This window comes from Bacillus sp. FSL M8-0266 (assembly GCF_038613425.1).
In the GTDB taxonomy this organism is placed as follows: domain Bacteria; phylum Bacillota; class Bacilli; order Bacillales; family Bacillaceae; genus Bacillus; species Bacillus pumilus.
In genome coordinates this window covers 2,535,384-2,593,054 of record NZ_CP152015.1, presented here as the reverse complement: position 1 = coordinate 2,593,054, position 57,671 = coordinate 2,535,384, and the positions used below count along the sequence as shown (strand labels likewise).

Below are 57,671 nucleotides of genomic sequence, written 5' to 3'. Positions count from 1 at the left end.
AGGAAAAACTTACGAAATTGAGTCTATTACACCCAATTATTCAAGACTTCATTTCCTCACAATTAGAGCTAGGGTAAAGGCGGCGAAGTAATGTTTAATTTACAAATCGACGGCTTAGAGGAATTAGAGAATGCAATTGGCAACATGCAAAGAAAAGTTAGCAAAATGCATAAAGAAGCTCTTACAGCTGGCGCAACAGTCATAAAAGATGAACTTCACCCAAACACACCAAGATCCGACAAAGGCCAAAAACACATGCAGGATGATCTTGATATTACGCGGCTTCGTACTGATGGAGACGGGATAAAATATGTTGCGGTTGGTTGGCCGAAATCAAAGTCACGTAAGGACACGAAGTGGAGAATTCATTTCCCTGAATTCGGCACCTTACATCAGCCAGCGCAAAAATTCTTTACGAGAACTGTCGATGCGAAATGGGATGAGGCTATACGTAAAGTAGCAGATAAATACCGACAGGCGCTGAGCAAACTATGATCAATCAAAACTTAATAAGGCGTGCAGATACTTGCAAGAATGCCATTTTTGAAGCGTTGGAGAATGATCCAGCGCTTTTGTATTTAATAGACAAAGGTGACATCTATGAGCTTGCAGTGCCAGAGGGTACAAAGTCGCGTCCGCCGTATGTCGTGCTGCAAGAAATCAATTACAAACCGATCAAATGGGCTGATAACAGGCCCATACAAGATAGCGCAACCTATCAAATAGATGTTTATCACAATGCCGATCCGCAATCCATCATGGCTACAATCGGGGATGTGATGGAGCGTTTAGATTTTGCACCAACATTACCCATTTCTGATTTTTTAGAGAAAGAGAGGTTAATCAGAAAAGGGTACCGTTTTGAGAAAAATATAATTCTAGGAGGCTAACTATGGCTGAGTACAGTTCAGTAACTGGTTTGGAAAACGTTCAGTTTGCACCATTGCAAAAGAAAGGTAAATTCTTTGTGCCTACTGAAATTTTAAGATATGAATATGCAATCAACATGAAGGTGGAAACTGAGACATCAACAGAGAAGCAGTATGCAGATAACAAGCTGGTCGATTTAGTGGTTTCAACTGGTTCTACAAAGCTAGAAATTGAAATGCGGGATCTTCCTATGGAAATTCTTGCGAAGCTGCTAGGAATCGAACAGGACAAAAACGGGTTGTACTTGTTCAAAAAGAACATTACCCCACCATGGGTCGCAATGACGTTTGAAGGTCCAAAGGCAAACGGGAAGTCTCGTCATGTCGGTTTAGTAAAAGGGCGTTTTTCTCTTCCAGGCGATGAGTGGAAGACAAAAGAAGATAAGACAGATTTCCAAACCATTAAACTGTCTGCGGAATTTGTTGATCGTGAGCAGGACGATCTTTTTAAAGTGGTCACAGATGAAGATGCAGAAAACTTTAATCTTGATGCCTTTTATAAATCAGTTTTTGGTGATGCATACAAAGACGAAACAGAAAAAAGCAGCAGTGTTGATATTGGAAAAGGTGCTTAGAGGGCTGAAAAGCTCTCTTTTTTAATTGGAAAATAAAAAATAAGGGGGAGTCACTATGACTCAGAAAAGAATCACTATCAAATTATGGTCTGATGCAGAACAAAAAGAAAAAACCTATGTAGCGCCACGCACAAGTGCTAAAACACTTCTAGATGCTTTGCGTTTGAATAAAAAGGCCGAGGATACCGCAGAGGACTTGGAAAAAAGCATCAAAGTATTAGAAGAACAGATTAAATTCATGGTTGATATTTTTGGAAAACAGTTTACTTATGATGAATTTGCCGAAGGATTACAGTCATTTGAAATTTCTGCTGAAATCAGTCGCGTGTTGGCCGAAGTAGTTGGTTATAAAAAAATTGATGAAGAAGATCCCGATTTTTTGCAACCGACGGAGACTGGAGCTACGAGCGAGCAATAAACCAAATGCAGAATATTTATAAACAGCTCCTAGAACAGGGATGGAGAATGAAAGAAATTGATGAAATGGATATTTATCATTTCTTAGAATTGAACGCTGAATCAAGAAAAAATAAAGAAGTTACGATTGATCAAATATTCTAAGTCTTGAAATCTTCGTCAGGAAAGCGGGGTGGTACATAAATGACTCAAGCAATTGGCAATATGGTCGCTAAGGTCAATCTGGATGATTCGGGTTTTAATAGAGGTATAACAGGGCTTCAAAGGCAATTGAGATTGACCAACTCTGAAATGAAGGCATCTGCGGCCATTTATAAAAATACTGGTGATAAATCAAAGCAATTACAATCGCAAGTAGAGGGACTTAACAACAAATATCGCCTTCAAGGTCGAATTGTTCAGGAACATCGAAAACGATATGAACAGCTTGTGAGAGAAAAGGGCCGTGATGCGCGAGAAACACAAATACATGCCCGCAAACTGAATGACTCCATCGCTGTTCATCAAAAGCTAGAAAAAGAATTGCGAGATGTATCTAAAGAATTTGAGCATTTGCAAAGCACCGGCAATAAAGCAGCTGGTGTTTTTTCTGTTTTTAAGAAGAACGCTGGAGAAGTATCAGAAGAGTTACAATCTGTCTACTCTGCTGCGGGAATGGCAGGGAAGGCATTAACAGGTATCGGTGTAGCAGGCACCGTCGCAATAGGTGGAGCTGTTAAAGTGGCCGCAGACTTTGAAAAGGCTATGAGCAGGGTCGGTGCTGTGGCGAATGCATCGAATGACGAGATGGGCCGTCTCACAGAAACGGCGCGTCATTTGGGGGCTACGACACAATTTACAGACGGACAAGTTGCCGAAGGAATGCAATACCTTGCAATGGCTGGTTATAAGACAAATAACATCATTGGTGCTATGCCGGGCTTGCTTGCTACTGCGGCAGCAGGGCAAACAGATTTAGGTGTAACAGCAGATATTGTATCTGACATCTTAACGGAATTTCACATTGCTGCAGAAGATACAAACCGTGTGGCGGACGCCATGACCTACACGTTCACCAACTCAAACGCCACGCTTCAACAGATTGGACAAACAATGAAATACGCGGGGCCAGCAGCAAAAACTGCAGGTGTCAGCATGGAAGAGTTAGCGGCCGCAACGGGTATCATGGCGAACAGTGGGATAAAGGCTGATATGGCGGGTACTGCATTACGATCCACCTTAACAAGGTTAGCATCACCACCAAAACAAGCAGGAAATGCAATACACGAACTTGGCTTGAGCGTTACCGATTCTACTGGTAAAATGCGCCCTCTTGCAGATATTATTGGCCAAATTAATGAAAAGACCAAGAATTACACCGAGACTGAAAAAATACGTATTGCAAAACAATTGGCAGGACAGCACGCCTTATCAGGTTTTATCACTTTGCTACATGCGGGTGAAGGTAAGCTTAATAAATTCACCAAAGAAATAGAAAACAGTGGCGGTATAGCTGAAAAAGTTGCAAAAGAGCAAATGGACAACCTTGCGGGATCTGTGGAATACCTGCGTTCAGCCGTAAATAACGCGGTTATTTCATTAGGTAATCAATTTATTCCTACAGTCCGCAAAGTGGTAGATGGATTAACAAAAGTCGTTAACTGGTTTGATCATCTTCCTCCATCTGTTATGGGAACTATTGCCGTTACTGGTGCAGCAGTTACAGCTTTCAGTCTTTTAGGCGGAGCTTCGTTGTTGTTATTGAGTCTCATCCCAAGAATGGCCGAAGGATGGAGAGTGCTTCGTACTGCTGGCACGTATCTGACAGGCACTGTCAGAGGATCATCAGCAAGTCTAGGCGTATACTCGACACAAGTTGCTACAGCGGGCGTTGCTTCACGAACTGCGGCAACTGGCATCAACACAGCTGCAGCATCAACAGCCGTTATGTCCACTCGAATGGGTCGTTTACAACAAAATACGGGTCTAGCGACGACTCGAATGGGCCGTCTAAATCAAACGGCCACAAGAACATCAAGGACAATGCGTGGTCTTGGCGGTACGTCTCGTATTGCTGGCGGTGGTTTAATGGTGTTTGGTGGGCCAATGGGTATGATTGGCGGTCTTGCGCTCTCATTTTTGCCGGAGATACTAAAATTCGGTAAGGGCATAGTGATGATGGGTGTAAATGCCGTAAAAGGTGCAGGAGGATTTTTGAAACTTGCAAAGGGCGGTTTTGGCCTGTTTAACATCCTTAAAAAAGGCGCAGGTGTTGTGAGTTTGCTTAGAGGCGGCTTATCGTTGCTTGGTGGTCCTGTAGGGATGTTAATAACGGGTGTCACGCTTCTAGGCGAAGCAGGGTTTAAATATTATGACAACCTGAAAAAACGCGTCTTACCAGCAACAATAGATTTTGGTGATAAAGTATCTGTATCCACATCCAAAGCAGTAAATGCTTATACGGTTATGGAAAGAAAGACTAATGCAAAGTTAGATAGTCTCTATCTGAATCAAAAAAAGATCACCAATGACATAGCAGAAGATATGAACAAAAAGTTCTCCGAAATGGCTGGCACGCTGAAAAAGGGGTACCAAGACAGTGCTGATAAAGCCCTAGAAGTGCTAGGTGATTTCTATTCGAAAAATAATACGCTTAAAGATAAAGATGAAAAAGACATTCTCGACAAAATCAAAACAGGCAATAAAGAGAAACAGAAACAAATAGAAAAGTACGAGAGCCAAGTCAAAAAAATATATGACAAAGCAGCAAAAGAACATCGCTCTCTCACCCAAAAAGAATGGGATGAAGTCAAGGGCATTACCCAAAAGATGAGTAAAGAAGTAGAAACGGCCCTTACAAAAAGCAAGGATGAGCAAACACTCATTTCTAAAAAACTAAAAGAAGAGTCGTCTAATTTATCTGCAAAGCAAGCAGCCGCGACAGTTAAAAATAGTAAATCAGCAAAAGACAAAGTCATTAGCAATGCTGAAAAACAATACAACGCTGTTGTAAAAGCTGCAGATGACCAGCGTTACGTCAAAGGCACTATTAGCCAAAAAGAACATGATGCTACGGTAAAGGCAGCGGAAAAACAAAAAGAAAAAACAATAAATGAAGCTGAAAAAAGTCATAAGGGCGTTGTAAAAGAAGCGAAAAAACAGGCTGCAGGACATATCGAGCAAGTTGATTGGGAGACTGGTGAAGTTCTCGGCGCTTGGGATACGTTTCTTGTGGATTTAGCAGGTGTAGTCAATACCATTACTGGTGGTATTAATAAAGTTCTTGAATTCATGAACTTAAAAACTATCCCAACTTGGAAACCTAAAGGATATGGGGGCGAAAAGGATGGAGCAAAGCATTCTTACGCCAAAGGAACTGACTATCATCCGGGTGGCCGCGCGCTTGTAGGTGAGGAAGGATATGAGCTTGCTCATACTCCGGGAATTGGAACTTATATGGTCGGTGTTGGCGGTCCTCAAATTTGGGATCTGCCGCGCGGAACATCAGTCTTGCCACATGACGAGACCAAAAAAGTCACTTCACAGGGATTACCGGGTTATGCTGGCGGCGTTGGTGATTTCTTTAAAAAAGGTGTTAAAAAAGCTGGTGAAGTAGTCGGCAAGGTGAAAGATTTTGGATCAGATATGTTTGATCTTGTGATGGCTGGACCAAAGAAAATCATCGGCAATATATTTGGCGGTCTAATCCCGTTTAAAACTGGTAAAGGAATAGATGGTCTTGGAACAGGTATCTTAAAGACAATTCAAAAAGGCGCTTTAGGATTTCTAACAAAATCATTAGGTGATTTTGGAGGAGACGGAGGAGCATTCAAAGGTGTAGGGGGTAGTGCTGCAGTCAAAAAGTGGGTTGCACAAGCTATCAGTATCACTGGAATTTCTCCATCCTATGCAAAAGCGTTAGAAACCATTGCGATGAAGGAATCAAGCGGAAACCCGACATTAGTTAACAGGTGGGATAGTAACTGGAAGGCGGGACACCCATCACAAGGGCTTATGCAGTTTATACCAAGCACATTTTCTGCATACAAAAAGCCCGGATATGGAAACATCAAACATCCAGTACACCAAATTGTTGCCGCAATTAACTATCTTAACAAGCGTTATGGCGGTATCTATAACCATCCGGGATTAAAATCTATGGCGCGCGGTGGCCCTTACATCGGTTATGCATCTGGTGGTGTCATTGACAATCATCAAATTGCGCAGCTAGGGGAGAACGGCTGGCGCGAATATGCTATTACCACTGAACCAAAATACAGAAAGCGTTCTTTGCAGTTGTATTCTAATCTTGGGAAAGAGCTTGGAGTGCCTAGTTTTGGAGAGGGTATGATCTCCACGGCTTTACAGATGCTTGATCGCATTAGTAACAAAGGAGACAAGCCTCAGAGCAGGCAGCAAGATGGATCTGACATGAGACAGATGATTGAAAATCAAAACAAGCAAATTGGTCTTATGGCTCAACAAATAGACCTGTTGTCTCAAGGATTAATGATGATGCAGAAGGGGTTTGAACAATTAATTGCGAAGGACCCTAACTTCAAAATTGATGGTCGAAAAGTTGACCAAACCACAGGAGATAGATACAGAAAACAAGCATTTATGAGTGGGGTGAGGTAGATGGAATTATATATTGATTTTAACAATGGATTGGGTGAGCAAAGTCTAAATGACTTGCTTCCTCACTTCCATCCGTTAAGCCTGACACCTGCCTCACCAATTGTTGAATTTGAGACAGTGTCATTGCCACGAATTAACGGTATCATGTTACCGCAACATCCACGGGATGTGAAGTACAAAGAAAGACAGATTCAGCTTGAAATATATATGAACTCAATCATTGCTGAAAATTTCTACAGCTATAGAAGTGAACTATATGCTTTATTAGTTAAACCATACCCATACTATATTGCTTGCGATTTATTCCCAAACAGGCGCTTCTTGGTGACTTGTGATGGGAATTTTTCAGTTCCAAAGGAAAAAGAAAAGAATCATGTTGTGTTTACAGTAGAATTTACGGATGTTTTGGGTGCTGCTGAATCGAAAAGTACATCATTAAATCGTCAATCATTTGAGGGTGAACGGTGGAGTCCTGGAATGAATATTGAGATGCGTGACGACCTAGAGTATTCATTCAAGAATAAAAAAACGTTCAGCATCTACAACATCGGAGATTTTAGAATCAACCCTTTGAGGCATGATTATCAAGTGAAGTTGAGAGCAAAAGGAAAAGGTGTAACCATCATCAATCATACGACAGGTGAACGTTTGAAAATTGAAGATGAAATATCCAAATCCAGAGAGGTTTCTTTTATTAAACAGTACACCGTCGCTAACAAGAAACGTCTCAAGACATCTGGTAGGCTCCCTTCACTTGATATTGGCCGTAACGACTTTGAAATACAAAATGCAAGTGCAATTGAAATTGTTTTCGACACGAGATTCTATTATGCATAAGGAGGGATGGCATGGCTGCGGCTGATTTCATTAAGAAACTGGCACCGGGTGCGCAGAAAGTTTACAAAAAATATAACGTACTTGCAAGCCTTGTCATTGCTCAAGGGTGTTTAGAAAGTGGTTTCGGGACGAGTGGTCTTTCTAAACAAGCCAACAACCTTTTTGGGGTCAAAGGTACATATAACGGAAAATATGTACTAATGTGGACAAGCGAGCAAGATAAGAAGGGGAACGTTACAAGGATACAAGCTAGATTTAGAAAGTATCCATCATATGCGGAGAGCTTATCTGATCTTGGGAGCTTATACACTCGTCTAAGTCGTTACAAGGCAGTGGTCGGTGAAAAAGATTATAAAAAGGCAACTACAGCCGTTTTCAAAGCTGGATATGCTACTGATATACATTACCCGTCAAAACTCAACAGCATCATTGAAAAATACAATCTGACTAAGTACGATGGCGAAATCGTTCCTGATGTTCCCGATGTTCCAGAAGAACCAAGTGAACCAGAAACACCAACTAAACCGAAGTATCCAAGCAAGGAATACGATGGGGTAGATATGCCACTCAATCAAAATTTGCCGTCTGATGTGGATTTTCCACAGCTTCACATATCAAGCAAGGATGGAAAGGATGTCATAGAGATCACTGGTGTGTCTGTTGATTTTACTGCCGATCCAACAGGTAAAAAATCATTCAGCTTTACATTGCCGCGCACACAGGAAAATGTCGCAGAGTTTGAGCTATTAATTGTAGACAATGTTTTATATCTTGATGAAAAGAAATATAATCATCAAAAATACTACATTACGAATGTAAGTTTGCATCAAGAAAATGGAGTGCTAACAAAAACGGTTACAGCTGCGCATATTTTCTCCGTCCTATTAATTAATAACAGAATTGAAAAAACAGTTTCTAAGAAATTAAGCATAAAAGAAGCGCTTGATATTGCTCTCAAAGGAACTGATTTCAAATATGTCATTCATGCAAAAGATGGTGAAATTTCTTCTGCGGAACAAGAAAACTTCGGTGAAAAAAATTCCACAGAGCTTATGGATGAAATCATTGAAGATTATGATATAGAGTTAGACGTAGATAATTACAAAATCCATGTTTACAAAAAAATGGGACAAGAAATAGATTTTGTGCTTGATAGTCGCTATAACATGCCTGGGATCACAATCACGACAGATTCTCAGAATTGTACAACTCGGGCATGGGGATACGGCGCTCAAAAAGAAACGGATTCTGTTTCTAAATCAAAGGATGACAGCAAAACAACAAAAGATGAAAAAGAAGCATCAAAAGATGAAGAAAAAGAGCCTGAATATGTTTTTGAACCAGTTCTTTATATTCATCCCGATGAAGATAAATTCCTCATTGAAGGTAAACCACGCTGGGCGGAACCAATTAAGGATGAGAGATACAAAAAATCTAGCAGCATCATTTCAGCATTAAAAAAGCATGTAAATCCATATCCTGAAATGACAGTAGAGGTGGAGTTTCAGAAAATATATGAACCAAAACTTCTTGAAATTGAGCAAGATTTCTGGTTAGGCGACACGATACATGTCATCGCCGACACAGCAGACGGAATAACCTTTGAGGACGATTTGAGAGTTGTCTCAATTCAGCATAACCCTTTAAATCCGTATAGCAGTCCAACGATAACATTTGCGAACTTTCGCAAGGACATACAACGAATATCAGTAGATCAAGCAAAACAAGTGAAAAACTTACAACGATATATAAACGACATGCTCAAGACGCTTAGATAGGGTCTTTTTATTTTTGCCAAAAAAGGAGAGTGAGAACATGGTAAGGCTGAGAAAACAATATGATACAACCCGAAACTCAAGATACGCTCATCAGTTGGGTGAAGATATGCAAAAAATTGAAGATCAATTAAACCGCAATGAAGATCAATTGAAATTACACAAAAAAGGCTCACTTTCCCATACATCTGAACAGATTAAACATGGGCTATTTACTGTTGCAAATAGGATTGATAATGTGTGGGCTAGATTGACAAACCTTGTATTAAATCACGATGGCAAGGATGTAAAAGAGGTTGTTGATATTAGGGTCGCCACAGACGCTAGTATACACAAGACGGCTAAAGATCGCCTAGACTACGAGTTCGCAAAGATTGAAAAAAGATTTAAGCGCGAGGTGAATGTGGATGATTTTGGAGCCGTACCCGATGGAAAGACAGATTCTACAGAGGCTTTTAAAAAGGCATTTGGAAACGGGCGAGTTAGAGTAAAAGCATCTGCCGGCGTATACATCGTTCGCGGAATACGTATTCCTTCTAATTCAGCATTGATTGGACAGGGAAAAGGGATTACTACTTTTAAACTTCATGAGGATGCACCTGCCAGCACGATTCTTTTAACAAACAAAGACCATAGCGGTAACAAAAACATTTATGTTGATGGTTTTTCATTAGACTGGAATCGTGATCGACAGGGCGGCATGAGGGCAACGGGCGGCATTGCCTCAAGTGCATTAACTTTCGCCAAAGTCCATTTTGGCTGGGTGAAAAATGTTCAATCAATTAATCCGGGATTACATGGTTTTGACTTCACCGCACCATCATACAATATATCAGGATCTAATTACACAAAGGATGGGTGTCGGTATGTTTGGGTTGAGAATTGTGAGGCGAGTGGCTACGGTGATGACGGTATCACTACTCATTACAGCGAATACATCTTTATTGATCGATGTCATTGTTCCAATCCGAGTGGAAAAGCACATAAAGAGGGTACAGCAAATTCAAACGGTATTGAGATAGATGATGGTTCTCGAAATGTTTGGGTGAACGGATCTTATACAAGCGGGAACATTAGAGGAGTAGAGGTCAAAGCACATGCACAATGGCCGGCGGCTCAAAATGTTCATGTATCAGATCATGTATCTTATCGAGACGTGCGGAGTTATGATGCACGACACATTGGACACCACAGCGCATCTGACCCGCAAAGTACAACAGCGCGCGATGTGTCGTTTACAAATTGTGTGTCGATTGAACCTGTATTTAATGATATGTACAAGGGGTTATCGCCTAGAGCGCTTGTAGTGTCTGCTTACCATCGTGTTAAAGTAACTAATTTTACAGCGATAGGTAACCCATCTTATGACTACAAAGGGAATCCAGTTGTTGCTATTCAATACAAAAGTAGACGGGTGGATATCAATGGTTTAACAATCACTGGCTTTAAAAGAGCTTCTCACGATGTTCGAGTTTTTGGTGGCCCGCAAAGAGCTGATGATGTTACTATCACGAACTTTAATATCGAGAATTCCGCACCTATAGGGATTGGGATAGGTGGAAGGGTCTATTCAGTCAAACTGATGGCAGGAAATCTTATTCATTCTAACGGCAACATTGGGGTGTATTCACCTAATACACAAACATCGATTGTAGGAGTACACGCAAATGGCTATAGCAAAGCAGCAGATCTAGCTAAAAATACTAATAAGCAGATGCCGACAAGCTTAAAAGGTGGATTGGTTGCTGGTTCAACGTCAGGACACGCTTTGTCAGATTCGAGCGCGGTCATTGCTGCTACGGGTTCATGTAAAACAAAAGGTCCTGCAAATAGTGTATTAGCTTCTAGGGCGGGATCGTCAACCGAAGGATCAAGACAAGCTGTCATCGCATCCAACAACAGCCACACGAAGGGTAATGGATATGCCCGTACAATCTTGTCATCACATAATGTTAAACAATCAAAGAGTTACACTATTTCAGGGGGATACAACGATCTTAAATGGCAAATTTCATCTAAGTCAGGAAACATCACGAGTGCAGGTCAAGTACGTGGCGGGTCTTCTCTTTCGGATTACGCGGAGTATTTTGAAAGCGCAAGTGGTCATGAGATTCCGACAGGTACAATCGTTACACTGAAAGGCGAAAAAATTATGCCAGCACAATTAGGTGATTATCTACTAGGAGTGGTGTCAAATACTGCCGCAGTTGTTCTTGGAGAATCCACCTTTGAATGGCAAGGGAAGTATTTACGTGATCGTTTTGGTGCCTTGATAACTCAAAAAGTTGAAGTTGCTCACTATGATGAAGAAGGCAATGAAATTTTCGAGGTGCTAGATTTACCTATAGAAAACCCTGACTATGATCCTGAAAAGTCAAAAGCCTATCAATCAAGAGCTGAACGTAAAGAATGGCATGTGATTGGATTGGTTGGACAAGTCATGGTACGGATTGATGACACGGTAAACGTTGGTGATTCAGTCAAAGCTAAAAACGGTGTTGCGACAAAAGGTCAGTCCAATTGGCAAGTTATGAATATTGAAACGCCTTATGATTCCGAAATGGGTTATGGTATTGCAAAAGTATTTATTAGATAGGAGGTGTCATTTTTGGTTTTAAAAAATGGGAAACTTGATTTCAATGTGAATGCATACACCAGTTCAAGCATTACAACCAATATCAATTTTTGGACACAGGATCGTCAGACAGCACGGTTGGTATTTAAACTCACGAAAGATGGAGTCCCTTTGCCTCTAGCAGCTGTCACGGGAAAACTTGTATTAGTTATGTCAGATGGCAGCCGATTCATTCGTGACATAAACATTCTTGACCGTGTGGAAGGTCAGGCGGAATACATCTTGTCAGATAAAGAGGTCAAACACTACGGACTAGTACAAGCTGAATTAAATTTGTACTATGCGAATGATCAATCTATGTCTGTGCATCAGTTCTCTTTCAATATATCTAAGTCGCTTATAGATCAAGACATTGTGCCGATCACTGAGTATTATGTGGACGAGTTCGAGGCATTAAGAGCAAAGATAAATGAGCTTTACGAAGAGTCTATACAAACGATTGATGATCTGAGGGCCAAGTTTGAGGACTTGGAAAAGATTGAAACAAAAGAAGGTGCAAAAGCTAAAGTAGCCGCAGCACTTGCAGTAGCTAAAAAATATACGGATGAACATGCAGAAACACCTGCAGGTGCAGAAGGTAAAGCAGCGGCAGCACTGGAAGCGGCAAAAGAATACGTCGATCCACACTTTAAAAACGAAAAAATCCATGTAACGGAATCAGAGAAAAGCAACTGGAACAAGAGCCAGCTTTATAGGCTTACACCTAACGATGGTAAAGTTGCAAGGATTCCGAATGGTACCGACATATTTACCCTACCTACAGGTCCTTACATGGGGGCCCAGCTCCTTAATGCTCCAGTAGAAAATGATACAAGCTTTTATTACGTCAATGTGTTGGAGACGGCCTATGAACAAAATGAAGTAGTTTATAAGTGCATTATCGCTACAAGGTCTTTTGATAACATAACTTGGATCGGTACATTTCATGCCCAAGGTTTCAAAGGATGGGATCGAGTGTTATCCGAAAAAGACTTAAACAGCACCTGGAATCAAGTCACTCTTGTTACTGGAACAACAAAGCACTTTGCCGGAAATCCACTCAAATTTTCAATTCGGCAAAACTCTTTACATCTTCGGGGATCGTTTGAGGGAGTCCCGGCGAATGATGCAGTCATTGCCCGTTTTGCTCAAAAACCGTCAGGGGAAACTGTATTTGTGGGTGCCACGGTTGGATCGTACGGGTCGGCACGTTTGACGCTTGCGAAAGATGGATCATTAAAATTTGATGGTCTCAACGCAAATGATAATTCCAAGGTGACGAGAATTGAGATAAATGAATCTATTCCGTTGTGGTAAAGGAGGGAAGAATCATGCACATTTATTACTTTGACGAGAATTTTAAATATCAAGGTGAAGATGTAATAAGTGATTATGAAGAGATGCCGAAGAACGCTACGAGTGTACGTCCAGAAGAGGGGTTATATCTTCCAATGTATGACGAAAAAAAGGCAGTGTGGAGCGAATCTGCTACTCAAGCGTATATTGATAGCTTGCAGCCGAAACCGCCTTTACCTAATGATATAACGACTCTTAAAAAACAGGCGGCTTTACTCACATTGCAAGTTGCGCAGATGCAGAAAGGCGGGGCATCATGATATACCCGACGGCAGCCGACATAAAAGTATTTTGGGATTGGGGCGTTTACACTCTTGAAATAATGAGAGAGTATGTCTCTTTAAAGGTAATCACAAAAGAAGAATTTGAGCAGATCACAGGCGTTTCATTCGACAAGCCAGCTGCTTCTGCAGATTTAGGAACAACAGCATCTTAACAGGTGCTTTTTATTTTGCCTTCGAAAGGAGGTGACAAATGAATGGGGGATATAAAATTGTTTGTTAACTTTGAAACTTTGGATTTAGCGAAGACTTATTTATTCGGCGGTGTGAAATTTTTGGACTTGCTCTTGCTGCTAAGCGTCATCGACGTTTTAACAGGAATCATTAAAGCATGGAAGATCGGCAAGCTACGCAGCCGTACGGCATGGTTTGGTTACGTGCGTAAGATGCTTAGTTTTGTGGTTGTAATTGTGGCTAACATTATTGATCAAATCATGGGACTTAACGGAGTGCTGACCTTCGGGACAGTGCTTTTTTATATTGCAAACGAAGGGCTTTCCATCGTGGAAAACCTTGCACAGATCGGCGTTAAAATTCCGGCTTCCATCACAGACCGTCTTCATGTTATAGAAAACGATAGTCAAAAAGAACAATCAGAAAAGAAAGCTGTTGAGTAATCTATATAAAAAAAAGAATGGAGAGATTGAATATGACGAAAAAAATTATGCTTGATCCAGGACATGGTGGGCACGATCCAGGCACAGTAGCAAACGGATTGAAAGAAAAAGAACTTGTACTAACTATTGCTAAGAAAACTAAAGCGATTCTTGAAAAGGTGTATGGGGCATCAGTTAAGCTCACACGATCAACCGATGTTTACATTGATCTGTCTCAAAGAGCTAGACTAGCAAATAATTGGGGCGCTGATTATTTTGCATCAATCCATATCAATGCTGGCGGAGGAACGGGTTTTGAGACGTTCCGTTATGACAAGTTATCCGCATCATCAAGCACTGGCAAGCAGCAAAAGATCGTACATGATTCCATTTATAAAAAGATCAAAGAAAAAGCAGTAGACCGCGGGAAAAAGTCGGAAAATCTGGCCGTGTTAAGAGAAACAAAAATGCCAGCAATATTGACTGAAAACCTTTTTATTGATCGGGAAAAAGATGCTGCGATGCTAAAACAAGATTCGTTCCTGAACCTATTGGCTGAGGGACACGCAGAAGGCATCGCGGCGGCCGTCGGTTTGAAAAAGGTGTCATCATCATCTAAAACAAGCCCTAAAAAAGAAACGACGTCAAAAGGCATTAAAATGGCCGTGGTGAAGCCGAATGCGGACGGGTGGCTATGGGTCTATGATAAACCTAATTGGTCAGCGAAGCACAAAAAAGTAAAGCCTGGTGAAGCGTTTACGATTGATAAGACTGTCACAGTCAACGGATCAAAAATGTATAAACTAAAATCAGGTTTGTACATCACTGCTGCATCTAAATATGTTGAGATATTAAAAGTATCAACAAAGTTAAAATCAAAGCAGAAATAAATGAAAAGCCCTTCCAAAATGGAGGGGCTTTTTTTGTTTGTCTTTATTCAGTTCGATGTCTCATTTTATTGATCATTCTAAAAGATGCTTCAACGCCGATGAAGACGACAAAGAATATAATAACCCAGCTGCCCAAGTCTGCCCATATATTGGACATGTTAATAACGCCGGACTTACTTAATCCCGATTGAATTACAAGCGTAATAAAGGCAGTTATAAACACAGACAGAAACCAATTTGTTTTTCTCAATTACAACACTCCTTTCGAAAATTAAAGGAATTTACAAACATATTTTGTTGTTTTGTTTGTATTTTTATACCGTTTGCAAAACTCGTGGCCACCCATGTCTAAAAGTTTTTTAGCTAGCCACCCAAGGCCTGCTCCAGCCAATATTTTGGCCGCCCAAATCAATAACGGTGCAACCATAGTTGTAACTTCACCTTTTTTCTGTGCAGCTAATTGATCTTGATACACTTTTTCAGCATCAGTTCCGGCCAATGATTCTAAATGATTTTTGATCTCTAATGAAATATCCTTTGGTAAACCAGCATTGATAACTTTGGATTCATCAAAGGAAAAAGTTTTATCTAATTCATTGTATGCAGCAGCTTCGAAAATAGCCTGTGCAATTCTTTGTTGCTTTTGAGGGTCCCATTGTTCTTTTGCTGATGCCTGACCAAAAGCAGATGTGATTCCAAGAGTCACAATAAGTGTTAATACAAGTGTAAGTTTTACATTGAGCTTGCGCAATAAACCGTTCATACTAAACATCCTCCCCCTAAAAGTATTGTCCTACACCCATATGGTAACAATTAACAGGTTTTATTTTCCATAATTTTTATAAAAATGGTAAAAATAGACTAAATAAAAGTCCCGTCATTTGTGACGAGACTGTGAAGTGTTTCTTATTAAAAACTTAATTGGGCATCAAGTTCCTTTAATCCTTCAGAAGTGTTTTTGTCAGGCCAGAAATTCCACTTAACTCGTACAGAATTAATGTCTTCAAGTTTACTTAACTTTTTGACTGGAAAAAGAACAAAGCCGTCTGTTTTTGCTCCAGACATGATATCTCCGTCGAAGTTCTCACTATTAACACTGGCTTTAATTTGCTCTCTTGTGTTTGTGAGTAGAGTACCTTGAGTCGGGTAAGTTGAAATGTCTTTATTACTTTTATTATCGATAATGAAATGGACACCTATAATACCTTGATCATCTGATTCAAGATTCTGTTTTACAATACTCACCTGATCAATCCTGAACTCTACATTATCCTTAATCATAGACCAATCAACTGTATGGTGTGTGGTGTCATCTGAATTTAGGTCTTCCTCGTCTTCATCTTCATTAGTATCTACTGAATTCGTATCAGCTAAAGACGCTGAAGTTTCTTGATTGTTATCTTCTGATTGCTTATTATGTACCGGTGACCCCATATACCAGAAGCCGATTATAGCTAACACAAACGCAACAGGAGTTAATATCTTGCCTTTTCTTCTTGTTTTTTTAACTATGAGAAATACGACTCCTAAAATTAAGCCTAAAACTGATAAGATTGTTAGGCAACCCATAAATAAAATCATAATAATCCCCCTCTTTTTTAAAATGAACATTTACATTATTCGATTCATTCGATTCAATGTAAACTCTACAAAAACAAATATTCCCAAATCAGTCTATCATATTATTGAATTGGAAAGAATATAGAAAATGATTTTTCCAGAATAAGAATATTACGGAATCGACAATTAAGATGTTATAATTTAGTAAGAACAATTAACAATTGGGGTGTGTTATATGCATTTCCGCAAAGAATCATCAGTTGACGAAATCATCAAATATGACGACTACCCTTATAAAGTTTATACAAGGGTTTCGACAGATCGAGACGAGCAAATAAGTTCTAAAGAAAACCAAATTGACGTTTGTCGATATTGGATCGAGCAACACAATTATGAATGGGATGACCGTTCTGTTTTGTTAGACGATGGTATCAGCGGAACCGTCCTTGAAGACAGGGCAGCAATGAAATACATTTTTTCATTGGCGGAAAAGAAAGATATAAAAATGGTCATATTCAAGTCCATCACACGTCTTGCCCGTGATTTAAAAGATGCGTTATACATCAGAGAGATTCTAGTGTCTAATGGGGTTCGTGTCGTTACACTTGAAGAAGACTATGACTCCCTTTACGAGAGTAAAGCGTCAATGAAATTTGAAATGTCTGCTCTGTTTGCGGAGCAGTTACCTAAGTCTATGTCAGTCAATATAAGTGGTGTACTTGCAGCAAAAGCAAGGCGTGGTGAACATTCTGGTCGAGTACCCTACGGTTATATGAAAGAGGGGAAACACCTAGTAATTAACGAAAGTGAAGCTCAAGTAATTAGGATGATTTTCCACCTTTATAATAACGAGGGGCTAGGTCAGAAAAGAGTTACATATGCATTGCAAGAAAAGTGCAAAATTGGTGAAATACCTCCTCCTAGAACAACAAGAAATTGGCAGCTTACAACAGTTCAAACCATATTAAAAAACCCAATTTATTGTGGTGTGCACATTGCTAATAGACATACCACGATCAAGGTTGACGGTCGAAAAAAATTTATAAGAAATCCACCTGAAAAATGGAACGTTTATGATGACTTTTGTCCGCCAATTGTCTCAAGGGAAGAGTGGGAGAAAGCAAATAATAAACCAACAGTTAATAAAAAAACTAAATTCACACCGTGGAATGAGCTTAGACAACTGCTTATTTGCGGGAAATGCGGATCTAATATGGTCATTATCCAAACCAGTAGAGCCAAAAAAAACGGAGAGAAAACTTACTGGAAATATGTCAAATGCAGTAATTACCGGAGATCTGGTCCCGAAGGCTGTGTGAACCATGTTCCCATCACTTATGAAGAGGTCCGAGATTTAGTGATTGAAAATCTCATTGAATTCTCTAGGGATATATCACACGACTACAAAAAAAATGCATTTGAGCAAAAAGAAAAACAAATAAAGTCTATTAAAGCAGAGTTGAAATCTCTAGAAGCGAAAAATAAAAGGTTGCTTGAACTTTATTTAGAAGATCAAATGATTACCAAATCAGAATTTCAAATGAAGCGAAATGACATTCAAGCTAAAATTGTAAAGCTTGAACAGAGTTTATTTTCCTTACAGCAGGTCCATGATGAGAAAAGTTCAATGATGGAAATGCAGGCGGTTCTTCGAGAGCTTGAAGACAAAGAGAACGATTTGAAGCATGTGTTTGATAAGCTCATTGATCATATTGTTATCCACCCAAACGGGAAAATGAACTTTCATTATAGATTTAAATGATCCTGTAAGTTATACTCATTTGTAAAAGGTATGCATAACAAATGCCATGCAAAAGCTAGGAGTCAAAGGTCGTTCACAGGCCGTAGTCGAGCTTCTGCGTATGGGTGAGCTAGAGCTCTAAAGTCAGCCGGTTTTCCTTCCATACAAGGGAGGAACCGGTTATTTCTATATGGTTTCCATGAGTCTCTTCTTGCATTTTCTCTGAAAAACGAGGAAAATAGGAATGTACGTTTTAATCAAAGTGAGATGCTATAGTGAGGTATCAATGAAATGGAAACGAATGAGTTCGACCATGTAGCAGAGATTGAAAAATCATTGCGCCATATTGCTGCAATTATTAAGCAAAAAGGCAGAGAAATACTGAATCAATATACGATTACACCTCCTCAATTTGTAGGGCTTCAGTGGCTTTATGAATTCGGAGATATGACAATAGGTGAGCTATCACAAAAGATGTATTTGGCTTGCAGTACAACCACCGACTTAATTGATCGAATGGAAAAAAGTGAACTTGTCGAACGAGTAAAAGATCCTTCTGACCGCCGCGTGGTTCGCATTCATTTATTGCCTGAAGGCGAGCGGATCATTCAAGAAGTGATTGTTAAACGCCAAGAATACGTCAGTGAACTTCTAGGGGCTTTCTCAGAAGAAGAAGCCATCGTTTTCAATCAATCCTTAACGAAACTACAGCAGCAAATGAAAAGAAAATGAGGCGATTTTGTTGGATCAACCAATCGGCGTCATTGATTCCGGCGTCGGCGGTTTAACCGTTGCAAAGGAAATCATGAGACAACTGCCAAAAGAAAAAATCATTTACGTAGGCGATACAAAACGGTGCCCGTATGGCCCGCGGAAAGAAGAAGAAGTTCTTCAATATACTTGGGAAATGGCACACTACTTATTAAGACATCACCATATTAAAATGCTCGTCATCGCATGCAACACAGCGACGGCGATCGCACTAGATGAAATCAAAGCAACGCTTGATATTCCGGTCATTGGCGTGATTCAGCCCGGTGCTCGCACAGCGATCAAGGTGACAAACAACCAGCAGATTGGCGTCATTGGTACAGCCAATACGATCAAAAGTGAGGCTTACAAAGAAGCTCTGCTATCTTTAAAAGCAGGACTAGCGGTTCAAAGTCTGGCATGTCCGCTGCTTGTTCCCTTTGTGGAAAGCGGTACATTTTTAGATCAGACAGCAGATGAAGTGGTGAAAGATTCCCTTGAACCGATGAAAGAAACAGGAATTGATACACTCATTCTTGGCTGCACACACTATCCGATTTTAAAAGAGTCGATTCAGCGCTTTATGGGCAGTGATGTGAGCATCATTTCATCAGGGGATGAGACAGCTAGGGAAGCGAGTACAATTCTTTCCTATAAAGGACTGTTAAACACTTCCCAAGAAGCACCTGTCCATACATTTTATACAACAGGGCAGCAGCAAAATTTTGAAAACATCGCTCGTGACTGGTTTGGCTACCTGCCAGGGAAGGTCGAAACCGTATCACTCGAACACGTCTATCAGCAATAACCCGCTTCTTCTTGAGGTGGGTTATTTTTTTATGAAAAGGGTCTAATCCGCAGAGGGAGCTCGTATACATAGTAGTACAAACTACTAGAGGAGGGTGAAGTATGCTGAAAAAAGGATCTACAGCAGCTGTGACGTGTATCGCGTCAGCCATGCTTTTGTCAGGATGCGGATTGTTTCAAACAGACCAAGCGAAAACAGAGATTGACCCGCCACAAAACGTCACATATGTGAAAGATAATAAAGAAGATAAACAAACAGCCAAAGAAGGAAAAGAAGAGAAGCAGGCAGATACAGTCATGAGAGAATTATATTTAATTGATAAAAACGGGTATGTCGTCTCTCAGTCCATTCCACTGCCGAAAAATGAAGGAAGTGCCAAACAAACCCTTGAATACCTTGTGGACGGAGGACCGATTTCTAACCTCATGCCAAATGGATTCCGGGCTGTTTTGCCGGCCGACACGAGCGTATCTGTCGATATTAAAGACGGAACGGCCGTAGTGGATTTTTCAAATGAATTCAAAAACTATAAAAAAGAAGATGAACAGCGAATCCTGCAATCTGTCACTTGGACGTTAACGCAGTTTGATTCTGTCGCCAAAGTCAAATTGAAAATGAATGGTCATGAACTAAAAGAAATGCCTGTGAACGGTACACCGATTTCAGATGATTTAAGCAGAGAAGACGGTATTAATATTCAGCACGAGGCTGCCGCTGATATGACATCGACAAAGCCAGTGACGGTTTATTACTTAGCTGAATCCGATGAACAGACGTACTATGTTCCTGTCACCAAAAGAACGCCAAAAGACGAGGATGATCCGATTACAGCAGCCATTGATGAGCTCGTCTCTGGACCGAGCAAAAAAAGCCATTTGCTCACAGACTTTGATCAAGATGTAAAGCTGAATGATATCCCGAAAGTAAAAGACGGACATGTGACACTTGATTTCAACGAATCCATTTTCGGCAGCGCAGATGAAAAGAAAAAGGTCATTTCACAAAAAGTTCTTGATAGCATTGTGCTCACATTAACAGAGCTGCCGGACGTCAAAAGCGTCTCCGTTAAGGTAAACGGCAAGGCTGAGCTTGTGAACGAAAAAGGAACAGAGCTGACAAAGCCGGTTTCAAGACCAGAACAAGTGAATACAGGTAGTTTTTAACGGCACACATTGATATAATGGAGAAAAAGAGGCATGCATATTCGCTGCCTCTTTTTTATTCCAAGCGATTAGAACGAGCCGAGGTTGTCAAAGTTAGTAGGAGAACCCCGCTGGCACCCGCGCGGAATGTATATTGTAACGGAGGTAAATCATGAGATTAGATGAAAGACACTATGACGAATTAAGAAAAGTTGAAATAGAGGCAGGCTACATTACGCATCCAGAAGGCTCTGTCTTAATCTCAGCGGGCAATACGAAGGTGATTTGTAACGCATCCATCGAAGACCGCGTACCTCCTTTTTTAAGAGGAGAAGGAAAAGGCTGGATTACAGCAGAATATAGCATGCTTCCAAGAGCAACTGCTCAAAGAACCATTAGAGAATCATCTAAAGGAAAAGTGACAGGACGTACAATGGAAATTCAGCGATTAATTGGACGAGCACTCCGTGCAGTCGTTGACTTAGAAAAGCTTGGCGAACGCACGATTTGGATTGACTGTGATGTCATTCAAGCAGACGGCGGTACACGCACAGCATCCATTACAGGTGCTTTTGTTGCCATGACACTTGCGATTCAAAAGCTTCGAGCAGAAGGAGTCATCAAACAAAACCCGATCACTGATTATTTAGCGGCGATATCCGTCGGAATTGATTCTCAGCAGGGTCTTCTGTTAGATTTAAATTATGAAGAAGATTCTTCAGCTGAAGTAGATATGAATGTTATCATGACAGGCGCTGGACGCTTTGTTGAACTTCAAGGGACAGGCGAAGAAGCGACATTCTCAAGAGAACAGCTAAACGGACTGCTTGATTTAGCCGAAAAGGGCATCAAAGAATTAATCGAAAAGCAAAAAGCAGTGACAGGAGAAGTCATCGAATAAAAAGAAGGGTTTGATCAGGATGAAAACAGCCATCATTGCAACGCACAATGCGGGCAAAGCGAAAGAATTCAAAGCCATTCTTGAGCCAAAAGGATTCACGGTCAAAACACTAGCAGACATCGGCTTTACTGAAGAAATTGAAGAAACAGGACATACCTTCGAAGAAAATGCCATTATCAAAGCCGAGGCGATTCAAGCCAAAGCGGGTGAAATGGTCATTGCAGACGATTCCGGTTTGTCGATTGACTATCTTGGCGGAAAACCTGGCGTATATTCAGCGAGATACGCTGGTGAACATAAAAACGATGCTGGGAATGTAGAAAAAGTGCTGAGCGAGCTTCAAGGCATTGAAAAAGAAGACCGTACAGCTAGATTCAGATGTGCCCTTGCTGTCAGCATACCGGGTAAAGAAACAAAGACGGTAGAAGGATCAGTAGAAGGCTTCATCGCCGAGGAACCAATCGGCGAAAACGGCTTCGGATACGACCCAATTTTCATCGTCAAAGACAAAGACCAGACGATGGCCGAGTTATCACCAGAGGAGAAAAACAAGATCAGCCATCGAGCGGTCGCGCTTCAAAAGCTTTCATCACTGCTAGACGCAAATGAATAAGGGGGAATGAAGCCATGAAGATACTCATCATTAGTGACAGTCATGGACTCACAGACGAACTTCAAACCATTGCCAAACGGCATGCGGCTGAAGTCGACATGCTGATTCACTGCGGAGATTCAGAACTCGAAACGAACCACCCAGCTCTCGAAGGATACAAAGTCGTCAAAGGAAATTGTGACTTTATGGGCGATTTTGCAGAAGAGCTCCTGCTTTCACTTGATGGAGGCGGAAAACTATTTCTCACTCACGGACATCTGCATGGCATCAAACAATCCTTGCTTCAAGTCTACTACCGTGCAGAAGAGCTAGGCGCAGACATCATCTGCTTTGGCCACTCGCACATCCCAGGCAGTGAGCTGCTAAGAGGAAAACTGCTCATTAACCCAGGCAGTGTGCACCTGCCAAGAGTGCGTAAAGAGCGCAGCTACGCTATACTGACACTAGATGGAAGCGAAGCGAACGTACAGTTTTTCACAGACGAAGGTCAGGTCATACAAGACCTCGAAAACACGGTCACATTGGAAGGTATTTCATAAGGGTGCAGCATTTGCCCCTTGTGAAAAAACTTTCGAAAAACCGTTGACTTTAAAGAACAATAGTAATATAATGAATCTTGTCGGTGAGGTACTCACCAACAGAACACTACATAACAACATGTCCCAGTAGCTCAGCTGGATAGAGCAACGCCCTTCTAAGGCGTCGGTCGGGAGTTCGAATCTCTCCTGGGACGTACTAATGTAAAAGCCTGAAACCCTTTATTATCAAGGATTTCAGGCTTTTTTTTGTTTTGAAATTTAAGTTTAGCTTTTGCTATAAATTAGAATGTTGAAAGTGTATACAAAAAAAGGGAGCTGCATAAACAACAGTTCCCTAGAGGATGAGTTAATTTTTCTTGTAGTCCTTTATTAAGCTTGAAACCACTAAACCCATAACACTAAAAGCCACAATATAAAATAAAACATTTGTTACAGGTGTATCAATTTTCCCTAAGATCATCACAAGGGCAATAATAGCGCCGGGTAAAGTAATTAATAACATTTTGGATGGTTTGCTTTGCTGTGTCACTGAATGACCTCCTGATTGATCCATTATCTAGGTATTTTAGTTAATTTTAGCATATAGAGATTATACGAACAATATAAGAAAGGGGAGCAACCCACTTATAGAGCGAAACAGAGGAAACCCACTTCTTCTTGTGCGAAATCAATCTAGACTTGCGTATATCTGATTTTGTGGAAATTATTTCAATTGAACCTTTTGTGTAATAAAATGTATATGATTTATACAAAGGGGTGAGATGGCGGTGAAGCATTTTTTAACGGCAATCGTAGTGGCTGTCATTGTGGGGATCATTGTTTATGTTGCAGATGATCGTTTAAGTATGTTTCCGTTGATGCTGATTTTAGCGGTTGCGATCTATATCGTAAGCAGGATTAGCGCATCATTGATAAAAAAATATTCCAAAGAAAATAGATAATAATACAGTCCCTCCATTGAAAGGGCGTTTTTTAATGAACCTTCCATTTATTTTTAACTAATGAAAAAGACATTACAAAGGTGTAAATATTCAAAAGAGGGAATATTCTTTCTCCAACTGAAAAAATTAAGGTGTATAGTAGAAGGAGAAGATGAAGCGAGTGATAAGTGAGAGCTTGCATTATCAAATGGGCAGATAGAAAGCGATTTACAGGGGAAATTCTTTTCAGGGTATGGAGTTGATACTGGAAATGGATGTTCTATGGATGATCATGCTTTGAAATTGAAAAATACATAATCTCAAACGTCTCAGAAAAATAATGAAAGGAATGATCCCTTGTACAAAATTGATCCAACAAACTTAATTTTTGAAAATGGAGAGAAAAAAAGCAGCTCAGAAGGTGATCAATTATTTGTCAAACAGTTAGGACATGTCGAGATCACAAGCGGTCATATCGTTGCCTGTGATCCTTTTGTTTCAGAGGGAGACCAATCTTTTTCTAAGAAGGTTCATCCGGGAAAATATCCTATTCTACTTATGGTTAAGCGGTTAGAAAGTGGAGACGAACGTGTAGCCTATGCAATGATTAAGTTTACAAACGAGCAAGCAATAGAATGGGAGCTTGCCACAAGAGCAGGGCAGGAACTCAATCAATTGAAAGAAGACAAGTTCTTCGGCTACGGTGTAAATACGGGGATGGGCTGCTTTATGGATGCGGAGGCAGCACTATATTTACAAGCTTATGAGGAAAAGCGATATAAAGAGGACAATGATTTTTATTTTTATGAGGAATTTGCAGAAGCGCTTGAGCAAAACTACAAGCACACATGGGACTGGCTCGTTACTCGTTTTCATGACAAAGTGGACATTGCCATGTTTACAACAGGCTTCGGCGACGGGATGTATCCAAGCTTTTGGGGGCTAGATCAAAACGGAGAGCCCGCTTGCCTTGTGACGGATTTTTTAATAATGGACTGAGAAGAAACCCATGAATCATGGGTTTTTTTATTGTTCTTTGATTATAGACTTAGGCAGTTTTTGATTGAACCTATTATTTTAAGCGACTCTTTAGTAAGTCACTTTTTCGATACTTTTTTCTATTAATTTCTATTTAAAAAGATCAATTATTCTATAAAAATAAAAAAACACTCCGATAATGAAGAAGTAAGATAATGAAAAGGGAGTGTTATTTTTGAAAAAATGGGTCGTCATGATGTTGCTAGTAATCCTTTCATTCACGCAGTCAGTTCAAATGGTACATGCGGCTAAGGATGAATGGAATCAATTAGCTGATTTGCCCACAGCAAGAGTGGGATCTGTAGCTAATGCAGTGGATGGGAAAATTTATGTGATTGGTGGGTTCAATGCGTTTAATGAAACGTTAGAATATGATCCTTCTGTCGATAAGTGGACTAAAAAGAAAGACATACCTACTGGAAGAGGAGGAGCAGCATCAGTAGTAGTAGGTTCAAAAATATATGTTCTTGCTGGAAAACATACGGGTTTTACTTATAATAAGTTTGAGGTGTATGATACAAAAAATGATGAATGGGAAACGTTACCTGATATTCCCTTTGTTAGCAAATCAAAAGGCTCTTATAACGTTCAAGCGGGTGTTATTGGAAATAAAATTTATGTATTTGGTGGAAAAGAGTTTTTTAGCTATGATCTTTCTGAGCAAACATGGAAAGAAGAAGCTCCTCTAAATGTTAAAATAGAAGGAGCAATCGGTCTAGTATTAGATGAGAAGTTTTACATCTTTGGCAAAAACGATAAACGTGAAGTTTTTGAATTTGACGCTAAAAAAGAAGTTTGGACTGCAAAGAAAAAAGGGTTTGTCAGTGGTTATTTGAATGGTGTAACTTATAAAAATAACATGATATTTCCAGGTGGTACAACAAGAAGTTTAATTGCATATGATACTGAACAAGAAGAATTAGTTAGAATAGATGTGCCTTACCACAATATGCGTATAGGAGCTTCATCAGTAGTTATTGGAGATATGTTATACCTTTTAGGCGGTCGAGATTATAATTTGAATTATACAGAGACTGCAGACAAAAACTACAAATCTTTTATCTCTTTATCTTTAAAAGATCTAGAATTTCCAAACAATACAGAAACCCCAGGCGACAAAGACCCGGATCCAGCAACACCGCCAAAAGACGGTTCAACTAATCCAGGCGACAAAGACCCAGAACCAACCACACCACCAAAAGACAGTGCAACTGATGAAGACGGCGATGCTCTCCTCATCATCACAATGGTCAATGGTTTGCAAAAAGAGTATGACCTCTCCATGAAAGAAGTCAACGCTTTCCTATCCTGGTACAAGAAGCGTGATGCCGGAGAAGGACCAGGGTTTTATGAAATTGATGAGCATGACAACAATAAAGGTCCCTTTGAAAGTAAAAAGGATTATGTGGTGTTCAAAAACATTCTCATGTTCGAAGTCAATAAATATAAGAAGTAATTGAAATCAAAGCCATCTAGGCAAACTAGGTGGCTTTTGCGTTTATTCGACAGCTTTCACCAATTTTAAGGCAAATTTAAGCTGGAATTTCATTTCAAATACATTAAATCTTTGTTACAATAAGACAGCTTTGCCTAGAGACACGTTTATCGATTCGACATCTTTCTTTCATGATTTCTTAAAATTTTTATGTTTTGATATGAAACTCTTTTAATGATTCATGCGTCTCTATAAGTGTCAAAAGAAAAGAGGTTATCAATATGCTATTCAAAAAGCTATCAGAAAATAAGTCTGTAAAATGGATAGGATATACAAGTTTTTACTTACTTATTTTGCTATTATTGTTCTTTATTTACGGATTCCATACAGCAAATACGGGATCATTCATTTACAACGATTTTTAATTGGAGATTAAACTATGAAACTATTACACACGATTCATGAATACCAACAAACGAAACCAACACAGCCAGCATTTGTTTCTCAACATGCTTCGATCACATATGATGAGCTTTGGCATCTATCAGACCAAATGGCTGGTGCCATCGATGTAGTCGCAACTGGCAGTGCACCTGTCATTGTATACGGTCATATGGAACCAGAGATGCTCATTTCTTTCTTAGGCAGTGTGAAATCAGGTAGACCATACATTCCGGTCGACATCTCAATCCCTGCTGAGCGTATCGTCTCAATTATTGAAAGCTCAAAAGCCAGTCTGTTGATTTGTGCAAATGAGCAGAATGTACTAGATGTAGAAGAACATATTGAAGTGAAAAGTGCGGCATCTCTTTTAGCTCTTGAAAAAGAAGCACCGCCATCCTCGCAGTGGGTTCAACAGGATGATGTCTTTTACATCATTTATACGTCTGGCAGTACCGGAAAACCGAAAGGCGTTCAGGTAACAGCCAATAATTTAGAAAGCTTTACAGAGTGGATGTGCCGAGACTTCCCAATTGTCGGGGGACGCACGTTCTTAAATCAAGCACCATTTTCTTTTGACTTATCAGTGATGGATTTGTATCCAGCGCTTCAATCAGGCGGCACGCTTTACTGTTTAGTGAAAGATCTAGTGAATAAGCCGAAGGATATGTTTGCAGCACTTGGTCAATCTGACGTTGAAGTGTGGACATCAACACCTTCATTTGTGCAAATGTGCTTAATGGACCCTTCCTTTACAGGGGAGCTTTTACCAGAGCTGAAAGTTTTCATGTTCTGCGGAGAGGCACTTCCTGTATCTGTAGCAAGTGCACTCCTTGAGCGTTTTCCAAAGGCGCAGGTCTTTAATACGTATGGTCCGACTGAAGCAACTGTTGCGATCACAACGATTGAAGTCACGCAGGCCATTCTTGATCAGCACGATTCTTTACCAGTCGGCTATGCCAAACCGGATACAGATATTGTCATTTTAGATGAAGAAGGCAAGACCCTTCCTGATGGTGAAAAAGGGGAAATTGTCATCGTGGGGCCAAGCGTCACGAGAGGCTACTTAGGTGAACAAGCCTTAACGGATAAAGTGTTCTTTGAATACGAAGGACGCCCTGCTTACCGCACAGGTGATGCAGGTGTGGCGCAGGATGGTTTGATTACGTGCCACGGTCGTCTGGACTATCAAATTAAGCTGCACGGATACCGAATGGAGCTTGAAGAAATTGAATATCATGTGAGCGAGACAACGTATGTCAATGCTTGTGTGATTGTGCCGTTCCAGCCAAACGGTCATGTGGAGTACTTAATTGCAGCCATTGTTCCAGCAGCGCATTCTTTTGAAAAAGAATATCAGCTGACAAGTGCAATTAAGAAAGAAATGGCGGATTCACTGCCTGCGTACATGATTCCAAGAAAGTTTATCTATCTTGAGCAGCTGTACATGACGCCAAACGGGAAGGTTGACCGTAAAAGAATCGCGAAAGAGGTTCTTCTATGATTCCGTTTAGTTCATTCTTTTTCTTCATTCTAATTGGTGTTCTTCTTTTGCCGACGATCATTCTTGGTCTTCGCGGCAAAAGAATGCAGGGCTACAACATGTTTGCAACGGTTGTGGCACTCGCGCTTATTTTCTCAAAGGATGCACATGGCGCGCTTCTTCTTTTCTTATTTACAGTGTGGCAAGTCTTGATCATCCGCTTGTACCTTTCGTACCGGTTGAAAGCAAATCAAGCGTCTGTCTTCTATATGGCAGTGGTGGCATCGATTTTGCCGCTTGTACTATCAAAGGTTTTACCGTTCTTTTTAACTCATCAGCCGCATCAACCGCCGCCAATGAACTGGCTGAGCTTTTTAGGGATCTCGTACTTAACATTTAAAGGTGTTCAGTTAATTATCGAGACAAGAGACGGCTTGATTAAGAAGAAAATTCCGATTCACCGTTTGGTCTATTTCATTGTCTTTTTCCCGACGATTTCATCAGGTCCGATTGATCGTTACCGCCGGTTTGAAAAGGATATGGATACGCCGCCTGAAAAGGAAGCGTACAGTGATCTTCTATACGCCGGTATGCATAAAATTTTTATCGGCTTCTTATATAAGTTCATTATTGGTTATCTGATTCACACGTATATTCTGATGAATATTCATCACATTAGCAGCAGTCACTTTGTTCAACAGTTAACGTATATGTATGCGTACAGTATGTATTTGTTCTTTGACTTTGCTGGTTATACAGCATTTGCTGTTGGTGTGAGTTATATGATGGGCATTAAATCACCAGAAAACTTTAACAAACCGTTTATCAGCCGGAACATTAAAGACTTCTGGAATCGCTGGCACATGTCCTTGTCCTTCTGGTTCAGAGACTACGTGTTTATGAGATTTGTGTTCTTTATGACAAAAAAGAAGTGGATCAAGAACCGTATGGCTGTATCAAATATTGGGTACTTTGTCCTCTTTCTATTGATGGGTGCTTGGCATGGTCTAGCACTTCAATATATTATTTACGGACTATATCACGCAGTTGTGATGTCCGGTTACAATTTATTCGAGAAATGGAATAAAAAACACAAGTGGTGGCCGGATAATAAGGTCACAATGGTTGTGTCGATCATTATTACATTCCATGTGATTTGTTTCGGATTTTATATTTTTTCAGGAAAACCATTTCATCATTAATTATTAAGGGAGTAGAAAATTATGGAATTTAAAAATCAAGTATACGGTATTATTGCAGAGGTTTGTCAGGACGACGTTGTGAAAGAAAATCCAGAGATTGCAATTTTTGACGAGGGTCTTCTCGATTCATTTGGTACAGTAGAACTGCTTATGGCCATCGAAAGTCAACTTGGAATTACTGTTCCGATTACAGAGTTTGATCGTGATGTGTGGGATACGCCGAATCACATTGCTGAGCAGCTGGCAGAGATGAAGTAATGAAAAAGCGTTTTTTTGGGCCGCTTATTTTAGCGGCTGTTCTATTCATTTGTGTTCTTCTTGTACCAAATGCATGGCTCTCACATCTGATCCCAAAAGACAAATTACAAAAGTCAGCCACAGAATTAGATCCGGGGATGTTCCAAGGGCTATATTTACAAGATGAAATGCTAAAAGATCCAACTTATTTGCCGATCTATGGATCCTCTGAACTATCACGTTTTGATCCATATCACCCTTCGAATTTCTTTCATGAGAATCCTCAAGGGTTTACACCTTATCTTATTGGAAAAGGTGGATCGCAATCATTAATTCATGCGATGAACTTTGCTGCTCATATGGATGAGTTAAAAGGGAAGAAGCTTGTATTTATCGTGTCCCCGCAGTGGTTTGTAAAATGGGGATCTGACGAAAATCACTTTGCACCGAACTATTCAGCGCTTCAAGCGCTGAATCTCGCTTATAATAAAGAAATTGATCCAACTGTGAAAAAAGAACTGATCAAGAGAATCATGACGTTTAAAGCAGTTAAGAACGACATGGTCATCACAGAGCTTTTTAAAGCAGAGCTTTCTGGGAACAAATTCGCTTATGGCGCGATTTCTCCTATTGCAAAAATGTATTATGGCATGCTTCAAAAGAAAGACATGTACTATACAATTGGATCAGGGAAAGAGCGTAAGCTTCAACCGTCTCCGTCAGTCAAAGGAAAAACATGGACTGAGCTTGAAAAAGAAGCGAGCGTTTTTGGTGCGAAAAGAGCAGGGGACAACCCGTTTTATATTAATCAAAAACTGTTTGAGCGCAAGCTGAAACCGATTATGAAAAAGATGAAAGATTCTCGTGAAGACCACTCTTATGCGGAATCACCAGAATACAAAGATTTTCAAATCATGCTGGATATTTTAAAACAGGCAGGGGCAAAGCCTTTGTTTGTGACGATTCCTGTCAACGGAAAATGGTATGATTATACCGGTTTTCCAAAAGAGGGACGTACAGAGTATTATGAGAAAATCAATCGTCAAATACGTGATAACGGGTATGAAGTCGCAGATTTGACTAAGCATGAGTACGATCCTTACTTCTTTAAAGATACGATTCACGTGTCTTATAAAGGATGGGTGTACATCGATAAGGCAATCGAAAAGTTTTACAAAGAGCAGTAGAATGCAGCAGCTTTCTGCTGCTTTTTGTTTGTCGAATCGGCGGATATCTTGTATAAAGAAGGGAAAAGGGCTATGCTGTAAATGGAGGCGATATGATGAATCGTTCTGAGAAAAAGGAACTATTAAAGCGTTCGAAAAAGCATTTTAATGATCATGCCTTTTGGAAAAAGTTAAAAAAGACGGCACAAAAAGCTGGTGTCTCTCTTGTCTATGCTGTGCTATTACTTTACTATACATTGCAAAAACCTGAAGTACCTGTCAAAGCGAAGACCCTTATTATTGGGGCGCTTGGATACTTTATCCTTCCAATTGACCTCATTCCTGATACATTGATTGGTGTCGGCTATACAGATGATTTAGGAGCGATCACATTTGCTCTGCTCCAAGTAGCGTTGTACATTGATGATGATGTGAAAGGTAGAGCGAGGGACAGGCTGTCAAAATGGTTCGGTGAAAAAACCGATACGTCTCTGATTGATCAAAAGCTTGAAGATGGCGGGATGCCGTCTACACACTGAAAAGAAGACAAAGGGCTAAAATCAAGATCATTTTAGCCCTTTGTCAACAATATGAAGCCTCCACAGCTGGAGGCTTTTTTCCATTACCCTAAAAATTTCACGCAAACTGGATGAGGCACTGAGATGTCTGATTGTAAGACAGTGAGTCGTCCTGTTTCTTTGTCGCGTTTGTATAACACTAGGTTGCTAGATTCTTGGTTTGAACCGACGAGGAATTCTTCAGTTGGATCAAGCACAAAGTCTCTAGGCCAGTTTCCTTCAGATGAAGCAATCTCGACAAGACTTAATTGGCCGTCAGCCTCTGCTTTAAAAATCGCAATGCTGTCATGTCCGCGATTTCCTGCATAAACAAATTGGCCGTCTGAAGAGACGTGAATGGCACTGCCTTGATTGTTCTCTGCAAAGTCGCTTGGAATGGTTGCGATCGTTTGGATCTCTTCGAAATGACCATCTTCAAAGTAACGAAGCACAATCACCTCTGAGCTTAGCTCTGTCATCACATATGCCACAGGTTTCGTTGGATGGAATGTGATATGACGAGGCCCGGTGCCTGGTTTTGTTTCAAATGTATGAGCTAGCTCAAGTTTGCCGTCTTCTTTCTTATACGTATAAATGCCATCTGTCCCAAGGTCAACAGCCACTGCAAATTGTTCATCTGGTGTCAGACCCATAAAGTGAGTGTGCGGTTTTTCCTGACGATCTTCATTAGGGCCAGTTCCTTCATGCTGCGCCTGTGACAGCGTGCGGATTACTGAGCCATTTTCAGAATCGATTTCATACATCTCTGCTGTTCCTTTATGATAGTTTGCTGTAAAAGCTGTTTTTGTTTGACTGTCCACGCTGACGTGACAAGGAGAAGCGCCTTCGGCAAGTTCTTGGTTGATGAAACGAAGTGTGCCGGTTTCTGCATCGATTTGATAAGCAGCTACGCCGCCCTGTGATCCTTCTTTCACAACAGCATACACAAATTTTTGAGAATCTGAGACGGTTAAATATGTAGGATTTTCAAGTTCAGCAGCTACTTCTACTTTCTCAATCTGCTGTTTGTCTGTATTTAATGTAAAAGTATAAATGCCTTTACTGTCTCCCTTTGTATACGTTCCGATATAACCTCTGATGTTAGCCATGTATTGCCCTCCTTCTATAAGATGCTCTCATTCTATCATAAATTCATAGGAAAACGCTTTAGAAAGGCATGACGAAAGAAAATCAAAAGCGTTGGAATCTACCAGTATACATTAAAAAAGATGTGAAAAAATATGACAAACGTTTTCTCAAATGAAAAGCGTTCAGGTAAAGTAAATAAATTGAAGAAAAAATACAAAAAATTTTAAGTTTTTTCATTCCTTGTCTAGCAAAGGTGTAAGCGTATACATTTAATTTTGATTAGTCTAAATTGTCTAATAATTTTAAAAATGCTGTTGACACTGTATGGAAAGCGGCGTAAGATGGGTTCAACAAAAGCTAAACAAACACGCAGAGCAAGCGTGAGACGCTTCAATATAAAATGTCTGAAAATTCAACTACTTTTTGTTTGAAAGAGAGGGTGCTCACTGAAAATGGAAGACCAAAAGGAACAGTGGATCTTTTTAAACGATGAACTCGTGAAAAAAGAGGATGCGAAGATTTCAGTTTATGATCATGGCTTCTTATACGGTGACGGTGTGTTCGAAGGGATACGCGTGTATAACGGAAATATCTTTCGAATGAAAGAACATTTAGACCGCCTGTATGATTCCGCCAGATCGATTATGCTGAACATTCCATATTCACTTGAGGAACTCACGGAAAAAATGATTCATACAGTTGAAAGGAACGGCCTAAAGGATGCCTATATCCGTCTTGTTGTCTCAAGAGGAGCTGGTGATCTTGGTTTAGATCCAAACAACTGCGGGAGAGCCAACACAGTGATCATTGTAGAGCCGCTGGCCATCTTTCCAAAGCACCTATATGAAACAGGGATTGACATTGTGACGGTACCGACGAGACGAAATCGTCCCGATGTACTGAGTCCAAAAGTGAAATCATTAAATTATTTGAATAACATCCTTGTCCGAATCGAAGCCCATATGGCCGGTGTGAGTGAAGCGCTGATGCTGAACGATCAAGGGTACGTGGCAGAAGGTTCTGCAGACAATGTGTTTATTTATAAAAAAGGTAAGCTCTATACACCGCCAGGTTATATCGGCGCTCTTGAAGGCATCACAAGAAATGCCATCATGGAGATTGCAGAAGACTTAGGCTACGAAGTGAAAGAAGAACCATTCACAAGGCACGATGTGTATACAGCAGAAGAAGCTTTTCTAACAGGAACCGCAGCCGAAGTGATCGCCGTTGTAAAGGTTGACGGCCGTACAATCGGTGAAGGAAAACCTGGGATCCACACAAACAAACTTCTTGAACAATTCCGCAATCGAGTAGTTGAAGAGGGAGAAAAAGTCGTTTTTACAGATGAAAACATTCACGCAAGCTAAATAGATATCGATAAACGTTGAAGAGGACTAGTAGTTTTAGAGTCAGTATCTACAGAGAGCCGGTGGTAGCTGGAAACCGGTGTTACTTTCTAAAATGAACTCACCTCTGAGTGTCTGCTTGAATTGATAGTAGGGCAGACCGAGTGACATTGCTCACTCGTTACCAAAATGGATGAAAGATGTCCATGAGACGGCAGCAGATGTTGCCGTGAACAAGGGTGGTACCGCGAAAAACAAAGCTTTTTCGCCCCTTTGACCTAGTGAAAAGTAGTGTCATTGTGGGGTGAGAAGGCTTTTTTATATGGTTAAAATCACGATCTTGAATAGAAAAGGGTGAAAAAACTTGACTGAAGCAAGACAAAGAGGAGGAAAACAAATGGGGACAAATGTACAAGTGGAGACGGAAACATCTAAAGCACCACAAACGATGAACGGTGCACTCATGCTAATTGAAGCACTTAAAAGAGAAAAAGTAGAAGTCATTTTCGGATATCCAGGCGGAGCGGTTTTACCGATCTACGATAAAATTTATGATTCTGGTTTATTTCATGTCCTGCCAAGACATGAACAGGGAGCGATTCATGCGGCAGAAGGATACGCTAGAGTATCTGGCAAGCCGGGTGTTGTCATTGCAACATCAGGACCTGGAGCGACAAACCTTGTCACAGGAATTGCAGATGCAATGATTGATTCACTTCCTCTTGTTGTCTTCACCGGGCAGGTGGCAACCTCAGTTATTGGATCAGACGCTTTCCAGGAAGCAGATGTGCTCGGCATCACAATGCCTATCACAAAGCACAGCTATCAGGTGAGAAATCCAGAGGAATTACCAGGTGTCATTAAAGAAGCGTTCCACATCGCAACGACAGGGAGACCTGGTCCAGTCTTGATTGATATTCCAAAAGATGTGGCAGGTATTGAAGGAACGTTTGAATACGATCAGCCAATCGATTTACCTGGTTATCAGCCAAAAGTGGAGCCGAACTATTTGCAAATTCGCAAATTAGTAGAAGCTGTCAGTAGAGCGAAGAAACCGGTCATTCTAGCAGGAGCTGGCGTTCTTCATGGCAAAGCATCTGAAGAATTAAGGCAGTATGTAGAGCAGCAGCAAATCCCAGTCGCTCATACACTGCTAGGACTTGGCGGCTTTCCGGCAAAGCATCCTCTTTTCCTAGGGATGGCTGGTATGCATGGCACATATGCGGCGAACATGGCTCTTCATCAATGTGATTTGCTCATTTCAATCGGTGCGAGATTCGATGACAGGGTAACTGGCAATCTCAATCACTTTGCGAAACATGCGAAGGTAGCACATATCGATATCGACCCAGCAGAAATTGGCAAGAACATTCATACTCATATCCCGGTTGTTGGAGACAGTAAGCTAGTCCTTGAAGAGTTGATTAAGCAAGACGGGAAGCAAGGAGAGTCAGACGAATGGAAAAACCAACTAGATCAGTGGAAGGAAGAATATCCACTCTGGTACGTTGAAAACGAAGCAGAGGGCTTTAAACCTCAAAAGCTGATTGAATACATTCATCAATTCACAAAAGGTGAAGCCATTGTGGCAACTGATGTTGGACAGCATCAAATGTGGGCAGCGCAGTTCTACCCATTTGAAAATGCAGATAAGTGGGTCACATCTGGGGGCCTTGGTACGATGGGCTTCGGTTTACCGGCAGCCATTGGCGCTCAGCTGGCTGATCAAGAGGCAACGGTTGTGGCGATTTTAGGAGACGGAGGTTTCCAAATGACCCTGCAAGAACTTGCCGTTATCCGTGAGCTGAACCTTCCAGTGAAAGTGATTGTTCTAAATAATCACAGCCTTGGAATGGTAAGACAATGGCAAGAAATTTTCTACGAAGAACGCTACTCATATTCTAAATTTTCAGAGCAGCCAGACTTCGTTAAATTATCTGAAGCTTATGGCATTAAAGGAATCAGAATCTCATCAGACGAAGAGGCGAAAGAAAAGCTTGAAGAAGCGCTAACCTCTAGAGAGCCTGTTTTCATCGATGTCAATGTAGCGAGAGATGAAAAAGTATTCCCGATGGTAGCACCGGGGAAAGGACTTCATGAGATGGTGGGGGTGAAACCTTGAAAAGAATTATTGTGTTGACTGTATTAAATCGATCAGGCGTACTGAACCGAATCACTGGCCTTTTTACCAAACGACACTACAACATTGAAAGCATTACGGTCGGCCATTCTGAGATTCAAGATGTATCACGCATCACGTTCGTCGTCCATGTAGACCAAGAGAAAGACATCGAACAGCTGACAAAACAGTTGAACAAACAAATTGATGTTCTCAAAGTAACAGACATTACAAACCAATCAATCGTTCAGCGAGAGCTGGCTTTGATAAAAGTCGTTTCTGCACCAGCATCTAGAATGGAGATCACAGGGGTCATTGAACCGTTTAGAGCTTCTATTGTAGATGTGAGCAGAGAGAGTGTCGTCATTCAGGTGACAGGTGAGTCTTCAAAAATTGAAGCACTCATTGAATTACTTAAGCCATACGGCATTAAAGAAGTCGCCAGAACTGGCACCACGGCCTTTGCGAGAGATAATCAGCAAAAGCCGCAACAAAATAAAACAATTTCAATTGTCTAAACAAAAGGAGAGAGTCAAATGGTAAAAGTATATTATAACGGTGATATTCAAGAAAACGTATTAAATGGTCAAAAGGTTGCCATCATTGGATATGGATCACAAGGTCATGCACATGCATTGAACTTAAAAGAGAGCGGCGTAGATGTCATCGTCGGCGTGAGAAAAGGCGGATCTTATACAAAAGCACAAGAAGACGGCCATCAAGTATTCACAGTAAAAGAAGCAGTAGCACAAGCAGATGTCGTGATGGTACTACTACCAGATGAGCAGCAAAAGAAAGTATATGACGAAGAAATCAAAGATCAATTAGAAGCAGGCAACTCACTTGTTTTCGCACACGGATTCAATGTTCACTTCCATCAAATTGTTCCTCCTAGTGACGTAGATGTGTATCTTGTGGCTCCAAAAGGTCCAGGACATCTTGTGAGAAGAACATATGAGCAAGGCGCTGGTGTACCTGCACTATTTGCTATCTATCAAGATGTATCTGGTCAAGCGAAAGACAAAGCACTTGCTTATGCAAAAGCAATCGGCGGAGCAAGAGCGGGCGTTCTTGAAACAACATTTAAAGAAGAAACGGAAACGGATCTATTCGGTGAGCAAGCAGTCCTTTGCGGGGGTCTTACTTCACTAGTAAAAGCAGGATTTGAAACATTAACAGAAGCAGGTTATCAGCCAGAGCTTGCATACTTCGAGTGTCTACATGAACTGAAACTGATCGTTGACCTTATGTACGAAGAAGGATTAGAAGGCATGAGATATTCAATCTCTGATACAGCACAATGGGGTGACTTCGTATCAGGACCACGCGTTGTGGATGCAAACGTAAAAGAATCGATGAAAGCTGTCTTGACTGATATCCAAAACGGAACATTTGCAAAAGAATGGATTGTTGAAAACCAAGTGAATCGTCCACGTTTCAATGCGATCAATGCTAATGAAAATGAGCACCAAATTGAAATCGTCGGAAGAAAGCTTCGTGAAATGATGCCTTTCGTCAAACAAGGAAAGAAAAAGGAAGCGGTGAGCGTCGGTGCGGAAAATTAATTTTTTTGACACAACACTTCGAGATGGAGAACAATCACCAGGAGTGAACTTAAATGCACAAGAAAAGCTAATCATTGCAAAGCAGCTTGAGCGCCTTGGGGTTAATATCATTGAAGCGGGTTTTCCCGCTTCATCCCGAGGGGATTTCTTAGGCGTACAAGAAATTGCTAGAACGATCAAAAGCTGTTCAGTTGCTGGTCTTGCGAGATGTGTAAAAGGTGACATTGATGCTGCATGGGAAGCATTAAAAGATGGAGTGGAACCAAGAATTCATATCTTTATTGCTACTTCTGATATTCACTTGGAGCATAAACTAAAGAAAACACGTGAAGAAGTCGTAGAACAGGCTGTCTCCATGGTGAAATACGCGAAAGAACGTTTTCCAGTTGTCCAGTGGTCAGCAGAAGATGCATGTCGTACAGATCTTGCTTTCTTAGCAGAAATTGTAGAGAAGGTTATCGACGCTGGAGCAAGTGTCATTAACTTGCCAGATACAGTTGGATATCTAGCGCCAAAAGAGTATGGCAATATTTTTAAATATATGAAGGAACACGTTCCAAATATCCACCGCGTCAACTTGTCTGCTCACTGTCATGATGATCTAGGAATGGCTGTAGCAAACTCACTTGCAGCCATTGAAAATGGAGCAAATCAAATTGAAACAGCTGTTAACGGAATTGGAGAACGTGCAGGAAATGCCGCATTAGAAGAAATTGCAGTCGCTCTTCATATTCGAAAAGACTTCTACAAGGTCGAATCAACGATTCAATTGAATGAAATTAAGCGTACAAGTGATGTAGTGAGCAAATACTCAGGCATGATTGTACCGCGTAATAAAGCAGTCGTTGGTAACAACGCTTTTGCACATGAATCAGGTATTCACCAAGATGGTTTCCTCAAAGAAAAAACAACCTATGAAATCATTTCTCCAGAGCTTGTCGGTGTGACAACAGACGTACTTGTCCTTGGGAAACACTCCGGAAGACATGCGTTTAAAGACCGTATGAAAACGCTAGGCTTTAAACTAACAGAAGAAGAAATCAATAAGTTCTTCGAAACCTTCAAGAACTTGACGGAGAAGAAAAAAGAAATCACTGATGATGATTTGATCTCTATTATATTAGAAGAAAAAGTAGCAGACCGAAAAATTGGCTACGAATTTGAAAGTCTTCAAGTGCACTATGGGACAGAACAAATGCCAACAGCAACGGTCTCTCTGAAAAATCAAGAAACGCAGGAAGTCATTCAAGAAGCAGCTACAGGCGCAGGCAGTGTAGAAGCTGTGTACAACACGCTGGAGCGCTGTATGGAGGAAAGAATTCATTTGCTAGACTACCGTATTCAATCAAATGGAAAAGGCAGAGATGCACTAGCCGAAGTATATGTGACTGTTTCAATAGAAGGAAAAGAAACAGCAGGACGCGGTGTGGCGCAAGATGTGCTGGAAGCATCAGCGAAAGCCTACGTCAATGCAGTAAACAGGCATTTAATCTTTAAATCAAATCTCATTGAAATTGAGAAACATCACGCGATCTCATAGGAAAGGAGGTAGGTCCTCATGAAAAAGAAAATTGCACTTTTGCCCGGCGATGGAATCGGACCGGAAGTTGTGACATCAGCGGTCGCTGTCCTCAAAGAGACAGCGGCTCAATTTAGGCACGAATTCGAATTCGAAACGGCGCTCATTGGCGGTATCGCAATAGATGAAAAAAACAATCCGCTCCCAACAGAAACGGTTGATGTATGCAAGAGCGCAGATGCGATTTTATTAGGAGCAGTCGGCGGACCAAAATGGGATCAAAACCCACCAGAGCTTCGTCCGGAAAAAGGCTTGCTCGCCATTCGTAAACAATTGGACTTATTTGCCAACATCCGTCCTGTTAAAGTGTTCGATAGCTTAAGCGAGGCGTCACCGTTAAAACAGGCTCACATTAACGGAGTCGATTTTGTCATCGTTCGTGAATTAACAGGCGGTCTCTATTTTGGTGAACCAAGCGAGCGCTACACAGATGAAGAAGGAAAAGAAGCTGCGGTTGATACGCTTCTTTATACAAAGGAAGAGATTGTCCGTGTACTAAAAGAAGCATTCGACATGGCGTTAACGAGACGGAAAAAAGTAACGTCTGTGGATAAAGCGAATGTTCTGGCTTCTAGTAAACTATGGCGGGATGCGGTAGAAGAAGTGGCTTCTCAATATCCAGACGTTGAATTTGAGCACATGCTCGTTGATAATGCCGCCATGCAGCTGATTTATAAGCCTGCACAATTTGATGTCATTGTGACAGAGAATATGTTTGGTGACATTTTAAGTGACGAGGCTTCAATGATTACTGGATCACTCGGTATGCTACCATCTGCTAGTCTATCAAGCACCGGCCTCCATTTATATGAGCCGATTCATGGATCAGCACCCGATATTGCGGGGCAAAACGTCGCAAACCCTCTGGCAACTATTTTGTCGGCAGCAAGCTTGCTTAGAACATCCTTTGCGTTAGAAGAAGAAGCGGCTGCCATAGAAGAAGCTGTGGAAGTTGTTCTTGCCTCTGGCAAAAGAACAAAGGATTTATCGACAAAAGAGGGAACGTATCAAACAACTGAAGACATCACTCATGCAGTTGTAGACGCACTTAAGCAGCGCGTGAAAACAATTGTATAAATAGAATCTTGTGGAATTAGGTAGAGGGAGGAAAAGGGTTATGCCTCGAACAATCATCGAAAAAATATGGGATCAGCACGTTGTCAAAAGCGGCGAGGGGAAACCAGACCTTTTGTATATTGATCTGCACTTGGTGCATGAAGTCACATCACCTCAAGCGTTTGAAGGATTAAGACAAAAAGGGCGCAAGGTGAGAAGACCTCAAAATACGTTTGCAACAATGGATCACAACATCCCGACTGTGAATCGATTTGTGATCAAAGATGAGGTTGCGAAGAAGCAAGTGAGCGCTCTAGAGCGTAACTGTGCTGAATTTGGTGTCCGTCTAGCTGACCTTCACAGTGTAGACCAAGGAATTGTCCATGTCGTTGGACCAGAGCTTGGTTTGACACTTCCAGGAAAAACAATCGTTTGCGGAGATAGTCATACATCCACTCATGGCGCATTTGGCGCACTTGCTTTTGGAATCGGTACAAGTGAGGTTGAACATGTACTTTCCACACAAACACTTTGGCAGCAGCGTCCGAAAACATTAGAAATTAGAGTAGACGGAAAGCTACAAAAAGGGGTAACGGCCAAAGATGTCATTTTAGCAGTCATTGGTGCGCATGGCGTGAAGTTCGGATCAGGTTATGTCATTGAATACACTGGGGAAGTATTCAGAAACATGACGATGGATGAACGTATGACCGTTTGTAATATGTCGATTGAAGCAGGCGCAAGAGCAGGATTGATTGCACCTGATGAAGTCACCTTTGAATATTGCCGCGGCCGCAAATATGCACCGCAGGGAGAAGACTTCGAAGCAGCGATTAAAGAATGGGAAGAACTTAAAACAGATCCGGGTGCAACCTATGATAAAACGATTGTTTTAGATGGGAATGAGATTTCACCAATGGTCACATGGGGAATTAACCCAGGAATGGTGCTGCCTGTAGATGCATCCATCCCAGGACCTGAGGATTTTGCGCAAGAGGATGACCAAAAAGAAGCGATTCGTGCGTACGAATACATGGGTGTTCATCCGCATCAGCGTATTGAAGATATTACGATTGAGCATGTGTTTATTGGCTCATGTACGAACTCAAGAATGACTGACTTACGCCAAGCAGCTTCTATGATAGAAGGACAAAAGGTAGCTGAACATGTCAGAGCGATTGTCGTGCCTGGCTCTCAAAGCGTCAAATTGCAAGCAGAAGAAGAAGGTCTTCATGAAATCTTCCTTGAAGCAGGATTTGAATGGAGAGAATCTGGCTGCAGTATGTGTCTAAGCATGAATAACGATGTGGTACCAGAAGGCGAACGCTGCGCATCCACATCAAACCGTAACTTTGAGGGTCGTCAAGGAAAAGGTGCGAGAACGCATCTTGTCAGCCCGGCAATGGCTGCAATGGCTGCAATACATGGCCGATTTGTCGATGTCAGGAAGTTTAATCAAGAGAAAACAGTCGTGTAAGGAGTTGTCATAAATGGAGCCTTTAGTCACACACAAAGGAAAAGCCGCTGTGCTTAACCGTATCAACGTAGATACAGATCAAATTATTCCGAAGCAATTTTTAAAAAGAATTGAACGAACAGGTTATGGCCGTTTTGCCTTTTTCGACTGGCGGTATTTAGCCGATGGCAGCCCAAATCCTGATTTCGAACTGAATCAGCCGATTTATGAAGGTTCATCCATTTTGATCGCAGGAGAAAACTTTGGCTGCGGATCATCAAGGGAACATGCCCCTTGGGCACTTGATGATTATGGTTTCAAAATTGTCATCGCACCATCATTCGCAGATATTTTTCACCAAAACTGTTTTAAAAATGGGATGCTTCCGATTCGTCTTGATTATGATGTGTGGAAAACATTCGCTGCGTCATATGAGAACAAAGGGTATGAGATGACGGTTGATCTTGAAAAACAGCAAATAGAAGATCACGAAGGGAATATCACTCCTTTTGATGTGGATCCTCACTGGAGAGAAATGCTCCTGAATGGCTATGATGAGATCTCATTAACTTTACTACTAGAAGATGAGATTCAAGCATTTGAAGATAAGCGCAGCAGCTGGCTGCGTGCGTAAACAAAAAGAAGCCGTCCACCCGAGGTGTGACGGCTTCTTTTTTGCATGAAAACCTCTCGTTACTTGTGTTTACTAACCTTCGTTGGTAAACTGATAAAAAATATGCGCCCGAAAGGAAAGTAAGCATGAAACATGACAAGAAGAAAGATAATGTCATTTTGTTTCCTGGTCTGAAAGAAAGACTGATTGAAAAAGGAATGGCAGCATTAAAAGATAAACAGTATCAAGAGGCGCTTCACTTGTTTTCAGAAGCAAAATCTTATGATGACGATGAAGAATCCGATATTCATCTCGGTATGGCGATTTGTTTTCTGGAGCTGGGCGAGCTGCAGGATGCAAAACGTGTGTGTGAAAAGATGCTGCATGAGGGATATGGTCATTACTTCACCGTGCTTCAAGTGTATATGACAATCTTAATTCAGCTGAAAGAATATGAAGAAGTGAAGCAGACAATTGAGGCAGTACTTGAGGAAAACCACCTTCCCGCAGAAAGCGCAGAGCATTTTTACAAACTGCTCGAATTTAGTAGAAAAATGATCGAATCGCCTGAACAGATTTTAGATGAAGATGAGGAGGACGGCAGTGAAATCAATATAGATGATCTGCTCGAGCGGCCAGAAGAGCAGGTGCAGTTCATCCATTCGCTGAAAGACCGAAACATCACGCCGCACATGGGTCTATTAAATACGATCCTACAAAAGCCTGATGGAAACCCTTTGGTCAAATCATTGATTCTGCAGCTTCTGTCAGATCATGATGTGGCAAAGCCGGTTCATGTGACGAAATTCGGTGATTCTTTAACGCTTGTTCCTTCTGAGGCTGTTAAACCAGAGCAAATGCCGCTGCTTCAGCAAGTCCTTCGTAAGCTCGATGACACACTAGGCAATGAGAACCCAACCCTTTATCAAGGCGTGGAAGAGTTATGGCGCCGGCACTTATTTGTGCTATATCCGTTTCTTCCTAAATACACAGATCCGAATCTTTGGGCAGCAGCACTTCATAAAGTCGGCTATGAAATGCATGGGATCGAGATTGACCTCGAAGAATTGCATCTATTGTATGAATTTGATGAACGAGAGCTGAGAGAAGCTTGCACAATGCTGAAAGATATTGAAGAAATTTCTTATTTGTAATTTGTCGATTTAGTTGAAAGACGGACTTGTTATGTTATAATATAATGGTTGTATTTGTGCATATATCGTGCAGTTGTCGATTCCAATGGTTGAAAGACGATATGTATAATCAAGTCAAATGTTGTATACATAATACCGCTTCTTTAGCGGCGTGCGTGGTTTTTAATTGGACGAAGTCTTTATGATGCTTTAGAATGTAACAACGCACAATCTGAATAGATTTTTGGAGGGAAACACACATGTCAGTAAAATGGGAAAAACAAGAAGGTAACGAAGGCATCTTAACTGTAGAAGTTGATGCTGAAACATTTAACAAAGCACTTGATGATGCGTTTAAGAAAGTTGTCAAGCAAGTATCGATCCCTGGATTCCGTAAAGGGAAAGTACCACGTGGTCTTTTCGAACAGCGTTTTGGTGTAGAATCTCTTTATCAAGATGCATTAGATATTCTTCTTCCAGTTGAGTATCCAAAAGCAATCGACGAAGCTGGTATCGAGCCAGTTGACCGCCCTGAAATCGATGTTGAGAAAATCGAAAAAGGCGAAAGCTTAATCTTCACTGCAAAAGTAACAGTGAAGCCTGAAGTGAAACTTGGTGACTACAAAGGTCTTAACGTAGAAAAAGACGACGCTACTGTCACTGATGAAGATGTACAAGAAGAGTTAAAAGGCATGCAAAACCGTCAAGCTGAGCTTGTTGTCAAAGAAGAAGGCGCAATCGAAAACGGCGATACAGTTGTTCTTGATTTCGAAGGATTCGTTGATGGAGAAGCATTCGAAGGCGGAAAAGCTGAGAACTACTCTCTTGAAGTAGGTTCTAATTCATTCATCCCTGGTTTTGAAGAGCAGTTAGTTGGTCTTGAAACTGGAGCTGAAAAAGACGTAGAAGTCACTTTCCCAGAAGAATACCATGCTGAAGACCTTGCAGGTAAACCAGCTGTATTCAAAGTGAAAATTCACGAAATCAAAGCAAAAGAACTTCCAGCACTTGACGATGAGTTCGCGAAAGATGTTGATGAAGAAGTAGAAACTCTTGCTGAACTAACTGAAAAAACAAAGAAACGTCTTGAAGAAGCGAAAGAAAACGAAGCAGAAGGTAAACTTCGTGAAGAGCTAGTTGAGAAAGCTTCTGAAAATGCGGAAGTTGACATCCCACAAGCGATGGTTGACACAGAGCTAGACCGTATGATGAAAGAATTCGAACAACGCCTTCAAATGCAAGGAATGAACCTTGAGCTTTACTTCCAATTCTCAGGACAAGATGAAAATGCGCTGAAAGAGCAAATGAAAGAAGATGCTGCTAAACGCGTAAAATCTAACCTAACACTTGAAGCGATTGCTGCTGCAGAAAACTTACAAGTGTCTGATGAAGAAGTAGAAGAAGAGCTTTCAAAAATGGCTGAAGCATACAACATGCCAATTGAAAATATCAAACAAGCGATCGGATCTACTGACGCAATGAAAGAAGATTTAAAAGTTCGTAAAGCAATTGATTTTCTTGTAGAAAACCGTTAATATGGTGCATAATAATAAAACAGGGCGCGAGTGACTCGTGCCTTGTTTTGTACAATTTTTGACTTATCATCGCTTCTTTTGGAAACGATAGTGTAAGTCGCATCTTTCTGTTATACATATCTCGATGTGCAGTGTTAGAAACACATCATTACCGTCTTTTAGGAAAGTATGGTAAAATGCATACATACTGGACCCAGAAAGGTAGCTGACTGTTAGCTACAGGCAAGTGAAGAAGAATAAGGGGTGAAAGAATGTTTAAATTCAACGAGGAAAAAGGTCAATTAAAATGCTCGTTTTGCGGAAAAACGCAAGATCAAGTGCGTAAACTGGTCGCAGGACCTGGCGTATATATATGTGATGAATGTATCGAGCTTTGCACGGAAATAGTTGAAGAAGAGCTCGGCACTGAGGAAGAAGTTGAATTCAAGGATGTTCCGAAGCCTCATGAAGTTCGGGAGATTCTTGATGAATATGTCATCGGCCAAGAAAATGCGAAGAAATCCTTAGCTGTAGCGGTTTATAATCACTACAAACGGATCAATTCCAACAGCAAGATTGATGATGTTGAGCTTTCGAAAAGTAATATCTCTATGATTGGGCCAACAGGAAGCGGTAAAACATTACTTGCTCAAACGCTTGCTCGTATTTTAAATGTGCCATTTGCGATTGCAGATGCAACATCACTAACTGAAGCAGGTTATGTTGGTGAAGACGTAGAGAATATTTTACTAAAGCTGATCCAAGCAGCCGATTATGATGTAGAAAAAGCGGAAAAAGGCATTATCTACATCGATGAGATCGATAAAGTAGCAAGAAAATCAGAAAACCCTTCTATCACTCGTGATGTATCTGGGGAAGGTGTTCAGCAAGCACTATTGAAAATTCTTGAAGGAACTGTCGCTAGTGTACCGCCTCAAGGTGGACGTAAGCATCCTCATCAAGAATTCATTCAAATCGATACAACAAATATCCTCTTTATTTGTGGTGGAGCCTTTGACGGCATTGAGCAAATCATCAAACGCCGTCTTGGTCAAAAAGTCATTGGATTCGGTGCGGAAAATAAAATCGAAGATCTTGAAAAAGAAGTTCTTCTATCAAAAGTACTCCCAGAAGACTTGCTTCGCTTCGGCTTAATCCCAGAATTCATCGGTCGTCTACCGGTTATTGCAAGCCTAGAGCCGTTAGATGAAAAAGCACTTGTAGAGATCTTGACGAAGCCTAAAAATGCACTCGTTAAGCAGTATACAAAAATGCTTGAGCTTGATGATGTAGAGCTAGAATTTGAAGAAGATGCTCTTAGCGAAATTGCGAAAAAAGCAATTGAGCGTAAAACAGGAGCTCGTGGTCTACGTTCAATTATTGAAGGCATCATGCTTGATGTGATGTTTGACCTTCCATCACGTGATGATATTGAAAAATGTGTCATCACTGGTGCAACAGTTGCTGATGGCGAGTCGCCGCGTCTTGTGTTAAAGGACGGCACAGTTGTCAATAAAGATACGAAAACATCTGCATAAGAGTAGTCTCACTCCTGAATCTTTTTGATTCAGGAGTTTTTTATTTATCGATGAAGTGGTGTTTATTCCGTCCAGCTCTAGGAAATACTAGCAGACAGAAACCAATACATACGAAAGATGAAGGAGGGAGCACCGATTGAGCTGGACAGGAATCGTATTATTCATACAGCTGTTCTTTGGTATCGTCATCGGGCTGTACTTTTGGAACTTACTGCGAAATCAGCGCACACAAAAGGTGACGATAGACAAAGAGTCAAAGAAAGAAATGGAAGCACTCAGAAAGATGCGATCAATCAAGCTGAGTGAACCTTTATCAGAGAGAGTCCGGCCAAAGGGGTTTCAGGATATTGTGGGGCAGGAAGACGGCATTCGTGCACTAAAAGCGGCACTATGCGGGCCGAACCCACAGCATGTCATCGTCTACGGACCACCGGGAGTCGGTAAAACAGCCGCTGCCCGTCTTGTGATGGAAGAAGCAAAGCGTCACGCTGATTCACCGTTTAAAAAAGATGCGGTCTTTGTAGAGCTCGATGCCACAACCGCGAGATTCGATGAACGAGGCATTGCAGACCCGCTTATTGGTTCCGTGCATGACCCAATTTACCAAGGGGCTGGAGCAATGGGGCAAGCAGGCATTCCGCAGCCAAAACAAGGAGCCGTCACGCATGCTCATGGCGGGGTTCTGTTTATCGATGAAATTGGCGAGCTGCATCCGATTCAAATGAACAAAATGCTCAAAGTGCTGGAAGATCGGAAAGTCTTTTTAGACAGTGCCTACTACAGTGAAGAAAATACCCAAATCCCGAATCACATTCATGATATTTTCCAAAATGGACTTCCGGCTGATTTTCGATTGATTGGTGCCACGACAAGAACACCTGACGAAATTCCACCAGCGATCCGGTCAAGATGTCTGGAAATTTTCTTTAAAGACCTTGACCAGCATGAACTGAAAATCGTCGCTGCCAAGGCTGTCCAAAAAATTCAAAAGGAATTAAGTGATGAAGGGCTTAACCTGTTAACCTCCTATGTGAAAAATGGACGTGAAGCGGTCAACATGGTGCAGATTGCCGCTGGCATGGCGGTCACGGAAAACCGAAAAGACATCACAATCGAAGATGTAGAATGGGTCATTCATTCAAGCCAGCTGACACCAAGATATGAACAAAAAGTACCGGAAAAGCCAAAAGTGGGGGTAGTCAATGGACTGGCCGTTTATGGACCAAACAGCGGTGCCTTGCTTGAGATTGAAGTGAACATCTGTAAGGCACTTGAAAAAGGCAGTATCAACATTACAGGCATTGCAGAAGAAGAAAGTATTGGCAATCAATCGAAATCCATTAGACGAAAAAGTATGGCCAAAGGGTCAGTCGAAAATGTATTAACTGTGCTACGAAATTTAGGTATTCGGACAAATGAATATGACATCCATATTAATTTTCCAGGCGGTGCCCCTATTGATGGGCCGTCTGCTGGGATTGCCATGGCGACCGCAATCTTCTCAGCCATACATCAAATCCCGATTGATCACCTAACAGCCATGACGGGTGAAATCGGATTGCAAGGTCAGGTGAAGCCGATCGGTGGTGTGATACCGAAGATTAAGGCAGCGAAGCAGGCTGGTGCCACAACCGTCATTATTCCTTATGACAACCAACAGTCAATCTTAAAAGAGATTGAAGGGGTCACCATTGTGCCTGTGAAGCACTTCCAAGAAGTGCTGGATCAGTGTCTGGTTAACCCGCCAGACGAGAAGAAAGATGGACTAGAAGACGAAATGAAAAGAAAATCTGTTTAATCCCCATCACATATGGGGATTTTTTAGTGAAATAGATCTTTTTTTCTTTTTCAAGATAAAAAGAAAGGGTATACTACGGTAAGATCAACATTTCTTAAGTCTTTTACATTGTACAAGACTGAAACAGGTATATTATAATGATTCATACTAGTGACGGAGGTGTCAATCAACATGGCAGATGAAATCAAAAAGAATGTTCCGCTCCTTCCATTGCGAGGTTTGCTTGTTTATCCAACAATGGTCTTGCATTTGGACGTTGGACGCGAAAAGTCTGTTCAAGCATTAGAACAGGCGATGATGAACGATCATATGATTTTTCTAGCAACACAGCGGGAAATTTCAATAGATGAACCAGGTGAAGAGGAAATTTTCAAAGTCGGCACCTACACAAAAATTAAACAAATGCTGAAGCTGCCAAATGGAACGATTCGTGTACTCGTTGAAGGCTTAAATCGAGCACAGATCGAATCATATGTCGAGCTCGAGGACTATACGTCTGTCGACATTAAAGAATTGGCAGAAGAAGAATTAAAGGACGCAGAAGCAGAAGCACTCATGCGTACATTGTTAGATCACTTTGATCAATACATAAAAATTTCAAAAAAAATCTCAGCTGAAACATATGCAACAGTGACGGATATTGAGGAACCGGGGAGAATGGCAGATATCGTTGCTTCTCACCTGCCGCTCAAACTAAAGGACAAACAAGAAGTACTGGAAACAGTGGATGTCAAAAAACGGCTGAACCGGGTCATCAGCTTAATTCACAATGAAAAAGAAGTACTCGAGATTGAAAAGAAAATCGGGCAGCGCGTGAAACGTTCAATGGAACGGACGCAAAAAGAATATTATTTACGTGAACAAATGAAAGCCATTCAAAAGGAGCTTGGAGACAAAGAAGGGAAAACTGGCGAAGTCAGTTCTTTAATGTCTAAAATCGAAGAGTCGAGCATGCCGGATTCTGTTCGTGAAACGACGCTCAAAGAATTGAACCGTTATGAAAAAATTCCTTCAAGCTCTGCTGAGAGCTCTGTGATTCGAAATTATATTGATTGGCTGATCGGTCTCCCGTGGGGCATCTATACAGAAGATCGTCTAGATTTAAAGCTTGCAAGTGAAATTTTAGATGATGAGCATCACGGGCTGGAAAAGGTCAAAGAACGGGTGCTTGAATATCTTGCTGTACAGAAGCTGACCAATTCATTAAAAGGACCGATTCTTTGCTTAGCAGGACCTCCTGGAGTAGGGAAAACATCACTTGCCAAATCGATTGCCAAATCACTTGACCGAAAGTTTATCCGTATCTCCCTTGGCGGTGTGCGTGATGAATCCGAGATTCGTGGACATAGAAGAACGTATGTAGGTGCGATGCCAGGCCGCATTATTCGCGGAATGAGCAAGGCAGGAACGATGAATCCGGTCTTCCTTTTAGATGAAATTGATAAAATGTCCTCTGATTTTAGAGGTGATCCATCTTCTGCGATGCTCGAAGTCTTAGACCCAGAGCAAAATCATAACTTTAGCGATCACTATATTGAAGAAACATTTGATTTGTCTCAAGTGTTATTTATTGCCACTGCCAACAATTTAGCAACCATTCCAGGTCCACTTCGTGATAGAATGGAGATTATCACGATTGCAGGGTATACAGAGGTTGAAAAAGCAGAAATTGTGAAAGATCATCTTCTGCCGAAGCAGCTAAAGGAGCACGGATTAAAGAAAGGGAACTTGCAGCTTCGTGAAGCAGCGATTTATGATACGATTCGCTATTACACAAGAGAAGCTGGTGTTCGTGGATTAGAGCGTCAGCTTGCGGCGATATGCCGTAAAGCGGCAAGAGCGATTGTGGCTGAAGACCGCAAACGCATCACGGTGACAGAAAAGAACTTATCTGAATTTCTCGGAAAAAGACTTTACCGTTATGGTCAGGCTGAAACGACAGACCAAGTGGGAGTTGTCACAGGACTTGCGTATACCACTGTTGGCGGAGACACCTTGTCAATTGAGGTATCACTTTCTCCGGGTAAAGGCAAGCTGTTGTTAACAGGTAAGCTTGGTGATGTCATGAGAGAATCTGCACAGGCGGCATTCAGTTATATTCGTTCCAAAGCAGATGAACTGAACATTGATCCTAATTTTAATGAAAAGCATGATATTCATATCCATGTTCCAGAGGGTGCGGTTCCAAAGGACGGGCCATCAGCTGGTATCACCATTGCGACGGCTCTTGTATCAGCCCTCACAGGACGACCTGTGTCAAAAGAGATTGGTATGACAGGAGAGATTACGTTAAGAGGAAGAGTGCTTCCAATTGGCGGACTAAAAGAAAAAGCATTAGGCGCACATCGCGCAGGACTGAAAACCATTATTCTTCCAAAGGACAATGAGAAGGATATTGATGATATTCCTGAAAGTGTGAGAGAAGGACTAACCTTTATTCCGGTCTCGCATTTAGATGAGGTGCTTGAGAAAGCGTTGGTAGGAGAGGGAAGATGAAAGTAACAAAATCAGATATCGTCATCAGTGCGGTAAAACCAGAGCAGTACCCGAGCGGGGGACTGCCTGAAATCGCTCTTGCTGGACGATCAAATGTTGGGAAGTCCTCGTTCATCAACTCATTGATTAATCGTAAAAATTTAGCGCGTACGTCTTCTAAACCAGGTAAGACTCAAACGCTTAATTTCTACATCATCAATGATATGCTCCATTTTGTGGACGTTCCAGGTTACGGCTTTGCTAAAGTATCAAAGACAGAGCGTGAAGCCTGGGGTAGAATGATCGAAACGTATATTACAATGCGTGAAGAATTAAAAGCAGTCGTCCAAATTGTGGACCTGCGTCATAAGCCATCAGTAGATGATGTGAACATGTATGAATTCCTGAAATATTACGGAGTTCCTGTGATCGTCATCGCAACAAAGGCGGACAAAATTCCAAAAGGCAAATGGGAAAAACATGCGAAAGTCGTCAAACAGACACTCGACATTGCCCCATCAGATGAACTAGTCCTATTCTCTTCTGAAACAAAAAAGGGAAAAGACGAAGCCTGGAATGCCATCCTTGCGAAGATTAATAACTAAAAAAAGGCATCTGTCATAAGTAGATGCCTCAGCGTGTAGCCAAACCCTCGCATTCGTTGTCAGGTCTGCGCGCTGGTGCTCACGAATGTTCAATTCGCTCCGCAAAAGTAGCTGCCCTTCCTAGACTTCAAAGGTTTTCTATCACGCTGAAAAGAAGACAAAGTGCTAAAATAAACATCATTTTAGCACTTTGTCAACAATCTAAGGCATCTGTCATAAGCAGATGCCTTTTTATTGTATAAGTTATTTCCTTTTTAAAAATAATAAGAGGAGACTGACAGCAATCAGTACATAAGGCCAGTACAATTCAAAACCGGAAGTAGGGATCGAAAGGGAACTTAGCTGTTTTGTAATTTGCTGAAAGAAATAAAGGAACAGACCGAGTGCAATGAGAACAACACTTTCAATACGATATTCTTTTTTCTGAGATGATTTCACAAAAAGAGCAAGTCCAACGATGAATACGATCATCGTAAATGTGTCTGGCCAGTAGTCCAATTTTGGCTGAAGAATAAAGTGTAGCGAAAGGCCCGTCATCAGCATACCGATAAACACATGAGCGCTTTCTTGCTCCTTCTTTCCTTGATATAAGAAAGCAAGGCCAAAAAGCAGTACGAGTGTATACCATTTCTCTTGATCCTTCCAAATGTCAAATTGACCTCCTGAGAGAATGGCATATAGCGCTACAGCCAGCAAAGTGAGCGGTAGCAAAATGGATTTCTTCTTCAAAGATGTCACCTTCTTTTAAGCAGATCATTTGTCCGCACGCGCCAAATCTGGTAAATTGCTTGAAGTGATGATATGGCATAATGAGTGTCGAACATTTTTCTACTATATCACAACATTTTTGAAATCTGTTCACAATTTTCATCCAGTTAAAAATGAATATATGTTATAATCACTATAAATAATAAATTCTATATTGTAATTATTATAAATTAGACAGGGCGTTGGGGGTGCAAGCTGAAGTTATGCATATTCTTGTTGTGGGTTTAGATTATAAAACAGCCCCTGTTGAGATACGGGAACAGCTGAGCTTTGAACCGAGCGAGCTCGGAACAGCGATGTCCAAGCTTAAAGAAGAAAAAAGCATTCTAGAGAATATCGTCATCTCAACATGTAATCGAACAGAGATCTACGCAGTGGTAGATCAGCTTCATACTGGACGGTTTTATATAAAAAGATTTTTAGCTGATTGGTTCGGTTTAGAAAAGGAAGATGTCTCGCCATATTTGAAGTTCTATGAAAATGATGGAGCGGTCGAGCATTTATTCCGTGTGGCCTGTGGACTTGATTCCATGGTGATTGGCGAAACACAAATACTTGGTCAAGTGCGCTCTAGCTTTAAAGTAGCTCAAGAGGAGAAGACCATTGGTACCGTTTTCAATTATTTATTCAAACAGGCGGTCACCGTTGCAAAACGCTCTCATGCGGAAACAGACATTGCGTCTAATGCCGTGTCTGTCAGCTATGCGGCTGTCGAGCTTGCGAAAAAAATCTTTGGACGTCTTTCTGATAAACATGTCCTGATTCTTGGTGCGGGTAAAATGGGCGAACTAGCGGCTCAAAACCTTCAAGGTCAAGGGATTGGTCAAGTAACGGTTATCAATCGAACGTATGAGAAAGCAAAAGAATTGGCGGGCCGTTTTTCAGGAGAGCCTAAAAGCTTAAACCAATTGGAAAAAACATTATCCGAAGCTGACATTTTAATTAGTTCCACTGGTGCGAAACAATTTGTCATTACAAAAGAAATGGTCGAAAGTGCGAATAAAAAGCGGAAGGGCAGACCTCTATTTATGGTGGATATTGCTGTCCCTCGTGATTTAGATCCAGCCATTTCTGAAGTAGAAGGTGCTTTTTTGTATGACATTGATGACCTTGAGGGCATCGTGGCAGCTAACTTAAAAGAGCGTCGTGCGGTGGCTGAGCAGGTTGAGCTCCTCATTGAAGCAGAAATTGTGGAATTTAAGCAATGGCTGAATACGCTTGGTGTGGTTCCTGTCATTTCTGCACTTAGAGAAAAGGCGCTGACGATTCAAGCGGATACGATGCAGAGTATTGAGCGAAAGCTTCCGAATCTCACACATCGTGAAATGAAGCTATTAAATAAACATACGAAAAGCATTATCAATCAAATGCTGAAAGATCCTATCTTAAAGGCAAAAGAAATTGCCGCGGAGCCGAATGCAGAAGAAAAACTTTTACTGTTCAAAGAAATCTTTGATTTACAGGTTGAAGATGAAGAGCAAAAGGTGGAGCCGATGCAGGTGGAGCAAGGATCATTTCAGCTGTTTAAACCAAATATGGCACAAGGCTTTGCTACAGTTGCCAGTGAGTGATTAAGCGATGATGGAATCCATTGTAGCGAGACTAGGCGAAGCGACGACCTTGATCTATGCACTAAGTGTCTTGTTCTATTTCATAGATTTTCTTCAACACAACCGGAAGGCTGGAAAAATGGCTTTCTGGTTGCTTTCTATTGTCTGGCTGCTGCAAACAGTCTACATGTTCTATATTATGATGGAAACAGACCGATTCCCTGTGTTGAATGTAGCAGAGGGGTTATATTTTTATACGTGGGTGCTTGTGACACTTTCACTTGTTCTCACAAAAATATTGCGTGTTGAATTTATCGTCTTTTTTACAAATGTCATCGGTTTTTCCTTGATGGCGATTCACACCTTTACACCATCTGATCTCCACTCAGCAGAACTAACTGGGAAGCTGACGAGTGAATTGCTTGTGATTCATATTACGATGGCGATTTTATCATACGGTGCCTTTTCACTTTCATTTGCTTTCTCTCTACTCTATCTCTTTCAATATCGTTTGCTGAAAAAGAAAAAATGGGGAAAATGGCTTCTGAGAATTGAAGATTTATCGAAGCTTGATCATATGGCATACGTATTAAACATTATTGGCGTGCCGATGCTCTTACTTAGTTTGATTCTTGGCATCATTTGGGCATATATTTCGTATGATACGTTGTACTGGACAGATACAAAGGTGCTGGGTTCGTTTATTATGCTGTTTTTATATGGTGTTTACTTATATATCAGATTGGTGAGAAATATGCAGGGCAAAGTCGTGGCACTGTGGAATGTCGGTTCATTCTTTGTGCTGATGATCAATTATTTTCTGCTTGGTAGCTTATCAACCTTTCATTGGTTTCAATAAATAATGATGAGTCTTAAGGGCATTGTCGGGAGGAAGACGAATTGCGTACAATTAAAGTAGGTTCTAGAAGAAGTAAGCTTGCAATTACACAAACAAAATGGGTCATTCAAAAGCTGTCTGAACTAAACCCTTCTTATTCTTTTGAAATAAAAGAGATTGTGACAAAGGGTGATCAAATTTTAGATGTGACCTTATCAAAGGTTGGCGGAAAAGGACTGTTTGTCAAAGAAATTGAACAGGCGATGCTGAATCACGACATCGATATGGCAGTTCACAGTATGAAGGATATGCCGGCTGCTCTTCCTGAAGGGTTAGTCATTGGCTGTATTCCTGAGCGTGAAGATGTAAGGGACGCTCTAATTTCGAAGGATCATCTGCGTCTTCATGAGCTGCCGAAGGGTGCTATTGTGGGAACGAGCAGCTTACGGCGCAGTGCCCAGCTTCTTCAGGAAAGACCAGATCTGAACATTAAATGGATTCGAGGAAACATTGATACACGATTGGAAAAGCTGAAAAATGAAGAATATGATGCCATTATTCTAGCGGCTGCCGGTCTGTCCAGAATGGGATGGAGCAAAGAGGTCGTGTCTGAATTTTTATCTCCTGAGACTTGCCTGCCCGCAGTTGGTCAAGGCGCTTTGGCAATTGAGTGCCGCGGAGATGATGAAGAGCTATTGCAGCTTCTCGCTCAATTTACGAATGAATACACAAAGAAAACGGTTCTCGCAGAAAGAGCCTACCTTAAACAAATGGATGGCAGCTGTCAGGTGCCGATCGCTGGCTATGCAACGATGAATGAGCGTGATGAAATTGAACTGACGGGTCTTGTGGCATCTGCTGACGGACACACGATTATTCGAGAAACTGTATCAGGCACTGACCCTGAAGCAATTGGAACAGCATGTGCGAAGCAGATGGCTGATAAGGGAGCAAAGGATTTAATCGACAAGGTGAAAAAGGATCTGTCCTCCCAATGACCATAGGGCAATCGCTTCACGGACAGACGGTGCTTGTCACTCGAAATGAACGTCAAGCGGGTGTGTTTCAGCAGAAGATTGAAGAGCTGAACGGCCATGCTGTTTTAACCTCTCTTATTCGATTTGAGCCTACGCTCACAAATGAAAAAGCGCAGGCCTTTTTAAAGGACTTAGAAAATAGCCAATGGCTTGTTTTCACGAGTGTAAATGGCGCGTCTTTTTTTCTGAGCTACATAGAAGACCATCATTTACATAAGAGTTTATCCCATTTGAAAGTGGCTGCGGTAGGTGAGAAAACCTCTGCCTATCTTGAGCAGCACGGCTTGAAGGTGGATGTAGTACCAGAACGATTCATAGCGGAAGAGCTCGCAGATGCGCTGCTTGACCATGTGCGTCTGGGAGAGCGTGTGTTTGTAGCAAAAGGACACCTGTCTCGAGATGTCGTGAAGAAAACGCTTGTTCCACTTGGCATAGAAGTAAAGGAATGGATTTTATATGAAACGGTCAAGGATGAGGAAGGGATTGCCGCTCTCAAAACAGCAATGACGAAGCAATCATTTGATTTTATTACATTTACGAGCTCATCCACTGTCCATTCATTTATGCATGCCATGGAGGCAGATGCAGCGAAGCTGGCTGCTTCTGACACCTGTTTTGTGACGATCGGTCCTCTGACAAAAGAGGCGCTGCTTCAATACGGGATTTCTTCTGAAACCCCAGATACTTATACGATAGACGGAATGCTTGAATTGATGTGCCGTTTATCTGAAAGGAAGTTGAACCAATGATGAAATTTAACAGACACCGCAGACTGCGGACAAGTGCAGGAATGAGAGAATTAGTCAGAGAAACCTTTTTAAGACCATCTGATTTCATTTATCCGATCTTTTTTGTAGAGGGAGAAAATGTCCGAAAAGAAGTCCCTTCAATGCCGGGTGTTTATCACATTTCAGTGGACCTTGTAAAAGAAGAAGTCCAAGAGCTTGTCGACCTAGGCATCAAATCAATTATTGTATTTGGTGTTCCAGATCATAAAGACCATGTGGGCAGTGAGGCGTATCACGATCATGGCATTGTGCAAAGAGCGACGCTTGAGATCAAAAAGCATTTCCCAGAGCTTGTGGTTATTGCAGACACTTGCTTATGCCAATATACAGATCATGGACATTGCGGGATTGTTGAAGATGGTGAAATTTTAAATGATGAATCTCTTCAGCTTTTAGCGAAAACAGCTGTTAGCCAAGCGCGCGCAGGTGCAGATATCATTGCTCCTTCAAATATGATGGATGGATTTGTTGTGGCCATTCGTGAGGCGCTTGATGAAGCTGGCTTTATTCATGTACCTGTCATGTCATATGCTGTGAAATATGCAAGTGCGTTTTACGGTCCGTTTCGTGACGCAGCGCATAGCACACCGCAGTTTGGAGATCGTAAAACATACCAAATGGACCCTGCAAACCGTTTAGAGGCACTAAGAGAAGCGCAGTCTGACGTAGAAGAGGGAGCTGACTTCCTCATTGTGAAACCATCTCTTTCTTATTTAGATATTATGCGTGATGTCAAAAATGAATTTACACTCCCAGTTGTTGCATACAATGTGAGCGGAGAATATGCAATGGTCAAAGCCGCTGCTCAAAATGGGTGGATTTCTGAAAAAGAGCTTGTTCTTGAAATGCTGACAAGCATGAAACGTGCAGGAGCAGAACTCATCATTACGTATCATGCAAAAGATGCAGCAAAATGGCTCTCAGAATAAAGAACGGATAGACAGGAGGACGTTGAAATGGGACGTAGCTATGAAAAATCAAAGCAAGCATTTGAAGAAGCGCAGCATTTAATGCCTGGCGGTGTCAACAGCCCTGTGCGTGCATTTAAATCAGTGAACACAGACCCGATTTTTATGGAGCGAGGCAAAGGCGCCAAAATCTATGATATTGATGGAAATGAATACATCGATTATGTCTTATCATGGGGACCACTTATTTTAGGGCATACGAATGACCGTGTGGTTGAAAGCATTCAGCGAGTGGCAGAAAAGGGGACAAGCTTTGGTGCTTCCACATTAGTTGAAAATGAATTAGCTAAGCTTGTATCAGAGCGGGTACCTTCTATCGAAGTCATTCGTATGGTCAGCTCTGGTACAGAGGCAACTATGAGTGCGCTTCGTCTAGCTCGTGGCTTTACAGGCAGAAATAAAATTGTGAAATTTGA

56 protein-coding genes, 1 tRNA gene, 1 pseudogene and 1 other annotated feature (2 of these 59 cut by a window edge) are annotated in these 57,671 nt (G+C 41.3%); of the genes and pseudogenes, 53 read left to right on the top strand and 5 right to left on the bottom strand.

Going from position 1 to position 57,671, the window contains the following annotated elements:
- The 15 genes in view from MKY83_RS13260 to MKY83_RS13190 are tightly spaced (at most 55 nt apart) and all read left to right on the top strand, a layout consistent with a single transcriptional unit that may run on beyond the window.
- Window positions 1-91, top strand: the 3' end of a protein-coding gene (locus tag MKY83_RS13260; protein WP_278175345.1) for a phage head closure protein. The gene continues 230 nt to the left of window position 1, outside the view; 91 of the gene's 321 nt are visible here — the last part of the coding sequence; the start codon falls outside the window, past its left edge; the stop codon is at window positions 89-91.
- Window positions 91-495 (top strand): HK97-gp10 family putative phage morphogenesis protein, encoded by a 405-nt coding sequence (locus MKY83_RS13255; RefSeq protein ID WP_061408913.1) that lies wholly within the window; start codon window positions 91-93, stop codon window positions 493-495. Before MKY83_RS13260 ends, MKY83_RS13255 begins: the two co-directional genes overlap by 1 nt.
- A complete protein-coding gene (locus MKY83_RS13250) occupies window positions 492-890 on the top strand; it encodes a DUF3168 domain-containing protein (protein ID WP_278175340.1) in 399 nt (132 codons plus the stop codon). Before MKY83_RS13255 ends, MKY83_RS13250 begins: the two co-directional genes overlap by 4 nt.
- Before the next feature lie 2 nt (window positions 891-892).
- Window positions 893-1,504 carry a major tail protein gene (locus tag MKY83_RS13245; RefSeq protein ID WP_278175338.1) on the top strand — a complete coding sequence of 204 codons (612 nt, stop codon included), beginning with the start codon at window positions 893-895 and terminating at the stop codon, window positions 1,502-1,504.
- Between the two features lie 55 nt (window positions 1,505-1,559).
- Window positions 1,560-1,922, top strand: a complete 363-nt coding sequence (locus MKY83_RS13240; RefSeq protein ID WP_017358183.1) for a hypothetical protein — start codon at window positions 1,560-1,562, stop codon at window positions 1,920-1,922.
- A 5-nt stretch (window positions 1,923-1,927) separates the two neighbouring features.
- A complete protein-coding gene (locus tag MKY83_RS13235; RefSeq protein WP_173407663.1) occupies window positions 1,928-2,065 on the top strand; it encodes a hypothetical protein in 138 nt (45 codons plus the stop codon).
- 39 nt (window positions 2,066-2,104) lie between these two features.
- Window positions 2,105-6,538, top strand: a complete 4,434-nt coding sequence (locus tag MKY83_RS13230) for a phage tail tape measure protein (protein ID WP_342487402.1) — start codon at window positions 2,105-2,107, stop codon at window positions 6,536-6,538.
- Window positions 6,539-7,375, top strand: a complete 837-nt coding sequence (locus MKY83_RS13225; protein ID WP_342487401.1) for a phage tail domain-containing protein — start codon at window positions 6,539-6,541, stop codon at window positions 7,373-7,375.
- An 11-nt stretch (window positions 7,376-7,386) separates the two neighbouring features.
- Window positions 7,387-9,153 carry a phage tail protein gene (locus tag MKY83_RS13220; RefSeq protein WP_342487400.1) on the top strand — a complete coding sequence of 589 codons (1,767 nt, stop codon included), beginning with the start codon at window positions 7,387-7,389 and terminating at the stop codon, window positions 9,151-9,153.
- A 37-nt stretch (window positions 9,154-9,190) separates the two neighbouring features.
- On the top strand, window positions 9,191-11,746 hold the full coding sequence (locus tag MKY83_RS13215; RefSeq protein ID WP_342487399.1) for a peptidase G2 autoproteolytic cleavage domain-containing protein: 2,556 nt from the start codon (window positions 9,191-9,193) through the stop codon (window positions 11,744-11,746).
- A gap of 12 nt (window positions 11,747-11,758) precedes the next feature.
- A complete protein-coding gene (locus tag MKY83_RS13210) occupies window positions 11,759-13,081 on the top strand; it encodes a phage baseplate upper protein (protein ID WP_342487398.1) in 1,323 nt (440 codons plus the stop codon).
- 14 nt (window positions 13,082-13,095) lie between these two features.
- Window positions 13,096-13,380, top strand: a complete 285-nt coding sequence (locus MKY83_RS13205; RefSeq protein ID WP_216927313.1) for a hypothetical protein — start codon at window positions 13,096-13,098, stop codon at window positions 13,378-13,380.
- Window positions 13,377-13,556: an XkdX family protein gene (locus MKY83_RS13200; protein WP_065098242.1), complete on the top strand. Its 180-nt coding sequence runs from the start codon at window positions 13,377-13,379 to the stop codon at window positions 13,554-13,556. Before MKY83_RS13205 ends, MKY83_RS13200 begins: the two co-directional genes overlap by 4 nt.
- A gap of 42 nt (window positions 13,557-13,598) precedes the next feature.
- Window positions 13,599-14,018: a phage holin family protein gene (locus tag MKY83_RS13195; RefSeq protein ID WP_342487397.1), complete on the top strand. Its 420-nt coding sequence runs from the start codon at window positions 13,599-13,601 to the stop codon at window positions 14,016-14,018.
- A 32-nt stretch (window positions 14,019-14,050) separates the two neighbouring features.
- Window positions 14,051-14,887, top strand: a complete 837-nt coding sequence (locus MKY83_RS13190; protein WP_342487396.1) for an N-acetylmuramoyl-L-alanine amidase — start codon at window positions 14,051-14,053, stop codon at window positions 14,885-14,887.
- A gap of 271 nt (window positions 14,888-15,158) precedes the next feature.
- Here the strand turns inward: MKY83_RS13190 and MKY83_RS13185 are convergent, their stop codons facing one another.
- Window positions 15,159-15,650, bottom strand: coding sequence for a hypothetical protein (locus MKY83_RS13185; protein WP_340961255.1), 492 nt, complete (start codon window positions 15,648-15,650; stop codon window positions 15,159-15,161).
- Window positions 15,651-15,796: 146 nt separating this feature from the next.
- Window positions 15,797-16,468 (bottom strand): hypothetical protein, encoded by a 672-nt coding sequence (locus MKY83_RS13180; protein ID WP_342487395.1) that lies wholly within the window; start codon window positions 16,466-16,468, stop codon window positions 15,797-15,799.
- 214 nt (window positions 16,469-16,682) lie between these two features.
- On the opposite strand from MKY83_RS13180, the gene MKY83_RS13175 reads away from it, so the two are divergent.
- From MKY83_RS13175 to MKY83_RS13135, 9 genes and pseudogenes are all read left to right on the top strand, one after another.
- The gene (locus MKY83_RS13175) at window positions 16,683-18,209 is read left to right on the top strand and encodes a recombinase family protein (RefSeq protein WP_342487394.1); all 1,527 of its coding nucleotides are present in this window, start codon (window positions 16,683-16,685) and stop codon (window positions 18,207-18,209) included.
- A gap of 34 nt (window positions 18,210-18,243) precedes the next feature.
- Window positions 18,244-18,330 (top strand): annotated as a pseudogene (gerE, locus tag MKY83_RS13170) (spore germination transcription factor GerE); the annotation flags it as partial.
- 149 nt (window positions 18,331-18,479) lie between these two features.
- Complete coding sequence (locus MKY83_RS13165) at window positions 18,480-18,920, top strand: MarR family transcriptional regulator (protein ID WP_003216546.1); 441 nt, start codon at window positions 18,480-18,482, stop codon at window positions 18,918-18,920.
- Between the two features lie 7 nt (window positions 18,921-18,927).
- Window positions 18,928-19,746, top strand: coding sequence for a glutamate racemase (racE, locus tag MKY83_RS13160; protein WP_012010811.1), 819 nt, complete (start codon window positions 18,928-18,930; stop codon window positions 19,744-19,746).
- Window positions 19,747-19,847: 101 nt separating this feature from the next.
- The gene (locus MKY83_RS13155; protein WP_113767527.1) at window positions 19,848-20,909 is read left to right on the top strand and encodes a GerMN domain-containing protein; all 1,062 of its coding nucleotides are present in this window, start codon (window positions 19,848-19,850) and stop codon (window positions 20,907-20,909) included.
- 151 nt (window positions 20,910-21,060) lie between these two features.
- Window positions 21,061-21,789, top strand: coding sequence for a ribonuclease PH (gene rph, locus MKY83_RS13150; protein ID WP_044139960.1), 729 nt, complete (start codon window positions 21,061-21,063; stop codon window positions 21,787-21,789).
- A 10-nt stretch (window positions 21,790-21,799) separates the two neighbouring features.
- The gene (locus MKY83_RS13145) at window positions 21,800-22,402 is read left to right on the top strand and encodes an XTP/dITP diphosphatase (RefSeq protein ID WP_268453021.1); all 603 of its coding nucleotides are present in this window, start codon (window positions 21,800-21,802) and stop codon (window positions 22,400-22,402) included.
- 14 nt (window positions 22,403-22,416) lie between these two features.
- On the top strand, window positions 22,417-22,941 hold the full coding sequence (locus MKY83_RS13140) for a metallophosphoesterase (RefSeq protein ID WP_268453020.1): 525 nt from the start codon (window positions 22,417-22,419) through the stop codon (window positions 22,939-22,941).
- A gap of 120 nt (window positions 22,942-23,061) precedes the next feature.
- Window positions 23,062-23,135, top strand: a tRNA-Arg gene (locus MKY83_RS13135).
- Between the two features lie 152 nt (window positions 23,136-23,287).
- Here MKY83_RS13135 and MKY83_RS13130 read toward each other — a convergent pair.
- A complete protein-coding gene (locus tag MKY83_RS13130) occupies window positions 23,288-23,470 on the bottom strand; it encodes a hypothetical protein (RefSeq protein ID WP_113767524.1) in 183 nt (60 codons plus the stop codon).
- Between the two features lie 232 nt (window positions 23,471-23,702).
- Between MKY83_RS13130 and MKY83_RS13125 the strand changes: the two genes are divergently transcribed.
- The 9 genes from MKY83_RS13125 to MKY83_RS13085 all read left to right on the top strand — a co-directional run bounded on the left by MKY83_RS13125 (window position 23,703) and on the right by MKY83_RS13085 (window position 31,402).
- Entirely contained in the window at window positions 23,703-23,882 is a 180-nt protein-coding gene (locus MKY83_RS13125) for a hypothetical protein (RefSeq protein ID WP_113767523.1), read from the top strand.
- Between the two features lie 336 nt (window positions 23,883-24,218).
- Entirely contained in the window at window positions 24,219-24,860 is a 642-nt protein-coding gene (locus MKY83_RS13120) for a DUF4241 domain-containing protein (protein WP_185107096.1), read from the top strand.
- A 214-nt stretch (window positions 24,861-25,074) separates the two neighbouring features.
- Window positions 25,075-26,355, top strand: a complete 1,281-nt coding sequence (locus tag MKY83_RS13115) for a DUF1668 domain-containing protein (RefSeq protein ID WP_268453018.1) — start codon at window positions 25,075-25,077, stop codon at window positions 26,353-26,355.
- A gap of 254 nt (window positions 26,356-26,609) precedes the next feature.
- Entirely contained in the window at window positions 26,610-26,759 is a 150-nt protein-coding gene (locus MKY83_RS13110) for a teichoic acid D-Ala incorporation-associated protein DltX (RefSeq protein WP_024427820.1), read from the top strand.
- 14 nt (window positions 26,760-26,773) lie between these two features.
- The gene (gene dltA, locus MKY83_RS13105; protein WP_342487393.1) at window positions 26,774-28,279 is read left to right on the top strand and encodes a D-alanine--poly(phosphoribitol) ligase subunit DltA; all 1,506 of its coding nucleotides are present in this window, start codon (window positions 26,774-26,776) and stop codon (window positions 28,277-28,279) included.
- On the top strand, window positions 28,276-29,460 hold the full coding sequence (dltB, locus tag MKY83_RS13100; RefSeq protein WP_044139970.1) for a D-alanyl-lipoteichoic acid biosynthesis protein DltB: 1,185 nt from the start codon (window positions 28,276-28,278) through the stop codon (window positions 29,458-29,460). The genes dltA and dltB overlap by 4 nt, the downstream gene beginning before the upstream one ends.
- A 21-nt stretch (window positions 29,461-29,481) precedes the next feature.
- A complete protein-coding gene (dltC, locus tag MKY83_RS13095) occupies window positions 29,482-29,718 on the top strand; it encodes a D-alanine--poly(phosphoribitol) ligase subunit 2 (RefSeq protein WP_003216498.1) in 237 nt (78 codons plus the stop codon).
- On the top strand, window positions 29,718-30,884 hold the full coding sequence (gene dltD, locus MKY83_RS13090) for a D-alanyl-lipoteichoic acid biosynthesis protein DltD (protein ID WP_268453015.1): 1,167 nt from the start codon (window positions 29,718-29,720) through the stop codon (window positions 30,882-30,884). Before dltC ends, dltD begins: the two co-directional genes overlap by 1 nt.
- 95 nt (window positions 30,885-30,979) lie before the next feature.
- Window positions 30,980-31,402, top strand: a complete 423-nt coding sequence (locus MKY83_RS13085; RefSeq protein WP_268453014.1) for a YkvA family protein — start codon at window positions 30,980-30,982, stop codon at window positions 31,400-31,402.
- An 83-nt stretch (window positions 31,403-31,485) separates the two neighbouring features.
- Here MKY83_RS13085 and MKY83_RS13080 read toward each other — a convergent pair whose 3' ends face one another.
- Window positions 31,486-32,529, bottom strand: a complete 1,044-nt coding sequence (locus MKY83_RS13080) for a lactonase family protein (protein ID WP_268453013.1) — start codon at window positions 32,527-32,529, stop codon at window positions 31,486-31,488.
- Window positions 32,530-32,961: 432 nt separating this feature from the next.
- Here MKY83_RS13080 and ilvE point away from each other — a divergent pair, with 432 nt between their 5' ends.
- The 14 genes from ilvE to yihA all read left to right on the top strand — a co-directional run bounded on the left by ilvE (window position 32,962) and on the right by yihA (window position 51,306).
- The gene (gene ilvE / locus MKY83_RS13075) at window positions 32,962-33,876 is read left to right on the top strand and encodes a branched-chain-amino-acid transaminase (protein WP_065098545.1); all 915 of its coding nucleotides are present in this window, start codon (window positions 32,962-32,964) and stop codon (window positions 33,874-33,876) included.
- Window positions 33,877-33,884: 8 nt separating this feature from the next.
- Window positions 33,885-34,131 (top strand) — a binding site (T-box leader).
- Between the two features lie 121 nt (window positions 34,132-34,252).
- A complete protein-coding gene (gene ilvB / locus MKY83_RS13070; protein WP_044139976.1) occupies window positions 34,253-35,977 on the top strand; it encodes an acetolactate synthase large subunit in 1,725 nt (574 codons plus the stop codon).
- Complete coding sequence (gene ilvN / locus MKY83_RS13065) at window positions 35,974-36,492, top strand: acetolactate synthase small subunit (protein WP_003216637.1); 519 nt, start codon at window positions 35,974-35,976, stop codon at window positions 36,490-36,492. Before ilvB ends, ilvN begins: the two co-directional genes overlap by 4 nt.
- An 18-nt stretch (window positions 36,493-36,510) precedes the next feature.
- Entirely contained in the window at window positions 36,511-37,539 is a 1,029-nt protein-coding gene (gene ilvC / locus MKY83_RS13060; protein WP_044139977.1) for a ketol-acid reductoisomerase, read from the top strand.
- Complete coding sequence (locus MKY83_RS13055) at window positions 37,526-39,079, top strand: 2-isopropylmalate synthase (RefSeq protein ID WP_065098544.1); 1,554 nt, start codon at window positions 37,526-37,528, stop codon at window positions 39,077-39,079. The genes ilvC and MKY83_RS13055 overlap by 14 nt, the downstream gene beginning before the upstream one ends.
- Before the next feature lie 18 nt (window positions 39,080-39,097).
- Window positions 39,098-40,195: a 3-isopropylmalate dehydrogenase gene (leuB, locus tag MKY83_RS13050; protein ID WP_113767513.1), complete on the top strand. Its 1,098-nt coding sequence runs from the start codon at window positions 39,098-39,100 to the stop codon at window positions 40,193-40,195.
- Between the two features lie 40 nt (window positions 40,196-40,235).
- A complete protein-coding gene (gene leuC / locus MKY83_RS13045) occupies window positions 40,236-41,651 on the top strand; it encodes a 3-isopropylmalate dehydratase large subunit (protein ID WP_044139980.1) in 1,416 nt (471 codons plus the stop codon).
- A 13-nt stretch (window positions 41,652-41,664) separates the two neighbouring features.
- Window positions 41,665-42,264, top strand: a complete 600-nt coding sequence (leuD, locus tag MKY83_RS13040) for a 3-isopropylmalate dehydratase small subunit (protein ID WP_268453012.1) — start codon at window positions 41,665-41,667, stop codon at window positions 42,262-42,264.
- Window positions 42,265-42,389: 125 nt separating this feature from the next.
- Entirely contained in the window at window positions 42,390-43,397 is a 1,008-nt protein-coding gene (ddcA, locus tag MKY83_RS13035; protein ID WP_050943638.1) for a DNA damage checkpoint antagonist DdcA, read from the top strand.
- A 239-nt stretch (window positions 43,398-43,636) separates the two neighbouring features.
- Window positions 43,637-44,911, top strand: a complete 1,275-nt coding sequence (gene tig / locus MKY83_RS13030; RefSeq protein ID WP_003216748.1) for a trigger factor — start codon at window positions 43,637-43,639, stop codon at window positions 44,909-44,911.
- A gap of 251 nt (window positions 44,912-45,162) precedes the next feature.
- Window positions 45,163-46,428 (top strand): ATP-dependent protease ATP-binding subunit ClpX, encoded by a 1,266-nt coding sequence (clpX, locus tag MKY83_RS13025; RefSeq protein WP_044139984.1) that lies wholly within the window; start codon window positions 45,163-45,165, stop codon window positions 46,426-46,428.
- 136 nt (window positions 46,429-46,564) lie between these two features.
- The gene (lonB, locus tag MKY83_RS13020) at window positions 46,565-48,226 is read left to right on the top strand and encodes an ATP-dependent protease LonB (protein WP_012010784.1); all 1,662 of its coding nucleotides are present in this window, start codon (window positions 46,565-46,567) and stop codon (window positions 48,224-48,226) included.
- A 171-nt stretch (window positions 48,227-48,397) separates the two neighbouring features.
- The gene (gene lon, locus MKY83_RS13015; protein ID WP_268453010.1) at window positions 48,398-50,722 is read left to right on the top strand and encodes an endopeptidase La; all 2,325 of its coding nucleotides are present in this window, start codon (window positions 48,398-48,400) and stop codon (window positions 50,720-50,722) included.
- Window positions 50,719-51,306: a ribosome biogenesis GTP-binding protein YihA/YsxC gene (gene yihA / locus MKY83_RS13010; RefSeq protein ID WP_003216344.1), complete on the top strand. Its 588-nt coding sequence runs from the start codon at window positions 50,719-50,721 to the stop codon at window positions 51,304-51,306. The genes lon and yihA overlap by 4 nt, the downstream gene beginning before the upstream one ends.
- 243 nt (window positions 51,307-51,549) lie before the next feature.
- Here the strand turns inward: yihA and MKY83_RS13005 are convergent, their stop codons facing one another.
- Entirely contained in the window at window positions 51,550-52,035 is a 486-nt protein-coding gene (locus MKY83_RS13005) for a hypothetical protein (RefSeq protein WP_044139987.1), read from the bottom strand.
- A gap of 242 nt (window positions 52,036-52,277) precedes the next feature.
- Between MKY83_RS13005 and hemA the strand changes: the two genes are divergently transcribed.
- The 6 genes in view from hemA to hemL are tightly spaced (at most 41 nt apart) and all read left to right on the top strand, a layout consistent with a single transcriptional unit that may run on beyond the window.
- The gene (gene hemA / locus MKY83_RS13000; protein WP_003216303.1) at window positions 52,278-53,645 is read left to right on the top strand and encodes a glutamyl-tRNA reductase; all 1,368 of its coding nucleotides are present in this window, start codon (window positions 52,278-52,280) and stop codon (window positions 53,643-53,645) included.
- Window positions 53,646-53,652: 7 nt separating this feature from the next.
- Entirely contained in the window at window positions 53,653-54,483 is an 831-nt protein-coding gene (locus MKY83_RS12995) for a cytochrome c biogenesis protein (RefSeq protein ID WP_044139988.1), read from the top strand.
- A gap of 41 nt (window positions 54,484-54,524) precedes the next feature.
- Window positions 54,525-55,460: a hydroxymethylbilane synthase gene (gene hemC, locus MKY83_RS12990; RefSeq protein WP_126740777.1), complete on the top strand. Its 936-nt coding sequence runs from the start codon at window positions 54,525-54,527 to the stop codon at window positions 55,458-55,460.
- Window positions 55,457-56,248, top strand: coding sequence for a uroporphyrinogen-III synthase (locus MKY83_RS12985; protein WP_065098537.1), 792 nt, complete (start codon window positions 55,457-55,459; stop codon window positions 56,246-56,248). The genes hemC and MKY83_RS12985 overlap by 4 nt, the downstream gene beginning before the upstream one ends.
- Window positions 56,245-57,216, top strand: a complete 972-nt coding sequence (gene hemB, locus MKY83_RS12980) for a porphobilinogen synthase (RefSeq protein WP_034661673.1) — start codon at window positions 56,245-56,247, stop codon at window positions 57,214-57,216. The genes MKY83_RS12985 and hemB overlap by 4 nt, the downstream gene beginning before the upstream one ends.
- 27 nt (window positions 57,217-57,243) lie before the next feature.
- On the top strand, window positions 57,244-57,671 hold the 5' end (the start) of the coding sequence (hemL, locus tag MKY83_RS12975; RefSeq protein WP_044139991.1) for a glutamate-1-semialdehyde 2,1-aminomutase. The gene runs 865 nt beyond the window's last position; 428 of the gene's 1,293 nt are visible here — the first part of the coding sequence; it begins with the start codon at window positions 57,244-57,246; its stop codon lies off the right edge, out of view.

Coding starts and splice junctions, on each gene's coding strand:
- leuC (WP_044139980.1), top strand. CDS start 40,236: ATGCCTCGAACAATCATCGAAAAAATATGGGATCAGCACGTTGTCAAA.
- MKY83_RS13195 (WP_342487397.1), top strand. CDS start 13,599: ATGGGGGATATAAAATTGTTTGTTAACTTTGAAACTTTGGATTTAGCG.
- rph (WP_044139960.1), top strand. CDS start 21,061: ATGAGATTAGATGAAAGACACTATGACGAATTAAGAAAAGTTGAAATA.
- MKY83_RS13140 (WP_268453020.1), top strand. CDS start 22,417: ATGAAGATACTCATCATTAGTGACAGTCATGGACTCACAGACGAACTT.
- tig (WP_003216748.1), top strand. CDS start 43,637: ATGTCAGTAAAATGGGAAAAACAAGAAGGTAACGAAGGCATCTTAACT.
- MKY83_RS13155 (WP_113767527.1), top strand. CDS start 19,848: ATGCTGAAAAAAGGATCTACAGCAGCTGTGACGTGTATCGCGTCAGCC.
- MKY83_RS13250 (WP_278175340.1), top strand. CDS start 492: ATGATCAATCAAAACTTAATAAGGCGTGCAGATACTTGCAAGAATGCC.
- hemB (WP_034661673.1), top strand. CDS start 56,245: ATGATGAAATTTAACAGACACCGCAGACTGCGGACAAGTGCAGGAATG.
- lon (WP_268453010.1), top strand. CDS start 48,398: ATGGCAGATGAAATCAAAAAGAATGTTCCGCTCCTTCCATTGCGAGGT.
- dltD (WP_268453015.1), top strand. CDS start 29,718: ATGAAAAAGCGTTTTTTTGGGCCGCTTATTTTAGCGGCTGTTCTATTC.
- MKY83_RS13230 (WP_342487402.1), top strand. CDS start 2,105: ATGACTCAAGCAATTGGCAATATGGTCGCTAAGGTCAATCTGGATGAT.
- MKY83_RS13225 (WP_342487401.1), top strand. CDS start 6,539: ATGGAATTATATATTGATTTTAACAATGGATTGGGTGAGCAAAGTCTA.
- MKY83_RS12995 (WP_044139988.1), top strand. CDS start 53,653: ATGATGGAATCCATTGTAGCGAGACTAGGCGAAGCGACGACCTTGATC.
- MKY83_RS13085 (WP_268453014.1), top strand. CDS start 30,980: ATGAATCGTTCTGAGAAAAAGGAACTATTAAAGCGTTCGAAAAAGCAT.
- MKY83_RS13215 (WP_342487399.1), top strand. CDS start 9,191: ATGGTAAGGCTGAGAAAACAATATGATACAACCCGAAACTCAAGATAC.
- MKY83_RS13180 (WP_342487395.1), bottom strand. CDS start 16,468: ATGATTTTATTTATGGGTTGCCTAACAATCTTATCAGTTTTAGGCTTA.
- yihA (WP_003216344.1), top strand. CDS start 50,719: ATGAAAGTAACAAAATCAGATATCGTCATCAGTGCGGTAAAACCAGAG.
- dltC (WP_003216498.1), top strand. CDS start 29,482: ATGGAATTTAAAAATCAAGTATACGGTATTATTGCAGAGGTTTGTCAG.
- ilvB (WP_044139976.1), top strand. CDS start 34,253: ATGGGGACAAATGTACAAGTGGAGACGGAAACATCTAAAGCACCACAA.
- MKY83_RS13255 (WP_061408913.1), top strand. CDS start 91: ATGTTTAATTTACAAATCGACGGCTTAGAGGAATTAGAGAATGCAATT.
- ddcA (WP_050943638.1), top strand. CDS start 42,390: ATGAAACATGACAAGAAGAAAGATAATGTCATTTTGTTTCCTGGTCTG.
- MKY83_RS13175 (WP_342487394.1), top strand. CDS start 16,683: ATGCATTTCCGCAAAGAATCATCAGTTGACGAAATCATCAAATATGAC.
- MKY83_RS13190 (WP_342487396.1), top strand. CDS start 14,051: ATGACGAAAAAAATTATGCTTGATCCAGGACATGGTGGGCACGATCCA.
- MKY83_RS13220 (WP_342487400.1), top strand. CDS start 7,387: ATGGCTGCGGCTGATTTCATTAAGAAACTGGCACCGGGTGCGCAGAAA.
- ilvC (WP_044139977.1), top strand. CDS start 36,511: ATGGTAAAAGTATATTATAACGGTGATATTCAAGAAAACGTATTAAAT.
- MKY83_RS13185 (WP_340961255.1), bottom strand. CDS start 15,650: ATGAACGGTTTATTGCGCAAGCTCAATGTAAAACTTACACTTGTATTA.
- MKY83_RS13205 (WP_216927313.1), top strand. CDS start 13,096: ATGCACATTTATTACTTTGACGAGAATTTTAAATATCAAGGTGAAGAT.
- MKY83_RS13245 (WP_278175338.1), top strand. CDS start 893: ATGGCTGAGTACAGTTCAGTAACTGGTTTGGAAAACGTTCAGTTTGCA.
- leuB (WP_113767513.1), top strand. CDS start 39,098: ATGAAAAAGAAAATTGCACTTTTGCCCGGCGATGGAATCGGACCGGAA.
- MKY83_RS13125 (WP_113767523.1), top strand. CDS start 23,703: ATGGCGGTGAAGCATTTTTTAACGGCAATCGTAGTGGCTGTCATTGTG.
- clpX (WP_044139984.1), top strand. CDS start 45,163: ATGTTTAAATTCAACGAGGAAAAAGGTCAATTAAAATGCTCGTTTTGC.
- ilvE (WP_065098545.1), top strand. CDS start 32,962: ATGGAAGACCAAAAGGAACAGTGGATCTTTTTAAACGATGAACTCGTG.
- MKY83_RS13080 (WP_268453013.1), bottom strand. CDS start 32,529: ATGGCTAACATCAGAGGTTATATCGGAACGTATACAAAGGGAGACAGT.
- MKY83_RS13240 (WP_017358183.1), top strand. CDS start 1,560: ATGACTCAGAAAAGAATCACTATCAAATTATGGTCTGATGCAGAACAA.
- MKY83_RS13165 (WP_003216546.1), top strand. CDS start 18,480: ATGGAAACGAATGAGTTCGACCATGTAGCAGAGATTGAAAAATCATTG.
- MKY83_RS13200 (WP_065098242.1), top strand. CDS start 13,377: ATGATATACCCGACGGCAGCCGACATAAAAGTATTTTGGGATTGGGGC.
- dltB (WP_044139970.1), top strand. CDS start 28,276: ATGATTCCGTTTAGTTCATTCTTTTTCTTCATTCTAATTGGTGTTCTT.
- MKY83_RS13235 (WP_173407663.1), top strand. CDS start 1,928: ATGCAGAATATTTATAAACAGCTCCTAGAACAGGGATGGAGAATGAAA.
- MKY83_RS12985 (WP_065098537.1), top strand. CDS start 55,457: ATGACCATAGGGCAATCGCTTCACGGACAGACGGTGCTTGTCACTCGA.
- leuD (WP_268453012.1), top strand. CDS start 41,665: ATGGAGCCTTTAGTCACACACAAAGGAAAAGCCGCTGTGCTTAACCGT.
- hemA (WP_003216303.1), top strand. CDS start 52,278: ATGCATATTCTTGTTGTGGGTTTAGATTATAAAACAGCCCCTGTTGAG.
- dltA (WP_342487393.1), top strand. CDS start 26,774: ATGAAACTATTACACACGATTCATGAATACCAACAAACGAAACCAACA.